The following is a 57671-nucleotide window of genomic DNA, read 5'->3' on the forward strand; positions in this document are numbered from 1 at the left end:
TATCGAAAGGGGTTAACAATCGTGTCAATTATTACATTCCCAAAAGATTTTCGCTTTGGAGTTTCTACGGCTGCTTATCAAATAGAGGGTGCCTATAACGAGGATGGCAGAGGGATGTCGATTTGGGATACCTACAGCCGGATTCCGGGAAAAGTCAAAAACGGAGACAATGGCGATATCGCTTGCGATAGTTATCATCGAATCGATGAAGATATTGCCTTACTAAAAGAATTAGGTGTTAACACATACCGCTTCTCGATCGCTTGGCCAAGAATTTTTCCAAATGGAAGAGGAGAAGTCAACCAAAAAGGTCTTGATCACTACCATCAATTTGTTGATAAGTTGTTAGAAAACGGAATTGAACCTTTATGCACCATTTATCATTGGGATTTGCCACAAGCACTTCAAGATGAAGGCGGCTGGAAAAATCGCCAAACAATAGAGGCATTTGTTGAGTACTCGGAATTATTGTTTCATGAATTTTCTGGAAAAATCAAGTCATGGTTAACCATCAATGAGCCATGGTGTGTTTCATTCTTAGGATATTTCGTGGGAGAACAGGCACCAGGAGAAACAAATCTCCAAACAGCCCTTGATGTAGCTCATCACTTATTACTGGCTCATGGAAAAACAGTAAAACGATTTAAAGAGCTAGGAATTCCAGGAGAAATTGGTTTTGCGCCTAACGTTACTTGGTACGAACCATTTAGTAACCGCCCAGAGGATATTGAGGCTTGCAATCGTATATCTGCCTGGTTCATGGAATGGTTTTTCGATCCAGTCTTTAAAGGCAGCTATCCACAAATATTAGTTGATTGGTTTGCAAAAAAAGGTGCAAGGGTAAACATCGAAGAAGGCGATATGGAAATCATTGCTCAGCCTATCGATATTTTAGGGATCAATTATTATACTGGAACGGTTTCTAGATATAAAGAAGGTCAGGGAACATTTGATTGTGAACACATTGATATCGAATTTGATCACACCGACATTGATTTCACAATCTATCCAGAAGGCTTCTATAAAGTGTTAATGGATATAAAAAATAAATATGGTGATGTCCCTATCTACATTACCGAAAATGGAGCAACTTACAATCAGGATCCGGTAGATGGACGTGTTCGCGATGATAAACGGATTAAATACTTGAAGCAGCACTTAACGCAAATTAGTCGTGCTCTTAATTCTGGTGTTAATTTAAAAGGCTATTGTATTTGGTCATTGATGGATAATTATGAATGGTCGTACGGCTATAGCATGCGTTTCGGTCTTGTTCATGTCGACTATCAAACCTTAAAGAGAACAAAGAAAGATAGCTATTATTGGTACAGTAAATTGAATCAAAACTATTGGTTCGAGGTGTAGCTGCCCTATGAATATTCATTTTTTTGGCGATATCGAAGGTCTTGAACAAGGATTATCAATCATTTGTAACGAGCTAAAAATTGAACAAAGCGAAGAAGGATTTCCTATTAATGTGACACAAAAGGATGGGCCGTTAACGGTAAGCTGCCAGCAGGACCACGGGGAAATTTCCTTTCAAGACAAAATTCACTTTTTTCGAGCAGTTGGATTGTGGTTACAAGAGTTCAAGGAAAGTAACGACTTTCAGGTAAGTGAAAAGCCGCAATTTAAAACCAATGGTGTGATGGTGGATGTTTCTCGTAATGCAGTTATGACTGTAGAAGGGATTCAAAATCTTCTTAGAAAAATGGCTTTAATGGGCCTAAATGTCGTAATGATGTATACAGAGGATACATTTACAGTTGAAAAATATCCATATTTCGGATATATGCGCGGCAGATATAGTGAGCAGGAATTAAGAGAATGTGATGATTATGCAAATCATTTTGGAATTGAAATGATTCCATGTATCCAAACCCTTGCTCATTTAACTGAGGCACTGAAATGGAATTATGCAGCAAATATTAGAGATACTGCTGATATTTTGTTGGTTGGTAATGAAGAAACATATGAATTTATTGAGCAATTATTAAAGGCAGCCTCAAAGCCGTTTCGAAGCAATCGTATTCATATTGGTATGGATGAAGCGCATCAGCTTGGTTTAGGAAAATATTTGGAACAGCATGGATACCAAAAACGTTTTTCAATTATGAATGAACATTTACATCGGGTTGTGGCGCTTGCTGAAAAGTTGTCGTTAAAACCAATGATTTGGAGCGATATGTATTTTCGACTAGGCTCAAAAACAGGCAATTATTACGACCTAAATGCCCATATACCTACGGATGTCATTGATTCTATGCCCAAAGATGTCCAGATGGTTTATTGGGATTATTACCATACAGATGAAGAATTCTACCGAACGTTTTTACAAAAGCATAAAGAATTTGGCTCTGAGCCGATCTTTGCTGGCGGTGTGTGGACGTGGAATGGAATTGCTCCTAACTATGGAAAAACAATTAACACGACAAACGCTGCATTGGAAGCATGTAAAAAAGAAGGAATTACTGAGGTATTCGCGACCATGTGGGGTGATAACGGGGCAGAAACACATCCATACGCAGGATTAGCCGGGCTGCAGCTGTATGCCGAACACGGATATGGAAGTAATCTAAGTCAAGAGAAATTAGCAAAGCGGTTTTCATTTTGTACCGGCGGAGATTGGGACGATTTCCTGTCCTTAAATGATTTTGATGAGACCCCTGGTGTTTCAAAAGATAACCTGCATGAATCACACCCATCCAAATTTTTGTTATGGCAGGATGTTTTACTCGGTTTATATGATGAAAATATTCGCACCTTGCCCTTAAGTGAACACTATTTAAACTTAGCTTCACGCATGGAAAAAGCTAAAGAACGGAATAAGAACTGGTCAGAAATGTTTTCTTTTTATTCACAGCTAGCCCAAGTGCTTAGTATAAAGGCAAAGTTTGGTGTCCAATTAAAAGCGGCATATGATCGAAAGGATAGACAAGAGTTAACACACTTAAAAGACCAGCTTCCATTATTACGAAGTGCGGTGGATAAACTGCGCAAATTGCACCGTTCTTTATGGTTTTCAACCTTGAAGCCTTTCGGTTGGGAAATAATTGATATTCGCTACGGTGGGATATTATCTCGATTAGAGACAGCGGAGCATCGACTTCAGCTGTGGCTTGATGGAAGCGTTAGTAGAATCGAAGAATTAGAAGAGGCACGTCTTTTCTTTGATGGCCCATGGAAAATGCCTGAAGGTGCTTTAGGTCGAAATTCGTACCATCGAATTGTAACAGCCGGAGGATTCTCTGTATAAGGATCTTGTGGAGTATCAATTAAAAGGGGTGTTGACAATGATAATTGGCTTTCAAACGGCAAACTATTTTGCTCGTGCAACGAACTACCAGTCTAGTATGGAAACATGGGGAGAAGCGGAACGTAAAGTTATTGAGACCTTTAGTCTAGCTGAATTTGACCGTATTTGTGGAGATATTCAAGGGGCAGGCTTTCAGGATATTGAACTATGGATGGGACATTCCTTTCCTAAATTTATGACGCCATATTTTGCCGAGGAATTACAGAAAATTTGGAAGAGTCATGGTTTAAATGTCTATTCTTATTCCTGTTCACTTGGTGATCCCGTTCGCTATCCTCGCTGGACTCGTCTTTGTTTTGAAACAGCCAAGATGCTTGGCATTGAGTTAATCACGAGCGGTATTACTAAAGAATCTGCTCCCGTCATTTATAGCCTTTGTAATGAATATGGTATGAAGGTTGCTGTTGAGAACCATCCGGAAAAGCACCCTGACCAAATAAAGGCTGTTATTGGCGATTATGGTGACTTACTTGGTGCGACCGTTGATACCGGCTGGTATGGGACGCAGGGCTTTCCAGCAGCTGAAGCCATTTGGCAATTAAAGGACTATTTACTTAATGTTCACCTAAAAGATGTAAGCGAGACTGGGGAGCATAATCCTGTAGCGCTAGGGACTGGAATTGCAGGTATTGCTGATTGTGTACAAGTCCTAAAAGAAATTGGTTATGACCAGACAGTGTCAATCGAACAGGAAGCAGGACAACATAACCCAACCGACGACTGCGCTAAGGCTCTTGTATGGGTAAAGAGTTTACTTTAACTAAAGAACAATAAGGAGGAATGAAATAATGGTACGGATTGCAGTGGTTGGCACGGGTTGGCAAGGTCAGGGACATCTAAGTACGATGAAAAAAATGGCAGAAATTGAAGTCGTTGGTGTTTGTGAATTGAATGAAGAAACCCTCCTAAAAGCCACAAATAAATTTGCTGTAAAGGGTTTTACAGACTATGTGAAAATGCTCGAAGAAAGCGAACCTGATGGGGTCATTATCTGTACACCGCCTGAGGTACGGGAATTTCTTGTACGTGAAGCAGCGGAGCGCGGGGTCCATTGTTTTATTGAAAAGCCGCCTGCAAAGAGTCTGGAAATGGCCAAAAAAGTTGAAGAGATATTAGATCGAACTGGTGTCATTAATAGTGTGGGTTTTATGTACAGGTACAGCCCTGCTGTTGCCTATTTAAAAGAGCTAATTAAGGGGAGAAGAATTGCCTTGGTTCGCAGTGCGATGCTTGACGGGTTAGCGCTTCGTCCCAACTGGCCGCGTTGGTTCTTTAATAAAGAAATATCGGGAGGTCCTGTCTTCGACCAAGCAATTCATATCTTTGATCTCTCCCGCTACCTGCTTGGTGAAGTGGAGCGTGTATCTGGTTATCAAGACAATCTCGTTGTACCAAAAGGTGGAGACTTTACGGTTGAGGATAGCTTTAATCTGTCGATGAAATATCAAAATGGGATATTGCAAAATCATACTCACACATGGTCCTATCCAGATGTTTTTACACAAATTGAACTCATTTCCGACCAACTTCACTTAACGATTGACCTTGTAAAAGGAAGTGTAACCGGTAAGGTGGATGGAGAAATAATTTCATTTCAATCGGAAGAAAATGCACTTTACCAGCTTGAGCTAGCGGCCTTTGCAAAAGCAATTGAGGAACAGAAACCTGAATTGGTACTCTCGAACTATAAAGATAGTATTCAATCTCTTTCCGTTGCCCTGAAAGCAATGGATGCGCTCGAAAATAGTACGAATATTCCTAGATAATAGTTAAGAATGGTCAAGGGTGTCATGACATTTTGAGGCACCCTTGGTCTTCCATTTTGATTAAGTCATTTTAAGGAGAGCGTTATTATGCGTAGAGCTCTAATGTTTATAATGGAGTGGCTGTGGAGACTATTGTATCTGAACGCCATTTGGCTATTATTTTCACTGCCCATTTTTACGATTATTCCAGCAACAGCAGCTTTGTTTGCAGTATTGGACAAAATGGTAAGAGATGATCAAGACGAGCCTGACTTTAAAGTCTTTTTCCGCGAGTTTAAAAGATTATTTTTAAAAAGCTATCCACTCGGACTTTCAATCGCAATTATTGGCGGGTTGCTAGTTTTGGATCTATTAATCCTAAGGAATGCAGTATCGGATATGACTGTAATAATTCGGGTTGCCTTATTAGCCGTTAGCTTGCTATTTCTAATAGCCGTATCCTATTGTTTTCCTGTTTTTCTCCGTTACCAATTTCCATGGTACAAAACTCTATTTTTTTCTTTTATGCTCGGCGTGCGTAAACCTATCATCACATTTTTGATGTCATGTGGTTTTTTGTTGATTATATTACTGGTCTTGTTTGTTACCGGTATTGGAGTGTTACTGGTTGCAAGTTTAACTGCTCTAATTAGTACTATTTCCGCGCATTATGTTTTAAATAGCTTGCCAAAAATAACACCAAAAGGGGCAAAATAGGCATCTTATCCTCTTTTGTGTCTAACTTTAGTAGATGGCGAAAAAAATAAATAGAATATTCAAAAGTTATTGACTTGTAAACGCATTCATATAATAATAGTGATAAGTCCACAAAACCTCACAAGAGTAGTAACTAATTCCACAACAATAGTCACAAGATCTAATTTTTCTAGGGAAAAACAATGAAGGGAGAGAAGATTTACTAATTTAATTGAAAAGATTTGTGAGGTTGTGACCAATTATAAAATATTTCTAGGGGGATATTGAATGAAAACAATAAGAAAAACATTAATGACGCTGTTGATTCTAGCCATGAGCTTCTCTTTAATCCTATCTGGCTGTTCAAGCAAAGAATCTGGAGCAAAAGAGGTTAGTAGCAAATCTAAGAACGGTGAAAAAGTTGTTATCGATTTCTGGACATTTTGGGGATCTGAAACCCGTCGCCCAATCATTGAAAAAATTATTGATGATTTTAATAAATCTCAGGATAAAATTGAAGTCAAACATACATATCTTCCATGGGGAGATGTTTGGACTAAGAACTTAGCTTCCATCGCTGCTGGAAATCCGGCAGACTTAATCATTAACGACATTAACGCAGTTGGCCAACGTGCGAAAAATAATCAAAATACAAATCTTGCAAAATATCTAAAGCAGGACCCAGAAGTGAAGGATCGCTTCTTCCCAGAACTATATAATGCAAGTCTATATAAAGGTGATCCGTATGCACTACCGTTCAACACGGATACACGACTATTATTCTGGAATAAAAAAATGTTTAAAGAAGCCGGACTTGATCCTAATACACCTCCAAAAACATGGGCAGAGTTAGAAGAAATGGGTAAAAAGCTTGATGTGAAAAAAGGCAATAAATATGAAAGAATCGGTTATTTGCCAAATCAGGGAATCGGAGCCGATGTCTGGATGATCAATGCAGACGGAAAAGGCTACTGGGATTTTGATGCAAAAAAAGCGATTATCAATGATGAAACAAACGTAAAGGCTTTAACATGGATGAAAAAGTATTATGACTATTACGGTGATAAAACGATTAATAACTTTAAAGCAGAATTTGGTGAGCAAACCGCAGATCCATTTGTTGCTGGTAAATTGGCAATGACTACTGATAATGCAAACTTCTTCACGAAAATAAGAGATTATGGTGAAGGGATGGACTTCGGAGTTGCTCCATTACCTGAAATGGAACCAGGAACCGGCAATGAAAGCTGGGGCGGTGGATTTGTAGCTGAAATTCCTAAGGGAGCTAAACATCCTGATGAAGCATGGGAATTCCTAAAGTATTTAACAGATGTTCAGGCGCAAGAATACTGGGCTGTTAAAAACTTTGATATTGTAGCAAACAAAGAAGCAGCAGAAAAAGCCTCAAGTAGTACAGAATTTACAGAGGATGGCAAGAGAGTTTATACTTCAGCAAATGAAAATATGGCACAAACGTTACTAACTCCAACACCAATCGAAGCACCTGATTTTATCAACTTAATCCAACCTGAGATTGAAGAAGTCCTATTAGGTAAAAAAACACCGAAAGAAGGATTGGATGCAGCACAAAAAGCAGTAGAAGAGCTGGTTAAGAATAACAAATAAGCATTTGCAGTAGTTCAGGGAGTGACACATTTCGCTCCCTGATTGTTTAATCTGTGAGGAAGGGATGAACGAGATGGAACCAAGGATTTCAGGAAAATCAGAAATGAAAAGGAAATTTAAAGAGTCAAACGTAATGGTTTCATTACAGCGAAAGGAAGGGCTCCAGGGATACTTTTTTATTGCACCATGGATAATTGGGTTTCTATTTTTCCTTGCTGGACCACTATTATTTTCCCTCTATGGTAGCTTCACCAATTATAATATCACTTCTACTATGGATTTTATTGGACTTGATAACTTCAAAAAAATGTTTACAAATGATCCGATAATTTGGCTCTCACTGCGAAATACCCTATATTTTGTCGTCGTTTCTGTGCCATTAACAACAGCAGGGGCGGTCCTACTAGCAGTTCTTTTAAATCAAGGTGTTCGAGGAATGCGAGTATTTCGAACCATTTTTTATTTACCGGCGGTTTTATCCGGTGTGGGCGTTTATTTACTTTGGATGCAACTATTAAGTCCTTCATCAGGATTGGTAAATACATTACTTGGTTTTGTGGGGATTGATGGTCCGGCCTGGCTTACAGACCCCTCTTGGACAAAAAACGCATTAATCCTTATGAAAATGTGGAGTGTCGGTGGCGGAATGCTTTTGTACCTGGCAAGCCTACAAGGTGTATCACCTTCACTATATGAAGCAGCAGAGATTGATGGGGCCAGCTCATTCAGGAAGTTCTTTCATATTACCTTGCCAATGATTACCCCAGTTATCTTTTTTGATCTTGTGACCAGTACAATTGGAGCCTTCCAAATTTTCCAAGAGGCTTATGTAATGAGTGAGAGTGGAGATGGTGGACCAGCAAACTCACTAGTATTCTATAATTTACATATGTGGAACAAAGCGTTTGAGGTTTTTGATATGGGCTACGCGATGGCCATGTCATGGGTTTTATTTATCATCATCCTCGTGTTAACAGTATTCAACCTAAAGCTTGCCCCACGCTGGGTACATTATGAAGGGGAGGATCAGAAATGAGCGAAGCAGTCCAAAAAAGGAAAGATTCACAAATGAGTGAACTAGTCCAGGAAAAGGATAACTATTTTCAAAGTTTACGGTTCAAGAAAAAGGTTGGTCAAGTCATTATCCTGACCACCCTCATTCTAGGAAGCATGATAATATTATCCCCAATCTGGTGGATGTTTGCCACCTCATTGAAGGATATGAAAGAAGTTATGACCTACCCGCCAACCTTTATCCCAAAAGAATGGCACTGGGAAAACTATGTTATAGCTATAGAAAAAGGTTCATTTTTTAGATACACCTTAAACACGCTATTTATTACTTGTTTCGTCGTATTAGGAAATGTTCTCTCAAACTCGTTTATCGCTTACGGATTTGCAAAAATCCACTTTAAAGGAAGGAATTTTTTGTTTGCGCTAGTACTAGCAACAATGATGATTCCTGGTTTCGTTACGCTAATTCCTCAATATGTGCTTTATGCAAAACTGGGTTGGTTAAATACATATATTCCATTAATCCTCCCGGCGTTCTTTGGAAGTGCTTTTTTTATTTTCTTACTTCGCCAATTCTTTTTGACGATACCAAATGAATTAATTGAAGCAGCTAAAATTGATGGGGCTAATCATCTTTATATTTGGTGGAAAATTTTCGTTCCGCTTGCCAAACCAGCTATTGCCACTGTTGCGATCTTTTCGTTTAACGGTGCCTGGAATGATTTTCTTGGCCCGCTCTTATTTTTGAATGATGAATCTATGTTTACATTGCAACTAGGCTTGCAAGTATTTAAAGGACAAAATGACACCCAATGGAACCTTTTGATGGCTGGATCCATTATGGTATTAATACCTGTTATCACACTTTTCTTCTTCTTCCAACGTTATTTTATCGAAGGAATGAATTTAACAGCCGGTTCTAAAGGATAATGCTGAACAAGGAATCAATGGAAGGAATGGTTTAATCAATGGCTTTACTTGGTATTGATATTGGGACAACTCATTGTAAGGCAGGTTTTTTTCAAGAAAATGGGTCAGCCATTAAAATAGCTGTTCGTCCAACCAATGTACACTATAACCAACAAGGTGATCCGTTTTTTTCTCCAGATGAAATATGGGGAAATATTGCAAGCTGCCTACAGGAAATCTTACTTGGGAGTGAAGAAAAGGTTTCGGCAATCGGGATTACGAGTATGGCTGAAACCGGACTACTGGTGGACAGACAAACAGGAAGGCCAAGAACCAATTTCATTCCATGGTTCAGCCGTTGTGCAGAATCCGAAGCAGAAAAAATATCGAATGAGGATAGCTCCTTTCATCGCTTTCAAAAAACAGGCCTTCATAATAGCTACAAGTATGGGCTGGCAAAAATATTATATTTGAAAAAGTCAGATGCAAGTATTTTGAAGGGGGCAGTTTGGCTGTCCGCGTCAGATTATATTGCTTTCAGGCTTACAGGAAATCTTGCTACTGATTATTCTTTGGCTGCAAGAACCTATTCGTTTCGAATTGATCAACTAGCATGGGACCAGCCCTGGATGAAGCATTTTGACTTACCGGATCGACTGTTTCCAGAAGCATTGCCGAGTGGAAGTAAAATGGGTGTAACCCACTCAAAGGAGCTCGTTGAACTAGGAATAGCCCCAGGGATTCCTGTTACCATTGCTGGTCATGACCATCTTGTTGCTGCCCTTGCCGTTGGTGCAATTAATCCAGGAAACGTGTTCGATTCGATTGGAACAGCAGAGACTATGGTAGGAGCATTTGAAAAGAAGCAGCTTACTGAATTGGAGTACGCTTCAGGTATGACGTTTGGCTGCCATATCGTAAGAGACCGCTTTTTTTGGATGGGAGGGATTTCAGCCTCGGGAGGTTCCATTGAATGGTTTAGGGAACAGTTTTCTAATCAAAAAATGTCCTACGAAGAAATTATGGAACTCAGCGCTAAGGTAAAAGAGGGTCCATCACAGATTTTATATTATCCATACCTATCCGGGAGCGGCTCACCACAGCCAGACCCATTCGCTAGAGGAGCTTTCATTGGTCTCAAGACATCTCATAAACGTAAAGATCTTTTGAAAGCAATGATGGAGGGAACAGCGTATGAACTGGAATCCATTCGCAGGTCAGCTGAAAGAATATCTGGACATCAGATCAACAGAATGATTTCAGTTGGCGGGGGGACAAAAAATGAGTATTGGCTGCAAATAAAATCAGATATTACAAACTGTCATTTAACTATTCCAGAAATTAATGAAGCAACGCTGCTTGGTGCTGCGATTACAGCAGGAATTGGTACCGGAGTTTATAAGAACGAGGAGGATGCAGTTTCGGCAATCCAATTTGTACATTCTAAGGAAATCGTCCCTAACCAGGAATACCATCAAGAATATAAATCCTTGTACGAAGCAGGGTATATGGGTCTACAAGAACAATTAAGGAACTTTTATCGCAGTTTTCTACCGTCCCCAACAAATGAATGAAAAAGAAATAAGATAATAAGAATTGAAGGAGCTCAACATCATGACAAATAAAATCGACTTAATCAATGTATTGACGCTAAAAGAAGCCTTAGAGGAAGCGGAAAAAAAGGGTTATGCAATAGGCTCTTTTTCACCGCGTTATACGCTTATGATTCGCCCAGTATTACGAGCTGGTGAAAAGACCAAATCTCCGTTGATTGTCCAAATTTCACAAAAAGAATTAGAACGATATGGCATTACCCCATTTGAATTTGCAGAAGAATTTTACACAGCAGTAGAAGAGGAGCAAATTACGGTTCCTGTTGTTCTTCATCTTGACCATACAAAGCAAATCTCTGTCCTTGAGGATGCCATTGAGGCTGGGTTTACCTCGGTCATGATTGATGCATCGGAGCATGAGTTAGCAGAAAATATTTCAATCAGTAAAAAAGTTGTTGAGTATGCCCATGCAAAAGGTGTTTCGGTAGAAGCAGAGTTGGGGAAAATCGGCACAACAGATTTTGTGGAGACTGATAAGGATGAGGAGCTTTATACAGATCCAGTAGAAGCCTTGCAGTTTGTAAATGAAACCGGATGTGATGCATTGGCAGTTTCTTGTGGAACGGCGCATGGTGTTTATCTTGTTAGACAACCAAAGGTGGACATCGATCGGTTAATGGCAATTCGTAAGTTAACTCCGGTTCACTTAGTTCTTCACGGAGGATCTGGTGTTCCAGCTGAAATGATTAGAGCAGCCACCAAGCTTCCGAATGGCGGTGTCAGTAAAGTGAATATCGCAACCGATTTGGAGATTGCCTTGCTGAAATCTCTCGGTAAAGAAGAACGGATGACAAACAAGGAATGCCAAGCACTTTCTAAGGAGCAGTTAGAAATTGCCCAAAACGCAGTTGAAGCAACAGTAATCGAAAAAATCCAGAACTTTCTAGGAAGTGCGAATCAGGCCGAAAGCTTCCAAGCTTAATTAGGGTTCTTGATATTTTTTTAAAAGGGAGGTATTCGGATGACAGAATCATCCCCTTTCCCAATAAGAGGGGTCATTGAAGGATTTTATGGATTATTTTATACAGCTCCTGAACGAAATGATTTAATCACTTTTATTGCAGATCATGGCTTTAATCTATATATTTACGGACCTAAAAATGACCGCCAGCATCGGGCCCGCTGGCGGGAGCCTTATCCAGATTTCATTATGGAACAGTTTGCAGAAACAGTGGTTTACTCGATGAATCTAGGAGTAGAATTTTGCTACTCAATAGGATCCGGCGTTTCAATCAATTATGCTTCTGAAGAAGATTTCCACTTGGTAACCTCTAAGTATAAAGCTTTTTATGATATTGGAGTCAGACATTTTATGATTATGCTCGATGACATTGCCGCAGAATTCCATCATAAAGAAGAACAGCTAATGTTTAACAGTTATGCTGGGGCACATGTTTATACAGCAAACAGATTGCTTTATTGGTTGAAAGCACTTGATAAATCATGCAAGCTATCACTTTGTCCAACTGATTATCATGGAATAGCTCCATTTAGTGACTATATTCATGAACTTGGAAAAGGATTAGACCAAGAGATTGATATCTTTTATACAGGACCGGAGATTTGTTCGAAAACAATTACGGATAAGGATACTGCTGACTTTGCATCAGCGGTTAATAGAAAACCGATTATCTGGGATAATTATCCAGTTAATGATTTAGCAATGACAAGTGAAATGCATATTGGTCCAATCACCGGAAGAGAGGCTACTCTTTCCAATGTTTGTAAAGGGTTTATCATTAATACAATGAGCCAAGCGGAAGCATCTAAAATTGCCTTATATACCTTTTCCGAGTATCTCAGCCATCCAGAGGGTTATGAACCGTGGCCTTCTTGGGAAAAGGCGTTGAAAAAGATTGCCGGCGTGGAAAACTATGAAGCTATTAAACTCTTTGCTGAGAATTCCTTGTACTCTTGTCTGGGTTATTCGGAAGCAGCATCATTGGACCGTTTAGTAAAGAAGGCACTGATTAGCCTTCACTCGGGTGAAAATGCATCAGTTAGCGAGGATGTCCAGAAGCTATTTGATTATCTGGATTCACTTGATGAAGCTGGCTACCAGCTTAAATACAGAATGTCAAATTACGCCTTGCGTAATAATCTTGTCCAATGGATTGAACTAATGGAAAGTTGGGCTTGGGCAGGGAGAAGGGCTATCTCTGTTCTAAGGGCTATGGAAAACAAAGAGGATGTTACATCTTTACTCAATTGGCTGAAGGAGTCGGTGGATGAAGTACGGAAACATCCCAAGCGTTATGCGGGGAGTATCCTACTCCCATTGATTGAATATGTTGAGACGAAAGTTGAAGAGGAAAAAGAAGGCGTAAAATAATGGGAGTTGTACCTAGGGATGAGGAAAATTTCAACCAATCTTTTCTTATTTGAAGATACATGCAATATCTACGTGATCAAGACCGGGGTAACAGCGGTCTTAATTGACTTTGGGGATGGGAAAGTCCTTCAACACTTGGGTACAATCGGGGTTGAGAAAGTGACTGATATATTTATGACCCATCATCACCGGGACCAGGGACAGGGACTGCCTATTGCGGTTCAGGAAGGGATTCGTATTTGGGTACCGCATATTGAACAAGACCTATTTCATCATATCAATGAACATTGGAAGGCTCGAGAAATCACTAACAATTATAATATGCGGCAGGACCGATTTTCCCTGCTCCACTCGATACCTGTTTATGGAACATTGAAAGATTATTCCACACATCTTATTAACGGAATCTCTTTAACTATCATTCCTACCCCAGGTCATACCACTGGTTCGATTTCTGTCATAGCAGAAGTAGACGGTAAGAAGAGAGCATTTACAGGAGATCTCATTTATGCTCCTGGACAGGTTTGGTCGATGGCGGCCACACAATGGTCTTACAATGGAGGGGAGGGCATAGCATTAAGTATCCTATCTCTTTTGGATGTAAAAGATCGAAAGCCAAATCAGCTATTGCCATCACATGGACAACTAATGGATGCTCCATCAGAAGCAATCGACCTCCTTATTGATCGTTTGACAGCACTAATGAAACAAAGAAATCAAAATCCGAGGCTATTCAAATTGAGAGAAAATCCCTATGAAGCGATTACACCTCATTTGTTAATGAATAATACAAGTATGTCCAATGCCTATGTTGTCCTATCAGAAAGCGGAAAAGCCTTGTTCATTGACTTTGGCTACGATTTTATTAGCGGGATTGCTGCTGGCAGCGACAGAGCATCAAGAAGACCGTGGTTATATACGCTTTCAAAGTTAAAAGAACAATATGGGGTGGAAAGTATTGATGCAGTCATTCCAACACATTACCACGATGACCACGTGGCGGGAATGAATCTATTAAGGGATGTAGAAGGAACCGAGGTTTGGTGTCCAGAAAACTTTTCGAATGTATTAGAAAATCCTCAAAAATATGATTTACCCTGTTTGTGGTACGACCCTATTAAAGTGGATCGGAAGTTACCGTTAAAACAAAGCATTAAGTGGGAGGAATTTGAATTTACGATTTATGAGCAGTCAGGACATACGCTTTATGCCGCTGCTATTGAATTCGTCGTTGATGGAAAAAAAATTCTCGCAATTGGAGACCAGTATCAAGGGGGCAGCGGCGAATCCAATTATGTTTATCACAACCGCTTCAGAATATGGGATTACATCGATAGTGCGGAACTTTATAAAACGATTAATCCAGACATCCTTATTTCAGGCCATTGGGAACCGGTCTTTGTTACTGAGGAGTTTCTTCAGCGAATTGAAGAAAAAGGGAAGGAACTTGAACAACTCCATCGAGACCTTTTGCCTTTAAATGAACTAGATTTAGGGGCTGAAGGCTTTGGAGCCATCATCCATCCCTACCTGACAGCGATTCACTCAGGTAAAATATTTTCGGTAACCGTTGAAATAAAGAACCCGTTTTATGAAGAAAAAGAGGTTTATGCAAAAATGATCACACCAACTGGCTGGTCCGTCGAAAAAGATGAGTTCAAAGCGAAAGTGACTGGAATGAAAACAATACAATTTACAACATCCATTACAGTCCCTCTAGGAACTACTGGCTATAGAGAACGAATTGCAGTGGATCTTACTGTTGGGGAACATCATTTTGGGCAGCATGCGGAAGCACTTGTAACGATTATTAATCAGCCTGCTTTAGGAGGGGACCAATAATGACAGAGAAAACGGTTGCTACAAAAGAAAAACAATTGCCGAAAACAAAAGAGAAAACTTTACATATGATTGGAAATGCTCATCTAGATCCAGTTTGGCTATGGCAATGGCAGGAAGGGTTTCAGGAAACAAAAGCCACATTTCGCTCTGCTCTTGATCGGATGAAGGAATATCCAGAATTCGTGTTCACGAATAGTTCTGCCGCTAACTATGAATGGATTGAAAACAACGAACCGGAAATGTTTGAAGAAATCAAACAGAGGATTAAAGAAGGTCGCTGGGAAATTGTCGGTGGCTGGTGGGTTCAACCTGATTGCAATCTTCCAAGCGGGGAGTCGTTTGTACGCCAAGGGTTGTATGGACAACGTTATTTCTATGAGAAATTTGGGGTGACGGCCAAGGTAGGCTATAACGTGGACAGCTTTGGACATCATGGAATGCTTCCACAAATTTTAAAGAAGAGCGGCATGGATTATTATATTTTCATGCGTCCAAGTCCGCAGGAAAAAGGTCTTCCAGGAAGATTATTCTGGTGGGAATCAGATGACGGCTCCCGTGTATTATCGTACCGTATACCATTTGAATATTGCACATGGGGTAAGGAACTTGAGAAACATTTGCGCCGAAATACCAGTGAATTAAAAGCACCATTTAATGATTTAATGACCTTTTACGGGGTGGGTAACCATGGCGGCGGCCCAACGAAGGAAAATATCGAAAGCATTAAACAATTAAATGATGACCCAACATTTCCAAAGCTCGTATTCAGCACACCTAATAAATTTTTTGATGAGATCATGAAAAAGAATCTTCCGTTTCCAGTCGTGCATGATGATCTGCAGCACCATGCAAGCGGATGTTACTCTGTTCACTCAGGAATTAAAAAATGGAACCGTGAAGCAGAAAATGCACTAATTAAAGCAGAAAAGTTTTCGGCTCTTACAAATTGGATCACAGGTCAAAAATATCCGATTTCTGAATACGAACAGGCCTGGAAAAATGTTTTATTCAATCAATTCCATGATATTTTAGCGGGTACAAGTTTAGAAGCTGCCTATGAAGATGCACGAGATATGCACGGAGAGGCGATGACTATTGCCAAAAGAGGTGTAAACTACGCGATTCAATCGTTATCATGGAGGATTAATATTGAAGAAGAAGAAGGAATGAAACCTCTCGTTATCTTTAATTCCCATTCATGGAACAGCAAAGTAAATGTAGAACAAGAAGTAGGCGGCTTTCGAACAGGAGATATATTAGTAGATGAAGAGGGAAATCAAATTCCAATGCAGATCGTTCAGTCACAAGCAACTGCCGGAGGACGCTTCCGCGTAAGTTTCATTGCTGATCTGCCTTCAATGGGCTACCGAGTTTATAAAATCATCCGTGGTGAGGATGGAAAAGAACTTCCTTCACTCAATGCAAGTGAAACGAGTTTAGAAAATGACCATTTCAAGTTGGAAATCGATTCGAAAACCGGTTTCGTCACAAGCCTATTCGATAAACAGAAGAACCTGGAAGTATTAAGCGGGCCGGCTGCAAGGCCAGTCGTCATCAACGATAAAAGCGACACATGGTCACACAATGTAATCCGTTTTAATGAGGAAGCAGGCACATTCAAGGCAGTCAGCGTGAAGTTAGTGGAACATGGACCAGTAAAATCGGTAATCCGTGTCATCAGTGAATTTGGTAAATCAACTCTCATCCAGGACTTTACTATGTACAAGGAGCTGGACCAGATCGATGTCCATTGTTCATTAAACTGGCAGGAACAATATAAAGCATTAAAACTGAAGTTTCCAGTCAATCTTATTTTTAGAAAAGCGACCCATGAAATTCCTTATGGACATATCGTTAGAGAGGGGAATGGTGAAGAAGAACCTGGTCAAAATTGGATTGATACCTCTGGGTCGCATCCAGCAACGGGTGAAGTATACGGATTAAGCTTGTTAAATGATAGTAAGTACAGCTTTGATATCCATAACAAGGAAATGAGTATGACTGTTCTTCGGAGCCCGATCTATGCACATCATGATCCAATCATTCCGGAAGAGAATGGATCTTATTCATTTATTGACCAAGGAATTCAAAGATTCACATACTCCCTTCTGCCGCATCCAGGAAATTGGGAAACAGCAGGTACGGTAAAACGTGCCGCTGAATTAAACCAAAAACCTATAAGTATTATTGAAACCTATCATAAAGGTCCACTTCCCCAGAAAGATTCCTACTTGTCTGTGGATGTAGACAATGTCATTGTAAGTGTTATCAAACAAGCGGAGGATAATGATGATCTGATTGTGCGTGCCTATGAAACATCGAATGAAGCTACTTCTGCTGTTATCATTCTTCCAAATTGGAACCGAACGATAAATACGGAGTTTAAGCCATCAGAAATAAAGACATACCGTATTCCAAAAGATCAATCTAAACCAATTGTTGAAAACAATTTACTGGAATGGGAAGATTAAGTAGAAGAGTAATTATTTGAGCAAGAAGGGGTATATCTACATGATTGTGGCAGAGCGAAGGAAAGTTATAAAAGAGCTATTAATTAAAAATAAAAGTGTAAAAGTTTCTGATCTTGTTGAATTATTACATGTATCAGAAGAAACGATCAGACGGGATTTAACCCAGCTTGGAAAAGAAGGGATCGCCGAGAAAAACTATGGAGGGGCCATCCTGATTGAAGAAGAACAGAATCATTCCTTGATTCCTCCAGTTAATAAACGAAAACTACAATATTCACGTGAAAAAGATTCAATTGGAAAAGCAGCAGCTCAATTGGTGAATGGTGGACAAATTGTCATTTTTGATGCAGGATCGACAAACTGGTATGTGGCAAAAAACTTGCCTATAAACAGTCACTTAACGATTATTTCCAATGCGATTGATGTAGCAGAAGAATGCAGCAAGGATGAAACGGCCTCTATCTACTTATTAGGTGGGAAACTAAGACGGAATTCGATGAGTCTTGTTGGTCCACAGGCAGAAATTGAATTGCAAAACTACAATGCGGATTATGTGTTCCTGGGAACATCAGGTATTTCACTACGTCATGGTTTTACAAGTTCTGATTTGTATGAAGCAGAAATCAAACGTGCGATGGTTTCTTCTGGACAAAAGATTGTTGTAGTAGCGGATCATAGTAAACTTCAAAAAGCGGGCCTAACCTCTTTTTGTAATTTTGATGAGACAGATATATTTATAACTAGTGAACTTGCCGATAAAGAGATTCTTAAGGAGATTGAAAAAAAAGGTGTTCAAGTTATTGTAGCGCCGGTGTCAGAGGATATAAATGAAATTTAGGAAATGAAGTGAGGGGATTTTAGTGGTGAATGTTGCTTTGTTAAGTAAATGGCATGTCCATGCGGACGATTACGCACGTCAGGCGAATCAAAATGGACAAATTCAAATCAAAGTAGTCTGGGATGAAAATACTGACCGTGGTCAAGAGTGGGCGAAGAAACTTGCTGTCCCTTTTGAACAAGACTTAAAGAAAGTTTTAACCAACCCTAACATTGATGCTGTCATTGTAGATACACCTACAAACCTTCATAAAGAGATCATTATTCTTTCTGCTGAAAATAAAAAGCACATTTTTACTGAAAAAGTACTCGCTTTTACAGTGCAAGACTGTAAAGAGATATATGAAGCAGTGAAAAAGAATCAAGTAAAATTGATGGTTTCATTACCTCGACTCACTGAGAATTACTATTTATATTCTCAACAAGTCCTGAATGAAGGTCTGTTAGGGAAACTAACATCTATTCGTTGCCGACTGGCACATAATGGTGCGGTTCCTATTGAGGGAAATCCAAACGGCTGGCTCCCTAAGCACTTTTTTAATAAAGAGGAGTGCGGTGGAGGTGCATTTATTGACCTTGGTGCACATCCGATTTATCTGACAAATCGCCTAGCGGGACCAGTTAAGGCTGTGACAGCTAGGTTCCAACAACAATCTGGCGATGAAGTGGATGTTAATTCGGCTGCCATTATTGAGTATGAAAGTGGAGCTTTAGGAACAATAGAAACAGGGTTTCTTTCTAGTGGAAGCCCTTTCCAACTAGAATTGTATGGAACTGAAGGAGCCTTATTAATAGAAGATCAAAAGATCCGCTTAAAATGTAAACAACTAGGTGAGGGCTGGCATACACCTGATACTCTGCCAAACGCACTTCCCCTGCCGATGGAACAATGGGTAAACTCCATTATGGAAGGGAAAGCTCCAACGATTACTGAAAGTGATGTGCTAGGCTTAACATTAATCAATCAGGCCGCACTACTATCACAAGCACAAGGTCGTCGAGTTGAAACGGCTGAAATAATGACAATAAAACACAAGGTGTAAAATCAGGGGGGGGAAAAATGGTGACTAAATTAAGAGTAGGTATTATTGGTGCAGGCGGTATTGCAACAGATGCACATATTCCAAACTATTTAAAATGCGGAGAAAAAGTTGAACTTATAGCAATATGTGATGTTGTAAAAGAAAAGGCTGACAAGGCAGCGTTGGAATTCAATATTCCTCATGTATTTTCTAGCTATGAAGAAATGTTTCAAAAAATTCAAATAGATGCGGTAAGTATTTGTACACCAAATAAATTCCATTATCCTGCGACAATTGCCGCGCTACAGGCAGGTTGTCACGTATTATGCGAAAAGCCGCCAGCCATGACAGTAAAAGAAGCAGAGCAAATGGCAATCGCTGCTGAAAAAGCTGGGAAAATCTTAACTTATGGCTTCCATTTCCGTCATGCCCCACAAGTTGAAGTGTTAAAGCGCTTTATTGATGGTGGAGAACTTGGTGATATTTATGCAGCACGTGTTACGGCAATGAGACGACGGGGCATTCCAGGCTGGGGTGTGTTTACAAATAAAGAGCTTCAGGGTGGAGGACCTTTAATTGATATCGGAGTACACATGTTGGATGCTGCTTTATATCTGATGGGTTATCCTGAGCCAGATACCGTGTTTGGTGTAACTTACCAAAAGCTTGGGAACAAACAAGGAGTAGGTCTCATGGGAGCATGGGATTGGGAAAACTTTTCAATCGAAGATATGGCGCGCGGTATGATCACTTTTAAAAATGGGGCGTCAATTCTATTAGAAACTGCGTTTGCCGCGAATGTGGAAAAGCATGATGAGATGAATGTTTCCTTAATGGGGGATAAAGGCGGGGCAGATGTTTTTCCGCTCAAAATCTATCAAGAGAAGCATGATACATTGATAGACATTACCCCTTCTCATTTGCCAAAGAAAGGCTGGCATGTCCTCGAGCTTGAGAGATTTGTAGATTCGTGTTTAGAAGGAACAATTCCGTTAAGTACTAGTAAACAAGGTGTTTATCTTCAGAAAATCATTAATGGGCTGTATGAGTCGGCAGAAAAGGGTGAGGCTATTAAATTAAGTGAGAATGTACCAGTTTAAATGGTCTATTCAGTAAAGAGAGGCGGTTAATACATTTAACCGCTTCTTTTTTAAAAAGGCTCTTTTCGTAAACTTTGTTGCTTTTGGAGCTTTATAAGGGTCATAACTTAAGTTTCTAGGCAATTTTCGCAAAAGTTCTTACGAAAAGATGCCACGAAGCAAATAGTTATACGGGTTGATGAACTTATACGAAAATCAACAATCTATGCGAAAATAGCCTTTAAAAAAGGAGGTTGTGTTTTAAATGAGTAAAATAGGATTACAGTTATTTTCCGTATGGAGAGATGCAGAACAGGACTTTCTGGGAACGTTCCAAAAAGTTGCTGATCTTGGATATGAAGGTGTTCAATTTGCGGGATTTTATAATACTCCAGCCAATAAAGTGAAACAGTTATTAGATGAAAATAAAATCTTGGCTGCAGGAGCTCATATAGGGATGCATCAACTTTTACCCCATGAATTAGAGAATACTTTTGAATATCATAAAACAATTGGGAATAATTTAATCATTTGCCCGGCTATACCAAAGGAAATGAGGCAGACTGCTGATGATTATAAGAAAACAGCGGAAGTATTAAACCAAATTGGAGAAGCGTGCAAAAAAGCTGGATTTATTTTTGGTTATCATAACCATGACTATGAGTTTGGAAGGTTTGGAGATAGAACGGGTTTAGAGTTGTTATTTGAGAACACAGAGCCTGATTTAGTGAAAATGGAACTAGATTGCTATTGGGCTAGTTTCGCCGGTCATGATCCGCTAGAAATCATTCGAAAATATAAAAATAGAGTCGTATCCCTCCATATTAAAGATATGAAAATTGTAGACGGTAAGAAGATAGGAACAGAAGTTGGAAAAGGTCTCTTGGATTTTGCCTCCCTTATTAAAGTCGCTAATGAATTTGGTGTTGAATGGTTCACAGTAGAGCAAGAAGAGTTTGAAGGTAATCCTTATGAGAGTCTTGCGATAAATGTTGACACTCTTAAACTTATACTTGCAGAGGCTTCAATAAAATGACAATCATACCTCCGAGCTCGGAGTATCCAAGACCAGATTTTAAGCGAAATGAACGGCTGAATCTTAACGGACAAATGAAAGTAAGAAGCTGCCCTCACCTTTGCTGAAAAAGAATGATAGGAGTGTTTAGATTGTATTTCACAATTGAAAAAATCGAGAAACAGCTAACAGAATTGAAGAATTATATTTACAAAGAAACGCAAGCAATCCCAACTTTTCAATATAAAGAGTGGGAATTTGGTGAAGAAGAGAAAGACGCGTATAAACCAGATTTTGATGACCAAAACTGGAAAAACTTCAAGATTGGAGATTCCTGGGGTGGCTATGATAAATCAGCCTGGTTCCGCACAACCGTCTCTATACCAGAGGAATGGAAGAATGAACGCTTAGTATTACACTTTTTAGTTGGCCCGCGTGACGGCGGGGGATCAACGGCCGAATCATTATTATACGTTAATGGAACTCCATTACAAGGCATTGATATATGGCACGAAGAAGCATGGCTGCCACCAGAGTTTCTGCAAAGTGAAACGATTCAAATTGCTATTAAAGCATGGAGTGGAGTTTTAAATCCACCTGACCAGCGAAGATTTAAAACAGCAAGGCTGGCCTGTGTCGATGTACCAACGGAAAAATACTACTATTTAGCTCATACGCTAGTCAATACAGTAAAAGTTCTTGATGAAAATGACTTAAGAAGAACAAAGATGCTGCAATTATTAAATGAATCTATTTTAAAGATTGATTTTTTAAAACCTGGTTCAGATTTCTTCTATCTATCGATCCATGAGGCTTATGAATTCTTAAAATCAAAGGTCGATCAATTAGGTGAAATGGATGAATTAAAACCATTAGTAACTGCACTTGGTCATTCACATATTGACATGGCGTGGTTATGGCGTTTAGTTCATTCCCGTGAAAAAGCATCGCGGACGTTTTCAACGGTATTACATTTAATGCGCCAATATCCTGATTACAGATATATCCATACATCTCCGCAGTTATACAAATATTTAAAAGAAGATTACCCTGAAATCTTTGAGCAAGTAAAAGAAAAAATAGCCTCTGGTGAATGGGAAATTACCGGTGGGATGTGGATTGAGCCTGACACCAATGTGCCGAATGGAGAGTCATTAATCCGCCAAATACAGTTTGGGAAACGGTTTATGAAAGAAGAGTTTGGTGTCGATACAAGGGTCGTTTGGCTTCCTGATGTTTTTGGTTATTCGTGGGCATTGCCACAAATTATGAAAAAGAGTGGAATTGACAGCTTCATGACTACAAAAATTAGCTGGAGTCAATACAACAGATTCCCATTTGATACGTTTAATTGGCGCGGAATCGATGGAACCGAAATGTTCACGCACTTTATTACAACTCCTGAAGAGGGGGCTAAGCAGTATACCTATAATGGCATGGTCGAACCGGCTAGTGTGAAAGGAATTTGGGATGCATACCAGCAGAAGGAAGTAAATGATGAGTTACTACTTGCTTTTGGCTGGGGAGATGGCGGCGGCGGCCCAACAAAGGACATGATTGAATCGGCCGAGGCCATGAAAAATCTACCGGGGCTTCCAAGAGTCCAAATGGATAAAGCAGAACCCTATTTTGAACGGTTAAGAGATCGAGTAAAGGATAAAACATTACCTGTTTGGGACGGGGAATTATATCTAGAGTATCACCGTGGAACCTATACCTCTCAGGCAGCATTAAAACGGGCCAACCGCAAAGCGGAATTTACCTATCACAATGCTGAATGGCTCAGTGTGCTTTCTGATCAGTTAACTAATCAGGCAAGTTATCCACATGCATCCTTAAATAAGGGCTGGGAAATGTTACTCCTTAATCAATTCCATGACATTTTGCCAGGTTCATCGATCCGCCAAGTTAATGAGGATGCGCGTAAGGATTATGCTATTGTACAAAATATAGGCGAAAAAGCTCTAAACGAGGCACAAAGTTCCATTGAACAAAACATTCAATTCGAGCAAGACGGCATCGTTGTTTACAATTCTCTTGCTTATAAACGTGATGATTTTATCGAATTGGATATAACTCCCGCTTTTACGGAGGCAACAACCATTGTTGACGAAGAAGGGAATACGTCCCCAGCACAAGTAATTGAAACTGAGGCTGGCCAAAAGGTGTTAATTCAAGCTAAAAACGTACCGGCACTCGGATATAAAACATTTAAACTAGGCACTAGTTCAGTTATTGAGTCTGGATTTGTTGTGAAGAAGGATTATATTGAAAATGATTATTATCAAATTCGATTTAATGCAAAAGGTCAAATAACTTCCTTGCTTGATAAGCGCGTAGCAAGAGAAGTTCTTGCTGATGGAGCAAGGGGGAACGTACTGCAGGCCTTTGAAGATAAACCTATGAATTTTGATGCTTGGGACATTGACCTGTATTACCTGGAAAAAATGCGAGAGGTGGATCATTTAGTAGCGATAGAGGTGTATGAGCAGGGCCCAATTCGAGGAAGTTTGAAATTAACCTGGGAATTCTATGATTCTACCATCACCCAATATATTAGTGTTTATAAAAATTCACCAAGAATTGATTTCCGGACGGTGGTCGATTGGCAGGAAAAACAGACTTTATTAAAAGTCTCATTCCCTGTTAATATTCGCTCAACAAAAGCAACCTATGATATCCAATTTGGAAATATTGAGCGCCCAACTCATTGGAACACAAGTTGGGACCATGCTCGGTTCGAAGTAGTTGGTCATAAATGGGTAGACCTTTCCGAGGGGAACTACGGGGTTAGTTTATTAAATGACTGTAAATATGGTCACGATGTAAAAGAAAATGTATTGCGGTTAACCTTAATCAAATCGGCGATTAGCCCAGACGAGACTGCTGACCGAGGCATTCATGAATTTACGTATAGCTTAGTACCGCATAAAGGGGACTGGCGCGAGGGTAATATTGTTAAAGAAGCGTACAATTTAAATGTTCCATTATTTGCTAGGGAGCTCAAACCTAACCAAGGTGGGAAGTTACCGGTAGCCAATCAATTTGCAGAAATTGATAATGATAATGTTTTGTTAGAAACGGTGAAAAAAGCGGAGGATGATGACGCCATCATTGTACGTTTCTATGAATATAAGCAATATAGAAATCTAACAAATGTTTCGTTTGCAAAACCAATTAAAAAAGCGGTCGAGTGCAACTTGATTGAAGAAGAAGCAAACGATGCAGACTATCAGGATCATACCCTTTCTTTCTCCGTAACACCTTATGAAATTAAGACATTTAAAATCTGGTTTTAACTTTAAATATGGTAGTCAAATAAGAAATGGAGACAAAGATGGTAGAATTAAGATTACTAAAATCGGAATTTGAGTTTGAACAAGCGATACGATTAGCGGACAAAGCATTCCGGGATGAGAAGCATATCTCAATGGGGAAGGCCTTCCCCCAAGTATTTTCACCTGAACTAAATCAATCCTATGGCGCTTTTATAAATGATGAATTGGTGTCCTATATAGGCTTAGTACCTTCAGTCATCCACATTGGGGATGCGGAGATTCAAGCCTATTCGATTGGAGCCGTTTGTACACATCCGAATCATCGTAAGAAAGGTTATGCCAGCATGCTTTTAGAGAAGGTGTTGGACCATGTTAAGCAAGCAGACGCATCGGTCTTGTTCGTATCTGGCAATTTACCAATGTATCTAAAAGCAGGTTGTTCTTACTATGGCAAATTAAATAAATATGAAATAAAAAGGGGAGATTTACTAGTTACTGAGGGTTACTCAGTCAGGAAATTATTCCCGTATGATTGGTTTTGTTTACGGAAATTACTTCAGTCTCGTCCTATTTATTTTGAACAAAGTATTTATGATTTTTCGGTCCTTAATAAGGCAGCCGGATTTGCTAGTATTTTTAAAATGGAGCACAAGATTCTGGTTGCAGAATCGGAAAATGAACTAAAGGGATTTGTTGTTTTGGGGGTTCCCAATTCTTCATTAGGAACTGAGGAACAGCCATCAAGAGTAATTGAATGGGGTGGGGAACCGCAATCAATCCTATCTATTTTAGCAGCATCCTTCCAGTATGGGATAAACGCACTGAAAAGCTCATTTCCCTTGTACGAAAAAGAGCTTAACAACCTACTAAACTCTATTGAAAAATCAGATTCATCTTACCCAGGGACGATCAAGATTACGAACTTGGATTTGTTGTTAAAACAAGTTGAGCCTTACTTTAGTGAAAAAGTCCAAATAGTAGATGTTGATAAAAGCAGCAAAAAATTAATTTTCAATCAAGAATCACTAATCTTAGATAACGCTTCCTTAGAAAAATTAATCCTTCAAGGAAATCCTAATCTTGATGATTATTTAAACGATATTTTTCCAATACCGCTTCCATTCCCTGAAGGCTTAAATTATGTATAAATGCTCCAAAGCAATAATTTGAGTAATTTGAAACCATCATAAGGGGTTATAAAAGTCATGAATACTATTTTAATACGCAACGTTCGTTTCGTAGATGATGCTGAACCGAAGCTTAGATGCCTCTTTATTCGGAATGGCCGAATAGAATCAGTTCATGATGAGGAGGAATCCTTTGTTATTCAAGCTGATTCTATAATTGATGGAAATGGTCAATTACTTATCCCTGGAATGATTGATGTACATATTCATGGGGCTGAGGGTTTTGATATGATGGATGGTACGATTCAAAGTGTGGAAGCCGTTTCCAGAGCCTGCGCTCGCACCGGATGTACGTCCTTCTTAGCTACATCAGTATCATCAACATTAGCTGACCTTCGTAAAATGATTGCCAATGTAAAAGAGGTGCAGGGGAGCGAACCTGGAGCCAAGCTAATTGGACTCCACATCGAAGGTCCATACCTAAATGTGAAACGGAAAGGGATGCAAAATGAGCGTTATTTGCGGCATCCTGATTTGGATGAAATGAAATCCATTCTAGAGACATCGGGTTCGTTGCTCCGAATGGTGACATTAGCACCAGAGTTACCGGGTGGCCTTGAAATGATCCGCTTTTTAAAGGAAAACGGAATCATTGCTGCGATTGCTCATTCTGACGCAACCTATGAAGATGCAAAACTAGCATTTCAGAGTGGTGCTAGTCATGTTACCCATTGTTTCAATGGAATGCGGCCCATTCATCACCGTGACCCGGGGATAGTCATAGCTGCATTTGAAGAAAGCTCTGTTAGTGTACAAGCGATAGTGGATGATGTCCATCTTCACCCAGCTATCGTAAGGCTAATCTATCGGGAAAAGGGCCCAGATAAAATGGTTCTGATTACTGATGCTCTTCAGGCGATGGGCATGGGGGATGGAACCTATTTATTCGGAGGGCATCATGTTAACGTCAGTCACGGGGTTGCTACATTAAGTGACGGTACACTTGCATCCAGCACTGTTACAATGAATGAAGCATTAGAGAAAGCGGTTAAAGCGGGAATCCCTTTAAAAGACGCTGTTATGATGGCAACACAAACACCGGCTGATATACTGGGCTTGTCCCATAAAGGCCGGATTGAACCCGGGGCAGATGCAGACTTAGTTCTCATGAATGACAGATTTGAGGTTTTATGGACAATTGTCAATGGAAAAATAGTATATAGTCGGGCCTAAGGCAGGGCTTATCGTCATAAAAGGCATGAATCCACAGATGGATTCATGCCTTTTGATTTAGGTAAGAAAACCTCGTAAATAGTTTATTGAACGTTGAACATCTTCACTCATCGTACGACAGGGTTGAATACTTTCGGGATGCCATAGTTCAAGGGCCAGCCAGCCGTTATAGTGCGCTGCCGCTGCTGTTGCCATAAGGGAGGAGAAATCAATATCTCCAGCAAGTAGATCTTCAGATGGAAGGTTCCCGTGTTGATTACGAAGATGAAAGGCATAAATCCGATCTGGATAGGTATTGATCCACTCAATCGGATTACACCCAGATACATAGGCCCAACCGGTATCCACGCAAAGGCCGACATGATTATCTGCATATTCGATGACGGATCGCAGGTCTCCCGATGCATTGTGATTGTCTGAGGCGTGATTATGCAAACAAACCTTTAATCCCATTGGGGCAACCAATTCAGCAATCCGAGTTAAGTTTTCGCCTTGCTGTTTAAAATGATCTTCAGATTTGGCAAGGGGACGTTTCCAATTGATGGGATCAGCATTTAATAGCAAATCAGAACCTTCAGCTGCCGCTAATCGTTCAGCAAATGGCAGTACAGATCGCTCCACTTCAAGCGTGTTGAACGCTACATGTAATGGAAGACCGATATAGGAAGCAGACACGGACAAACCATAGGAACGTGCTAAGTTAAGTTTGTCTGTATCCGCATCAATTTCAACTGCGTCTAGCCCTACTTCCGCACAAGCACGGAATAGTTCTTCCCACTCAGGTTTTTTTCCATCCCTTTTCCACCGCTCTATCCAACCATACATATTTGATGAAAATCCTCGAATGTTCAAATCATTACTCCTTTCTGAACTAGGTTGATCGTTTGTTTTTCGTTCTTTTTCGCGGCAGTATAGAGAGAGCTTATGCAGTGAAAATTATTCAGAACTTGTTGATTGACGTTAGCATGTGAGTTAAGTCTTCTTACTTTCTTATAAAAGTGGAGAAGAGGGTTATCAAAAATAGTGAACTCACTTCGTGGTCCAGTTTCAACATTTTCTTCAACTATTTGTCCCTGCTTATCGTATCGTCTAAAGACAGGCTGCCGTGAGTCAAATGGAGTCCACCTAACGGCACCTAGTGTCCCTTCGATTTCAGCCCTTACGTACTCCTCACCATGTGCACATGAAGCACGTTCGTAATGAACGTGGACCGGGTGGTTCCCGCAGATGTATGTCATGGATGCCCCAACATGTGTTTCAACATCAAATGGTGTATCGGAAGGATCAATCTCTGTAACCGGTTTAGCCACCCAAGCAGAATTTATGTCAATTACATTCGGATTGAGTATATCGTTCAACGTGGCAAAGTCGTAAGGCCCCCAATCCATTAGGACTCCTCCACCGCTTTTGGTTGAATCAAGAAACCAGCGGCTTGTAGGTTGGTATTCGATCCCTGAACGACTTCGTTCCCATTTGTTTACAAATGTAACATGATAGATGTCCCCAAGAATTCCAGAACGGATGACTTCTTTGACTGCTTCCATGTGAGGCATACCTTTAAAGCGGACGCTGCAGCATCCTAATAATCGATCATGCTTTTCAGCGAGCAGGGTCATCTCTTGGGCTTGTGAAATATTCATAGCAAGAGGTTTCTCGCAAAGGACATGACGACCAGACTTGAGTGACAACTTTGTTGGATCCAAATGCGCCAATGGGGGTGTACTGACAATTACGATATCATCGTCTTCAGCTGCTTCCGAGTTGAGCATTTTCTCAATATCTGTAAAACCAATTGCTTCTGGGAACTGATGACAGAAAGTAGCTAGAGCAATAGGATTGGTATCGGCTACTCTCAATTTAATCGGTTCGGAAAGCTTATTAGCTGCTTCTGCATGTGTACGACCGATAACGCCCGCACCAATTATATATAGTCGCAAAACTCTCACCTCAGTTATCATTAATGGTTCCACTCTAACACATTCAAAAAATTGGATTCTCCTCCAATTAGGATGAAAACTAATCATTTTGTACAAAGAATATTTGATAAAATAGATGAGGGGTGAAAACATGTACGTAGAACATTTACATTTACGGCGTTCGCTGGCATTTTGCCGAGTATGGGGGTCACATGAAGACCATGATTTACATGTTCATGATTGTTTAGAAATAGGAATTGTGCTAAAGAACGAGCTGGAATATAGGTTCAATGATCAAACTTACATCGGCCGGCCAGGAGACGTGTTTCTCTGCCGTCCTTTCGAGCCGCATTGGAGTTTTTCTAAGCCTGATCAACCGTTTGAATGTATTCTAGTTCTGTTTACACCCTCTGCTGTACATAAAATTCCAGACGGAGATCAGCTGCTTATGCCCTTCTATACTGCAAAGGGTGTTAAGCCGTTAATACCTGCTAACACAATTTACGCCAAAGCAATAAGGAAGGCTGCGACGTTAGCAATGGAAGCTCAGGAGGAAGGGACAGCAACATGGATGACGCTTCAATTCATGCATTTTATAGATATTTTGTTACAGGTGAATCAGTATGTTAAAGAATCCCAATCTATTAATAGCGGTAAGTTGCCTCCTTCTGAAATTGTTGAAGCAGTAGGCTACTTGCTTGATCACTATCACGAACCACTTGATATCGAAAAACTGTCTTGGAGGGTAGGTATGGGCCGGACTATGTTTTTTAAAGAGTTCCGCCTGCTGACAGGACTGACTCCAAATGAGTTTCTCAACCGATTGCGCATCCAAAGTGCTAGTGATTTACTTCGTTCTACCAATAAAAGCATAATCGATGTTGCTTTTGCGAGCGGATTTCAATCATTAAGTTCCTTCAACAAGCAATTTAAAAGCTATACGGGTCTATCTCCACGAGAGTACCGTAAGAAAACCTAATTTACTTACATTCGGCCTAATATTGTATTTTCCATACATATATGAGAAGTAACGATAATAATATGTATTTATGTTTACTGCATATTGGGAGGGAGGAAGTAGATCATGCAAAGCATACGATGGTTGTGGGGGTATATAAGGAACTTTCGCATTAGGTTATTTAGTGGCCTTTTTCTTGCCTTACTGGTTTCTGTTTTAAATATGCTCAACCCATATTTTGCAGGGAAAATCGTCGATAAGATTATCTATGGTCATCAAGATGATTTGTTATGGCCCTTTTTAGGGGCCATGATTGGGATAACGGTGATGAAAACGGTTATTCGCTATTGTTATCAACTAATGTTCGAACGTGTTTCACAAGGTGTTATCTTCAAAATAAGAAATCGATTGTATGATCGGCTTCACCAATTAGATTTTAGTTTTTTTGATCGGACAAAAACAGGAGATATCATGGCTCGAATGACTGGGGATATGGAAGCGGTTAGGCATTTTACCTCATGGGTTATTTATATGATTTTTGAAAATCTAACCATATTAATTTTTGCCATTGTATTTATGTTTTATATCCATCCGCCGCTAGCTTTAGCTATGCTGGCAGTCACACCAATTATTGGTTTCTTTGCTACTCGTTTATCGTTTACTGTTAAACCCACTTTTTCTGCTATCCGTGGACAGTTTGCAAGGTTAAATTCTGTGGTTCAGGAAAACATTAGTGGAAATCGTGTGGTAAAGGCGTTTGCAAAGGAAGACTACGAAATTGAGAAGTTTTCAGGAGAAAATAAGGCCTTCATGGAGAAGAATCTGGTCTCCGCAAGAGTATGGGAAAAGTATTTGCCTGTTCTCGATTCACTAGCAGGAGTATTAACTATTGTGATGATCTTAGTTGGCGGCAGTATGGTAATTAATCGTTCACTCTCATTAGGTGAATTAGTCACGTTTAATTCCCTGATTTGGGCTTTAAATAATCCGATGCGAATGGCGGGCTGGTTAATTAATGATGTTCAAAGGTTTATTGCTTCAGCTGAAAAAGTAGAAGATCTGTTAAACACCAGGCCGGAGATATTCAATGAAGCAAAAAGATTCAATGTTAAACATTTGAGAGGGGTTGTGGATTTCAATCATGTTTCCTTTAGCTATGGCGATGAACCGGTTTTAGAGGATGTCAGTTTTAAGGTGATGCCGGGTCAAACGATAGGCATCATCGGACCCACGGGTGCCGGTAAATCAACCTTAGTCAATCTTCTCAGCCGATTTTATGATGTAACCAGTGGGGAAGTAAGATTGGATGGACTCAATGTAAAGGATTGGGATATACCTAGATTAAGAGATAGTATGGCAATGGTTATGCAGGATATATTTCTTTTTTCGGATACAATCGAAGGAAATATTGCCTACGGTAATCCAGATGCATCCTTAGAAGCAGTTCAATCTGCGGCCAAAATGGCAGAGGCTCATGATTTTATTTCTAAGCTGCCGGATGGTTACGATACGATTATTGGCGAACGAGGAGTAGGACTTTCAGGAGGTCAAAGACAAAGGATTGCTTTAGCTCGGGCAATTCTAAAAAATCCTTCCATCCTAATTTTGGATGACACCACGTCTGCTGTTGATATGGAGACGGAGTTGCGAATCCAACGGACATTAAAGTCTGTTTTAAAGGATAAAACCTGTTTTATTATTGCCCATCGGATTTCGTCCGTTAAAGAGGCAGATATAATTTTGGTAATGGAAAATGGCAGGATTATTGAACGAGGAAGGCATAAGGAACTGCTTGCGAAAAAAGGATATTACTATAAAGTGTTTAGAAACCAAAATGGGGATTTTGCTGGACAGCACGAGGGTGAGGATGTGAAATATCTCAATGGCGCGCAATAAATTTGATGTCGATGAAGAGTTGGAAGCACCATTTAGTTTTGTTCATCTTAAGAGGATGTTGGTTTATTTAAAACCTTACAGAAAAAAGATCCTTTTTACTGTTTTTATTATGCTAATCGCCAGTGGCGCAAATTTAATCGGACCTTATTTGATTAAAAATGCCATTGATGAGAAAATACCGGGCAAAGATGTAGGTGGTCTATGGGTTCTTGCTGGTATTTACTTAATCGCCTTAATTATTACTGGTATTTGTATGAAATATAAAATTAGAATGATGTCTCAAATTGGGCAAAGTGTCATTCTCCATATTAGAAAAGACTTGTTTACTCATTTGCAAAAGTTATCATTCTCATTCTATGACAGTAGGCCGCATGGGAAGATTTTAGTGAGAGTAGTAAACTATGTAAACTCTTTAAGTGATTTATTATCCAATGGGTTAATTAATTTGATTACGGACCTTTTTAGTCTTATCGTGATTATTGGTTTTATGTTAGCCATAGACGTAAAGCTAACGCTTATGGCGATGCTTGGTTTTCCTATCCTTGCTGCGGTCATCCTGCTTATTAAAAATGCCCAGCGGAAAGCATGGCAAACTTTAAGTAACAAGCAATCTAATATGAATGCTTATATTCATGAAAGTATAAACGGCATCAAAGTGACTCAAGCATTTACGAGGGAAGAAGAAAATAAACGTATTTTTAGTGAAGTATCTGAAAGCTATCGAAGCTCCTGGATGAAGGCTGTACGAATTCAATTCCTGTTATGGCCTTCAATAGAAAATATTTCAGTACTCACGACTTCCTTAATTTATGTTGTAGGAATATCTCTAATTGGTGATGGGGTAACAGTTGGGGCTTTGGTTGCTTTTGTAGGGTATATAGGGATGTTTTGGGCACCAATTGCGAATATCGGAAATTTTTATAATGCGATTATAAATGCAACGGCATATTTGGAAAGAATTTTTGAAATGATAGATGAAAAGCCTACAGTTAGTGATCGACCGAACGCTGTGGAGCTTCCTGCAATCAAAGGAAAAGTTGAATTTAAAGATGTGATTTTTGGATATGAAGAAGGAGAAAAAATCCTTGAAAATATTAATTTTTGCGTAAATCCTGGTGATACTATTGCTCTTGTAGGTGCTACTGGTTCGGGGAAGACAACAATTGTTAGTTTGCTAAGTCGTTTTTATGATGTTAGCAGCGGACGAATTGAAATTGACGATATCGATATTAATAGGGTCACTATCCAATCTCTTAGGAAGCAAATGGGTGTCATGCTTCAGGATCCGTTTATTTTTTCTGGTACGATCATGGATAATATCCGTTATGGACGGCTTGATGCAGCGGACGAAGAAGTGATTGAAGCGGCGAAAGCAGTTCAGGCTCATCAGTTTATTAACGGTTTATCAGATGGGTATCAAACAGAGGTCAACGAAAGAGGAACAAGACTTTCGACTGGGCAGAGACAGCTGATTTCTTTTGCCCGGGCGCTCTTAGCCGATCCTAAAATATTAATCCTAGATGAGGCAACATCATCGATTGATACTGAAACAGAGCTTGCATTGCAAAAAGGACTTGAGACTTTATTGGCGGGTAGAACATCCTTTATTATCGCTCATCGTCTTTCCACGATTCAAAATGCATCTCGAATCCTTTTAATTGATAAAGGTAGAATCAAAGAGGAAGGATCTCATAACGAATTAATCAGCCGACAAGGTTACTATTGGAGGCTGCATCAATCACAGCATCAATCTTTAGAAGTGGGATAAACAGGCTGAATAAGGGAACTGTACTCAAAATAGTACAGTTCTTCGGCTGTCGAAAAACCCTCGGCAGCCATTTATTTTATTCAATCACCTCAACGATTCACCGCGTTAATTCGTTATAATATTATTGGTGTATAGACTTTAAACAGGTCTGTTGATTGGCGCTCCAGGCACTTCGCTTTCCGCGGGCGTGCCGGGGAGCCTCCTCGTCGCTTCGCTCCTGCGGGGTCTCCCCTGACCCGTACTCCCGCAGGAGTCTTCGTGCCTTCCGCGCCAATCAACAGAGTGTTTTCAATAAAGACTTTCAACTCAACTAATGAATAATAAAAATAAGTGGTGAAATCAATGTTTATGCCAAAAGAGTCTAGCCAAAGTGAATATGAATTTGTATCTATTGATGAATTGGTACCTGATGACCATCTTCTTCGTTTGATTGATAAATATATTGATTTTTCGTTTCTTCTTGAGAAAGTCCGTCCTTATTACGGCGATGATAATGGACGCCCTACTGATCCCCTTATTCTTTATAAAATGATGTTTATTGGTTTTATTTACGGCATTCGTTCTGTAAGGTAGAAATTGAGCGAAGCTTCGCAGACTCAAAAGAGCTGCACGGGCTTCGCTACTGCCGGTTACGGGGATTGAAGAATGTGAGCGAATAGGCTCTTCTTACTGCAGCCTGTCAAAATATAAAAAAGATTGTGACACAATTAGAAGGTTAGAAAAAGTGTGTTGCAATACTTTAGGTTGATTTGCCTCCCTGTTGATTGGAGCGGAGGGCGCTCGACTCCTGCGGGATAGAGAGGTCACTGGAGACCCCGCAGGCGCCAATGCGCCGAGGAGGCTTCAGGACCTCCCCGCGGAAAGCGAGTGCCCGGAGCGGAAATCAACAGGCCCATTTGCAGGGACAATCAATAAATTTAGTATTTAGATTCTGACAAAATAAAAAATTGCCGAGAAAAATACCCTTTCTCGACAATCTGGGAACTGTACTCAAAATAGTACAGTTCTCTTTTAATTGTGTAAAAACCTTTTATTTGCATTATTCAAATGGATAAGTAATAGTTATACTATCTAGGAAAACTAATATGATAAGTTCAAATATAAAAGGAGATTAGTTATGGCAAATAATAATAAAAATAAGAAAAAAGAATCAAAATCATCATCTACCTTTGCTTTTTGGATGATTGGTTTGGTTGCAGTTTTTATATTAGCATTCATTTTTTTAGGCAATCATTCAAAACAAGAAGATAAAACAACAACTACAAAAATTGATTATAGCAATCAGCCATACAAAGGGAAGGAATCAGCCCAGGTTTCGATCATTGAATTTGGTGATTATAAATGTCCGAATTGCAAAAACTTTGCTAAGGATGTCGTACCACTTATTCAACAGGAACTAGTGGATACTGGCAAAGCTAAATTTTACTTTATGAATGATTCGTTTATTAATGTGGACTCGACACGATCTGCTAAATTTGCAGAATCCGTATACCAAGAGCTTGGAAATGAAACGTTTTGGAAATTTCATGACCTATTATTCGAAAAGCAGCCTGAAGATACAAAATATGAGAAAATTGACGTTTATACGGAAGACTTTTTGACGGAAACCTTAAAAGAGGTTGCTAGTGATAGCGATGTTGACAAGGTCTTAAAGAACTTCCAGGCTAAGAAATCTGACAATGCTTGGAACAAAGATATGGATTATGTTGAACAACTAGGTGTTACAGGAACCCCAACCATCTTCGTTAATGGGGAAAGGTTTGATGGACAAACTATTGATGATTTAAAAGACATGGTTGAGAAAGCCGCAAAGGGTGAATAAGTATGAATAAATCCTTACTTCTCTCTTGGGTAGCTGCCATCATTGCCACACTGGGCAGTTTATATTTTAGTGATGTTATGCACTACATTCCTTGTACACTTTGTTGGTACCAAAGGATATTCATGTACCCACTAGCCATCATCTTGGGAGTTGCGGTTTACCGAAATGATAAAGGCATCTATAAATATGCGCTGCCGTTATCCATCATCGGTTGGCTAATCGCAGGATACCATACTTTATTACAAAAAATCCCGTATTTACAGCAGTTTGAAATGTGTACCACGGGAGTACCCTGCTCGAAGGATTATATTAACTGGTTTGGCTTTGTTACCATCCCGTTATTAGCTTTCATTGCATTTACAATTATTACTGTTTGCTTAATCATGATCTCACGTGACAAAAAGTAAAAAATTATCAATAAAAAAGAGCGGTGAAACCAATAGGTTTGCCGCTCTTTCTGTTGATACCTTAGCTGCATTTAGAACATAAAGGATGCTCCAACAATGATCAATAAAATAAACAACACAACGATTAACGCGAAGCTGCTACTTCCACCATGTCCCATAGAAATCACCTCCTCTTCTGAATTATTACAATATATGCTTGGAGGAGTTGAGTTGAAATGGACAAACGTTGACTAATAGAAAAAATGAAGGTGATTTAATATAATATCGGAACGACTGTTTTCAAAACTTTAATAAATTAATAATTTTTTAAGAACTTATTATTATAGTATAATAATATACAGTTATTTGGATTTATGGAAAAGGCAGTCATTATACTCTGGAGAGGTGTTTGGCAATGGCAAAAATTTTAGTTGCAGGTGAGATCCCGCAAAAGGGATTAGAGATGTTATTAGAAGATCACGAGGTTGAAGTATTTTCAGGTGAGAAATTGATTTCTGAAGCTGAATTAACAGAGCGCATTAAAGATTCAGATGCCCTTCTAAGTTTATTATCTACCCCAGTATCAAAAGAAGTAATTGACCAAGCCCATAATTTAAAAATCATCGCAAACTATGGAGCTGGATTTAATAATATCGACTTTGAATTTGCGGCATCCAAAAGTATCCCAGTTACTAATACCCCAATAGTATCTACAGCTGCAACGGCTGACCTTACTTTTGCCCTTTTACTTGCATCTGCAAGAAGAGTAGCTGAAGGAGATGAAGTATGTCGTATTGTTGGATTTAACGGTTGGGCGCCCCTTTATTTTCGCGGCAGAGAAGTAACTGGAAAAACAATTGGTATCGTTGGATTTGGACAAATTGGCCAAGCGGTTGCGAAACGAGCGGCTGCCTTCGACATGAAGGTTCTATATACGGGACCAAGCCGAAAAAGTCCTGAAGTTGAACAGTCGGTAAACGCGACATACGTTTCTTTTGATGAACTGATTGCTGAATCAGATTTTATTACGATTAATTGTTCTTATAACCCAACGATGAAACACATGTTTAGCACGAAGCAGTTTGAAATGATGAAATCAACCGCTTATTTAATTAACTGTGCTCGTGGACCAATCGTTGATGAGGCTGCATTGATAAAGGCATTAGCTGAGAAACAGATTGAGGGAGCCGGTATTGATGTATTTGAATTCGAACCGGCGATTAGTGAAGGTTTGAAAAAACTGAAAAACGTCGTATTAACCCCCCACATCGGTAATGCTACCTTTGAAGCACGAGATGAAATGGCAAATATTGCAGCCGGAAACATTGTCAAGGTGCTAGACGGTGAAGCCCCTTCGTATGTAATCAATGGGGTTATAAAAGAAACAATTCTCGTTTAGAACGAATAAGATTAGATAAAAAAGAGAGAAGGCAACTGCCGTCTTTTTTAACCGTATAAATAACAAACAGTCCAACAATTGTGCTGGACTGTTTGTTTCTAAGTGTGAAATTTTTAAATCGATCTGCCTAAGAATGCCGTTAGCATCCATACATGCTTCTCAAGTTCAGAATGGATTGCGAGCAGCATGTCACCTGTTGTTTCATCATTTTTCTCTTCCGCAAAGCTCATTCCTTCTTTAAGTTCTCCAATGATAATGGAGAAGTCGTTAATAACCGATTGAACCATTTCATCCGCGGTTTCACTACCTGAAGCTTCCTTAATCGATGACATTTCAAGGTACTCTTTCATTGTAGCTGCGGGTTTTCCTCCAATGGCAAGTAACCGTTCTGCTAGTTCATCGACATGAAGGCCAGCCTCATTATAAAATTCTTCAAATTTGACATGTAAGGTGAAAAATTGTCCACCCTTCACATACCAATGATAGTTATGTAACTTCGTATACAAGACAGACCAGTTTGCAATTTGTTTGTTAAGTACACTCACTAATTGATTATCCATTTAAATAGCCTCCTTTTTCACTACACTTATATTATTACCAAAGATTCATCTGAAATCCTGTGTGTATTTAAGGAATTTGTTGTCAATTTAGTGAAGAATCATGGATTTGAACTCTTTTTGAATGTTACAAGCATGAAACAACCTGTAATAATTTGACCTATCCTTGCCATAATGTCCATCTAATGGAATTTATTTATTAATAGAAGATAATTCCAATTGATAGAAAGATCCCTTCATGTTGGGCGCTAACTAGGCTCATTGTTCCTTACCACTTTTTGGCTAATGAATAAGAATGTTACAACTGTTAGCCTTAAGTATAGACAAGTGAGGAACAAAAATTGGAGGTAATAAATGATGAGTAGATTTAAAAAACTACTAATTGCGACCGGACTTATCTTATCAATGTCAGCATTTACGTTAAATGGAACAACTGAAGCAGCAACAACCACGCATAAAGTACAATCAGGTGAAACCTATTGGAAAATTGCAGTGAAGTATGGTGTAACTGTTAATAGTCTATTAAAAGCAAACAATAAAACTAGCAGTCTTCTTTATGCGGGATCAAATCTAGTAATCCCAAATTCTACGGTTACAGCAGCAGAAAAAGACTTGATTGCTCGCCTAGTACGTGCAGAGGCAGTAGGTGAACCGTATGCGGGTAAAGTAGCCGTTGCGACAGTTATTCTTAACCGTGTTGCTAGCCCTGATTTCCCTAATACCGTAAATGGTGTTGTTTATCAAAAGTCTAATGGCTATTATGCATTCACGCCTGTAAAAAATGGTACGATTAACCAACCAACTGATGCTGCCTCAAAAAAGGCTGTAAATGAGGCACTTGCTTTTAGAGGTCAAGGAAATGGGTCATTATTTTTCTATAATCCGAAGACAGCTGTAAGTAAATGGATTTTCTCGCGTCCAGTAACAGTGACAATCGGTAACCACCGTTTTGCGAAGTAAAAGCTGTTATAATGTAGTATTTCAAGAACTAAATAAACTAAACAAAAAAGCAGTGATTTCCTAAAAATGGAATCACTGCTTTTTTGTATTTTAAATAGTAATATTGCTAGACGAACCTTGTTTAATTTTAAGGGCAACGAGACTAGCGAATTCGTGGATGATTGTGGCTGCAAGTAATGTTGTAATCTGAGTAGGATCATATGGAGGTAAGACCTCGACTAAGTCAAAACCGATAAATTGAAAATCTGTTAGAGAGCGGATGATTTGTAGCGTTTCAAAGCTATTTAAACCACCAACTTCTAGTGTTCCCGTTCCAGGTGCACACGATGGATCAACAAAATCAATATCAAAGCTCAAGTAACAAGGTGTATCACCAATTTTTGTTTTCATTTCATTAATGACATTTTCAATTCCTCGTTGCTTTAGCTCAGGAGTTGTAATGACGTGATAGCCTAAATCTGTGCTGGCATCAATATCACCCGGATGGTTTAGGGTTCCTCTAATTCCAACCTGGAAAACTTTATCAGGAATGAGGAGATTCTCTTCGTATGCACGGATGAATGGTGATCCATGCCAATACTTTTCTTCATAATATGTGTCCCAAGTATCTGTATGAGAATCAAAGTGAATTAAGGCAACAGGACCGTGTACTTTAACTGCGGCACGAAGATGGGCTAATGTTACGGAATGATCTCCTCCTAGACCAATTGGAATAATCCCTTTTTCCATCAATTCCATCATTGCTTTTTCAATCACCTCATAGCTGCGATGGATATTATGTGGAATGACAGATACATCACCGATGTCAATGGCATTACATTCGTCAAAAGGATAAACCTTGTGAATCGGATGATATGGGAATAGAGTCATTGACGACTGACGAATAGCCTGAGGTGCGAATCGAGCACCAACACGAAAGGAGGCTGCAGTATCAAACGGGACACCAACAATGGCCAATTTAGCATTTTCTCTGTGGGAGGGTAACCTCATAAAGGTCCCGGTGGTACAAAATTCTGGTTTTACATCTGGTGATAATGGATATTGCATTAAAATTCCCCCATTTTTTATTTTCATATATTTTAAAATGCAAGTATTGTGCCAGATGAATTAATGAGAGGAATCGTTGTAAATGGAATGACAAGTCCTATTTAATATGGAATATTGTATGCGTAAATGAATAATTCAAAAGACATTAAATTAACTATTCAAGACCCTCCTTTGAGATTATTTTTAAAAAAACAGGCTGTGTTAAAGGTTATTGCTGATTTTTCCACTCTGTTGATTGGAGCGAAAATCAACAGACAAGTTGTACACAGCCAAAAAATATAGTTTGGTATGAAATTTGCAATGATATATTTGAATTTTCAAAAAAGTAAGGGGGAATAAAAAATTTTCAGTGGACAATGGGGTTATTTCTTTATGAAAGCGTTTTAAACAAAGGGGAGGTATGATATGTGGAAAATGGAGTAAAGCTGAAAAGATCGTTAAAGCTGTGGCAGGTCGTAATCATGGGGTTAGCATATATGACACCCATGGTGGTATTTGACACATTTGGAATTGTTTCTGGTGTAACCGAGGGGCATGTACCAACAGCCTATATTATTGCATTGATTGGGATGCTGTTTACTGCGTCAAGTTATGGGAAGCTTGTTAAGGTTTTCCCTCAAGCTGGCTCAGCCTATACATATACCCAGAAAGCGATAAACCGGAACCTTGGGTTTCTAGTTGGGTGGTCTTCGCTGCTTGATTATTTGTTTTTGCCTATGGTAAACGCTTTGTTAACAAAACTGTACCTAAATGCATTGTTTCCATCTGTACCAGATTTTATTTGGGTATTATTGTTTGTAGGAATTGTTACATTCTTAAACTTAAGAAGCGTCAACGTCCTAGCAAATTTCAATTCATTATTTGTTCTTGTTCAAATTTTAATCATGATTGTCTTCATTATTCTGGTTATTAAAGGGCTAAATGCGGGCGAGGGAACAGGAGCCGTTTTCAGTTTACAACCGTTTTTTGTTGAAGGGTTGAACCTACCGATCCTTATTACCGGTGCAACGATTCTTTGCTTCTCGTTCCTGGGATTTGATGCTGTTACGACATTGTCTGAAGAAACGCCCAATCCGCAAAAGACTATCCCAAAAGCAATTATGCTTACAGCTTTATGGGGAGGAGTTATTTTTATTACCACATCGTTTTTTATTCAATCCTTTTTTCCAGATATATCTAGATTCAAAGTACCTGACGCGGCACTTCCAGAAATTGCTCTATATGTAGGTGGTAAGCTGTTCCAATCGATTTTCTTGTGTACAACCTTTGTTAATACACTAGCCTCCGGACTTGCATCACATGCTAGTGTTTCCCGACTCTTGTATGTTATGGGGCGTGACAAGGTATTCCCGGAAAAATGGTTTGGATACGTTCATCCGAAATGGCGGACACCTGCGATTAATGTTTTATTTGTGGGGGTCATCTCCTTGTCGGCCTGGTTCTTTGATCTAGTTACGGCAACTTCGTTAATTAATTTCGGTGCGTTAATGGCCTTTACGTTTGTCAATCTTTCTGTAATTAGTCATTTTGCCGTTCGTCAAAAGATGCATAGGACACCTAGAGGTTTTTTTGATTACGTTATAATGCCTTTAATTGGTGCGGGGGCGGTTGGGATACTTTGGATTAATCTAGAGGTTAGTTCCTTGATTATGGGAATTCTTTGGTTTGTTGTTGGATTTACTTACTTACTTTTTCTAACTAAAGCATTTCGAATAGCGCCACCACAATATAAAGCTGAGGAAGCATAATCAATGATTTTTTATGAAAGCAGTGGATTTCTGCGAAAAGAATCCACTGCTTTTTTTGTTATTGCGTCATTTTTTTATGCAAACCTGAGTAGGTTATGCATTTTTTCATAAAAAAGTTAAGTTTCATTTGCTAGATTGCAAATTTGATAAAAAGTCTTAGTGCACCTTTTTAGGCATTAAAAAGTAGATGTATAAAGAAGAAAGATGGTTGGCATAAAAATTGCAATTATTTAAAATAGTTAGATTTTTAAGTAAAATGGAAGGGGGGGCTGACTTACGAATAGTATGTTTAATTTTTAAAATATGTTGTCCATCAATGAAGAACAAATGTGAGTGCTTACAATTGCTTGTTAATAAACGAATTCCGGATAATAAAGGAGAGATGGTTAAATTGGAGAATACTACTCTTAAACGCTCACTTGGGTTATGGGCAATCGTTATGCTCGGATTGGGTTATATGACACCAACGATTGTGTTTGATACATTTGGAATTGTCTCTGAAGAAACCAATGGGGTTGTTCCACTAGCCTACCTAGCAGCGTTGGTTGTTATGGTGTTTACAGCGATCAGTTATGGAAAAATGGTCAAGGTATTTCCGAGTGCTGGTTCGGCCTATACGTATACCCGCGAGACCATGAGCCCGCATCTCGGATTTATAGTCGGTTGGGCAGCGTTACTTGATTATATATTGCTTCCAATGGTGAATGCATTGATTATTCGTATTTACATGGTATCTGTCTTTCCTAGTGTTCCAGCATGGATTTGGGTTGTCGTGTATGTTGCAATCGTCACGGCCATTAACGCTTGGAGTATGGGGAAAACATCTAGTTTAAATGCACTGCTGGTTATTTTTGAAGTGGTCTTAATTGCCGCATTTATTGTCCTTGCTTTTCTCCAGCTTTCCAAAGGAATGGGACAAGGAACGATTTTCACAACAGCACCTCTCTTTCATTCCGATATTCATCTTGGAGCAATTTTAACAGGTGCAACCGTGGTTTGTTTCTCCTTTATTGGGTTTGATGCAGTAACCATGTATGCAGAGGAAGCGATTGATCAAAAAACGATGCCGAGAGCGATTATGTTAACGGTCTTTATTGGCGGGGCTATCTTTTTCGTGTGTAGTTATTTTGCACAATCTTTATTTCCAGATGTTTCAGGTTTCAAAGTAACTGATGATACATTACCTGAGATTGGATTGTTTGTGGGTGGAACAATTTTTAAATTGATATTCCTTTCAGGTGCTTTTGCTGCAACAGTCGCTTCTGGACTTGCCTCTCACGCAAGCGTTTCAAGGCTTTTGTATGTTATGGGACGAAATGGAGTCCTGCCTAAAAAGGTGTTTGGTTATGTCCATCCCAAATTTCGGACACCTGTTTTTAATGTCATCTTGGTTGGGGTGGTATCCTTGCTTGCGATTGCTCCAAGTTTAGAGCTAATTTCTTCTTTTATTAATTTCGGCGCATTAATTGCTTTTACATTCGTCAACTTATCGGTTATAGCTTATTTCGTTTTTCGCCAAAAGAGATATAAAACAGCTAAGGATATTTTCTCCTATTTAATAATGCCGGTCATTGGAGCTGGATTAACGGGAATTTTGTGGGCGAACTTACAATTTGATGCACTCATTGGCGGGATTGTTTGGATCATTATTGGTGTGGTATATATGCTTTTCCAAACAAGATTCTTCCGAATCAAAATAGCCGATTTAAATATTGATGATGCCGAGAGAACCTCATCCCTATAAAATTACCTGAGCCAGGCTTGATGCCTGGCTTTTTGATGTTTAGAAGGGCATGGTATGCAGAATTGAATAATTCACTCATTTCTTCATAGCACTTCCTCCCTTTTTTACTAAATCACCTAATAAAACTGCGATTGCTAAGTTGGCACGAAACTTGCTTTAACCTTAAGTAACAATAAAAAATGAGGTGTTAGCATGGCAGTCGATTCTCTAGACATGAAGAATACGAAAGAAAGAGAACAGGATAATTCCCTTATTGAGTTTCAAGAAACGTTAAAAGAAGCAGTGAATATCCTGAACTACCCACCCCAAGTATTCGAATTTTTAAAGAAGCCGATGAGATTTTTAGAAGTGAGTATCCCTGTTCGAATGGACAACGGGCAGACAGAAATATTCCAGGGTTACCGTGCCCAGCATAATGATGCTTCAGGTCCAACCAAAGGAGGTATTCGGTTTCATCCAGATGTTACGCCTGATGAGGTAAAGGCATTGGCGGGTTGGATGAGTTTAAAATGCGGTATTACCGACCTTCCCTATGGCGGTGCAAAAGGCGGGATCATCTGTGATCCTCGTAAAATGAGTTTAGATGAATTGGAAAAGTTGAGCCGTGGTTATGTAAGAGCGGTTAGTCAACTGGTCGGTCCAACAAAGGATATTCCAGCACCTGATATGTATACGAACTCCCAGATTATGGCGTGGATGCTTGATGAATACGACCATATCCGTGAATTTGACTCCCCTGGTTTTATCACAGGTAAGCCAATTGCACTTGGGGGATCAAGGGGCAGAGAAACAGCGACATCAAAAGGTGTTCTATATACACTGCAAATGGTTTGTGAATTAAAGAAAATGCAGTTAAAAGATACACGTATTATTATTCAAGGGTTTGGAAATGTCGGCAGTTATCTTGCCCAGTATTTATATGAGATAGGTGCAAAAGTAATTGGTATCGGGGACATGCTCGGCGGTTTATACGATGAGAAGGGGCTAGATATCCCATACCTATTGGAAAATAGAGATTCCTTTGGTATTGTTTCTAATCGCTTTAATGGTTCGATTTCTAACCAGGATTTATTGGAAAAAGAATGTGATGTTCTTATTCCAGCTGCAATCTCCGGGGTGATTCATAAATATAATGCCGGTAAACTTAACTGTAATATCGTCATTGAAGCAGCCAATGGTCCTACCACAAAGGATGCGCTAAAAATACTAGATGAACGGGAGATCCTTGTTGTCCCTGATATTCTTGCCAATTCTGGTGGCGTTATTGTCTCCTATTTTGAATGGTGTCAAAACAATCAAGGTTATTACTGGACCGAGGAAACTGTAGATAAACGGCTCAAGGAAAAAATGACAGCTAGCTTTTTAAAGGTTTACCATACCTCCAATCGATATGGGGTAAATATGAAACTTGCTGCTTATATAGAAGGAATTCAAAAGCTAGCAGAGGCTTCAAGGCTTAGAGGATGGTTGAAATATTAATAAATGAACTTAAATAAAGGAGGACGTTTTGTATGAAGCTTGATATATTAACCGAACAAAAAGAACAGCAACTGTTACATTACTTTTGTTTAATTTCAAACAACCATCGCTACGATTTGACGATTGGCTATTCAGAGCAATTTTTCGGGAAAGCGATGGTCACTTCGATTCAGTCTGGGAACATGGTGTTACTTTGCCAAGAGGACACCTATTCAGACCATCATTGGGCAGAAAGACTGGGAATCGAAACAGAGGATATCCAAGAATTTCAAGAATTCTTCAGTCTAGTATTACAGACACGGCCTTTTCAAGAGCAGTATTAATCGAAAAAGAAAGGTGATGTTTATGTATTATGGTGTTGTTCTTAGCCCATGTTATGGGAAGATAAAAAAGATTTCAATTAAGAATGATTCAAGAATTTATGAATGGGAAACCTTATTTATGATAATTTCAGAATCAGGTACATTAGAAACGGTGCAGACTAGCATGAGCGGCGAAGTCGAATCGCTTGAGGTACAGGAAGGGGATTATGTTATTCCTGGGATGGTACTCGCTTATATTAAAGAAGATTTATTTATTACCGGTAGTGATTAATTGCTAGAAAAAAAGAAGATGGGATACACATCTTCTTTTTTTCTAGCAATATTTAATTTAAAATATTTCGAATAAAGTGATAGTATAAGGTAGATAAGGTATTAAGGGGGAAGTAAACGATGTTTTCCGTTGCCAAAGAAAAAGTGAAACCGATTATTTCAGTAGACGTGGGTGAAAATGAAGAAGTTTTTCGATCTACCTTAAATAACCTTAAAGAACCCTATTTGTTTTTAAAAAGACAAGATCACTTATTTGCTTATGTATTGCTTGAAAACCATAAAAGAGAGGATGCTTCGATTGCATCTTTACTTGAACAATCGAAATCGCTAGATAGCATCTGCTTTTTGAGCGAACAGATTTCCTTGCCTGTTTTGTTCCAAATTATCGGCGAACCGTTTGCCATCGTTAGAAGGGAGGACGGTTTACCAGCAGGTTATATTCGCAGAGAAGACGTTCTAGCAGAGCTTTTTAAACAGGAAAATAAAAGTGTCGACTTACTTAAAATTATTCTAACTTCGATTCCGATGGGGATTTTTGTATTAGATAAGGAAAAACGAATTATTAATTATAATGAAGCCGGTTTAAAAATGATTAGATCGACATCCGAAAAGGTTATGAATCTTCCTGCTGAAAATATTTTTAGCCGTACCCACCTTGAAAAGGTATTTGCAACCGGTAAGACGCTTCTTAATCATCTGGTAATCAAGAATGAAATCGGAATTCTCGTCGATTATAGCCCCATTTTGAATTATGAGAATGAAGTCGATGGTATCATCATTGTTGCTCAGGATTTGCCTATGGTCGAAGAAATGGCGATGGAAATTGAATATATTAAGGACTTAAATAAGGACTTGCATGCAATTTTGTCCAGTATATATGATGAAATTCTGGTGGTGAACAACAAAGGGGAGCTCATCAGGTTCAGTGAAAACATCATTCAAGATTTCTGGAAAGTAGATTTAAAGGAATTGATTGGAAAAAATATACTCGAACTAGAGGACCAAGGACTGTTTACACCTTCGGTCACAAGACTTGTTTTAGAAAAAGGAAAAAAGGTCTCTGTAGTTCAAGAAACTAAAGCTGGAAGGAAGATTCTTGCCGTCGGAAATCCTGTCTTTGATGAAAAAAATGAACTCGACAGGATTATCATTGCATCACGTGATATTACCGAAACAACACGGCTAAAAAGTGAACTGCAGGAAATTAAAAAGATATCAGAACAATATAAGAAGGAATTAGATGATTTTAAAAGCAAAGACCGCTTTTTGAAAAAGCTCATTTATTGTAGTCCGAAAATGGAGAAGGTTATTAATCAGGCTAAGAAAATTGCTGACTTTTCCTCGACAGTCCTTCTTTACGGAGAATCTGGAGTTGGAAAAGAAGTAATCGCTCAAGCGATCCATCAATTAGGCCGCCGCTCGACAAAACCGCTTCTTAAATTAAATTGCGGGGCTATCCCGGAAAATTTACTCGAAAGTGAACTATTTGGTTATGCGAAAGGGGCTTTTACCGGAGCGGATAAGAATGGAAAGGAAGGCTACTTTAAACAAGCAGATGGCGGAATTTTGTTTCTGGACGAAATCGGTGAGATGCCAATCCATCTACAGGTAAAAATGTTACGAGTACTGCAGGAGCAGGAAGTTATTCCGATTGGCAGTACCACCCCATTTAAGGTGAATGTACAGATTATTGCCGCTACGAATAAAAAATTAGAAAAAATGGTTGAGGAAGGGACATTCCGTGAGGATTTGTTTTATCGCTTGAATGTCATACCGATTCACATCCCACCGTTAAGGGAACGGACAGAGGATATTTCGCTGCTTGCCTTTCATTTCCTCCAACAATTGAATGAGAAGTATGAGCGTAATTACCATCTAACCCCTGATGCCATTAATGTACTAGAGTTCTATCCGTGGCCGGGTAATGTCAGGGAACTACAAAACATTATTGAAAGATTAGTAGTCACTGCCGAACATCCGTCGATTGATGCGGAGTTCGTCAGCCAATTTTTATCAATAGGCCTTGAACATAAAAAGATGAAGCCTGTAATTACAAGGGTCATTCCACTGCAGGAAGCCATCGATCATGTCGAGGAGCAGTTAATTGTGATGGCGATGAACCAATACAAAACGACGACAAAAGCCGCAAAGGCCTTAGGAATCAGCCAATCATCAGTTAGTAGAAAGTATCAAAAAATAGTAAACGAGAAAAATATTAAAATCGAAAACTTTTCTTCCTTTTAATCAAAAGCTGCTTTAGATCACAAAGATCTAAAGCAGCTTTTTTCATTTGGAGTACATTAATTATGCAAAATAAAATAGGGTTATGCAAATCTGAATAATGTTAATTCTATATTGTAAAGGAAAACTATGTTTCTAGGTATTTTACCTTGGCATGATTCTTGCAATATTAGTTAGTAAGGGTCAATAAAGGAGGAATTAAAATGGTCGAGGTAAAAAAACGAGTGGTTAACCTTAAGATGTTTATTGATGGTGAATGGAAAGATGCCGAAAATCAAGAAACACGCCCAGTAATTAATCCAGCAAATGGTGAGGTTATTTCATATGCCCCTGAAGGAACGACTGCTGACACTCGTAAGGCAATTTATGCAGCACGGAGAGCCTTTGAAGAGGGTGTTTGGTCCGGGATCTCTGCTCAGGAAAGAGCCTCGTATTTATTAAAAATTGCTGACAAAATTGATGAATATGCCGATGAATTAACCGAGTTGGAAACGATGGATAACGGGAAACCATTAAGAGAAGCTGGCTTTGATGTCGGGGATGCAGCCGCATGCTTCCGCTATTATGCAGGCCTGATTACAAAACCAGATGGACAGACCTATCATGTTGCTGATCCTATGCAGGCGATGGTTGTCCGCGAGCCGATTGGAGTTTGTGGTTTGATAGTTCCATGGAACTACCCGCTGTTAATGAGTGTTTGGAAAATTGCCCCTGCCTTAGCTGCAGGAAATACCATTGTCTTTAAACCGTCCGAAGTGACACCAGTTACACCGAAAAAGCTATTCGAAATTTTTGAAGAAGTCGGTTTGCCAAAAGGGGTAGCTAATATGGTAATGGGAGCTGGAGCGATTGTTGGAAATGAAATTGCTTCCCATCCTGAGGTCGATATGATTTCTTTTACCGGCGGTACGAAAACCGGCAAACACATTATGAAAACAGCAGCTGATACGATGAAGAAGGTTTCCTTAGAGCTGGGCGGTAAATCGCCGAATATCATTTTTGCCGATGCTGATTTTGAAACAGCAGTCGATTATGCCTTATTTGGAATCTTCGCAGGTTCTGGTCAAGTATGTTCCGCTGGTTCAAGGATCCTTGTCGAAGAAAGCATCTACGAAAAATTCGTCGACCGTTTTGTCGAACGGGCTAATCAAATTAAAGTAGGACCTGGAGACGACCCTGCAACAGAGATGGGGCCGCTTGTCAGTAAAGAGCATTTAGAAAAAGTTCTTTCCTACATTGAATTAGGCAGGCAGGAAGGTGCGACAGTTGCCTGCGGAGGAAATAGGATCGTAAAGAACAACTTGAAAAATGGCTACTTTGTTGAACCAACCGTTTTTGTCGATGTGAACCAAGAGATGAAAATTGTCCAAGAGGAAATCTTCGGTCCTGTCGTAGTTATCCAGAAATTCAAAGACGAAGCGGAAGCTATAAAACTAGCTAATGGTACAGTGTATGGATTAGCCGGGGGTGTTTTTACGAATAATGGTGCAAAGGGTTTGCGAGTTATTAAAAAGCTGCGTGCAGGGATTACATGGGTGAATTCCTACCACCCTACTTATAATGAAGCACCTTGGGGCGGCTATAAGCAAAGTGGAATAGGCCGCAGTCTGGGAACGTTTGGACTTGAAGAATTTCAGGAAATAAAACAGATTAATATCAATTTGCAGGTTGAACCAATTGGCTGGTTTTCTAACTAATTATTAATAGGAGGAATGAAATGATGAGTATCAATTTGGAACAAGAATTAAAAAATAAGCAAAATCAAAATGTAAGTGAATATATTAATAAGGTTTTAAGCTTAATAGAAAAAGAGGAAATTAATGATGTGGAAGCGGCCTGGATTACGAAAGAAACGGTTGATGGTTTCCGTGAACATGTAAACCCAGGCTTTCTAGCTTATCGTAAAACGGTAACGAAGGATGGGCAATTTGCGGCGGTTGAATGGTCGGATAATGGTTCTTGTTTTAAGGATGTCAACGGTAAAGAATATATCGACTGTCTTGGCGGTTTCGGCATCTATAATGTCGGCCACAGAAATCCAAAGGTTGTGAAGGCGGTAACTGACCAATTAAAACGTCAGGCTCTGCATAGTCAGGATTTGTTAGATCCACTTCGTGCAATGTTAGCAAAAATCTTAGCCGATATTACTCCAGGGGATTTAAAATATGCCTTTTTTACAAACAGCGGGACAGAAAGTGTGGAAGCAGCATTAAAACTTGCGAAAATGTACAGCGAACGGACAACGTTTATCTCTACTACGCGTGCGTTCCACGGGAAAAGTTTAGGCTCGTTGTCAGGAACGGCGAAAGGTATGTTCCGTAAACCATTCTTACCGTTAATCCCAGGCTTCCGTCATGTGCCATTCGGTGATATTGACATGATGAGAAAAACGTTTGAGGTTTGTGCTTCTGTTGGTGAAGATGTGGCGGCAGTTATTTTAGAACCGATTCAAGGTGAAGGTGGAATTATCCTACCACCAGAAAACTATTTAAAACAAGTCCGTGAGCTTTGTGATCAATACGGCTCCTTGCTCATATTTGATGAAGTACAGACAGGAATGGGCCGAACAGGAAAAATGTTCGCCGCAGAATTGTATGAAGTTGTTCCAGATATTATCTGTCTGGCTAAGGCCTTTGGCGGCGGTGTGATGCCAGCTGGTGCAGTTGTAGCTACCGAAAATGTCTTCAAGAGCTGGTTTGATAATCCATTTATGCATACCACAACCTTCGGTGGAAATCCGTTAGCATGTGCGGCAGCGATTGCGACGATTGGGGTTTTAATTGAAGAAAAGTTACCAGAAAGAGCAGCCGAAGTCGGTGCTTATTTCCTTGAAGAACTGAAAAATGCTGCAAAAGGTCATGAAGATAAAGTTCTAGAGATCCGTGGTCAAGGCTTAATGATTGGTATTGAATTCCATCAAGATGAAATCGGCTACGATGTCTCAAAAGGAATGTTCGATAGAGGGGTTCTAGTTGCTGGGACATTGATTAACTCGAAAACCATTCGCATCGAGCCAGCTCTAACCATTAGTTATGATGAAGTCAAAAAAGTGGTCTCAACCTTCAAAGAAGTGCTGGAACAAATAAATGATTAACGATTTACTTAAAAGGGGGAGCAAGAAGGTGGAAAAGAAATATGTCAAGCTCCAAACAGAGATACCCGGGCCGAAATCAAGGGAAATATTGGAGCGGAGAAATAAATATGTCCCAAAAGGAATCAGCAATAACTGCCATTCCTTTGTAAAAAAAGCCCAAGGAGCCCTGGTAGAAGATGTGGACGGTAATTGTTATATTGATTTTGCTGGTGCTATTGGAACGCTAAATGTTGGTCATTCCCATCCTAGAGTAGTTAGAGCGCTTCAGGAACAAGCTAGTCAATTTATTCACACGGGTTTTAATGTGATGATGTATGAATCGTATATCGCTCTAGCTGAGCGGCTTTGCCAGCTTGCCCCGGGTGAATTTGACAAGCAGGCTGCCTTTTTTAACAGTGGTGCGGAAGCAGTTGAGAATGCTGTTAAGATTGCCAGGAAATATACAAAGCGTCAGGGAATTGTATCGTTTACAAGGGGATTCCATGGCAGAACATTAATGACAATGACGATGACAAGTAAAGTGAAACCGTATAAATATGGCTTTGGACCATTCGCTCCAGAGGTTTACAAGGCGCCATATCCCTATGTATACCGCCGCCCAGAAGGAATGAATGAGCAGCAATACAGCGCTATGATTATCGAACAATTTGAACAGTTTTTACTGGCCGAAGTTGCTCCTGAAACAATTGCTGCTGTTGTGATGGAACCTGTGCAAGGAGAAGGTGGATTTATCGTACCTGACAAAGCCTTTGTAAAACGGGTAAGAGAAATCTGTACAGAGCATGGCATCTTGTTTATTGCCGATGAAATCCAAACCGGGTTCGCGCGGACTGGAAAATACTTTGCCATTGATCATTTTGGTGTCGTTCCTGATTTAATTACGATATCGAAATCTATGGGAGCTGGTGTACCGATTAGCGGTGTGATTGGCAGGGCAGAAATTATGAATACCGCTGAAGTTGGTGAAATCGGTGGAACTTATGCTGGAAGCCCGCTCGGATGTCGGGCAGCGTTGACGGTATTAGATATCATTGAAAATGAACAACTTAATGACCGGGCCAGTAATATAGGAGACCGCGTTCTTGAAAAAATGCAACTTCTTGCGGAGCGTTTCGAAGGGATTGGTGATGTCCGCGGTCTCGGTGCGATGTGTGCAATGGAAATCGTCAAGGATAGACAATTGAAAACACCAGATAAAGAGGCAGTTGGAAAAATAGTGAAAGCTGCTGGTGAACGTGGCTTGATGTTACTAAGTGCAGGGATTTATAGCAATGTGATTCGCCTTCTTATGCCAATTACGATCACCGATGACCAACTTGAAGAAGGATTACAAATTCTTGAGGAAGCAATGGAAGCAGTGTATAAAAATGATCCTGCCATATCAGTTGGAGGGGAATGAAAATGGATATTATAAAGCAAAATTATCAAATCTATCCAATGTATCTTAATGGAGAATGGGTGGGCAATGATTACGAGATTTTAACTGAAATTATCAACCCTGCAACAAAGCAAGTTATCGGTGCTGTGCCAACAGGCGGCGCTTATGAAGCAGAACAAGCGGTGGATGCCGCCCATAAAGCCTTTAAAATCTGGTCGAAAAAAACAGCGGATGAGCGGTACCAACTCTTGATGAAATGGTTTTATTTAATTGAGACAAATAAGCATGAAATTGCTCGGATCATGACAATTGAGCAAGGTAAACCACTCAAAGAAGCTCTTGGGGAAGTTCAATATGCCAATGGCTTCATCTCTTGGTATGCCGAAGAGGGGAAACGGGTATATGGTGAAACGATTCCAGCAACCCATCCAAATAAAAGAATACTAGTTAGAAAAGAACCGGTTGGGGTGATCGCAGCGATTACCCCGTGGAACTTCCCAGCTGCAATGATTACTAGAAAAGTAGCACCAGCACTTGCAGCAGGCTGTACAGCTGTTGTGAAGCCGGCAAACCAAACACCTCTTACGGCATTAAAAATGGCTGAGCTTGCCCATGAAGCTGGAATTCCTGCTGGTGTGTTGAATGTGATTACTGGGAGGTCGTCAGAAATAGGCGAAGCGTGGCTGAAGGATCCCCGCGTGACAAAAATTACCTTTACAGGGTCAACAGAGGTTGGAAAAACGTTAATGCGCGGTGCTGCGGAAACTGTCAAGAAGGTATCGCTTGAGCTTGGTGGGAATGCTCCATTTATTGTGATGGATGATGCAAATCTAAAGAAAGCCGCTGAAGGGCTTGTGCAGTCGAAATTTCGAAATGCGGGTCAAACCTGCATTTGTACCAACCGCGTGTATGTGCACGAGGGGATTGCAGATGAATTTATAAAGCTTTTTCAAGCGGAATTAGAGATGCTAAAGGTTGGTAACGGACTTGAAGAGGGAACGGATATTGGCCCATTAATTGATCAAGCCGCTTATAAAAAAGTAGATGGTTTAGTTAAAGATGCAGTTGAGAAGGGTGGTAAAGTCACTTATAGCGGGCTCAAACCTGATGATGACAACGGCTATTTCTATGCCCCAACGATTTTGACCAATATTAATGATGAAATGGAATGTATGAAGGATGAAATCTTTGGCCCACTCGCTCCGATATCCATATTTAAAACGGAAGAGGAAGTTATTGAACGGGCCAACAATTCTTGTTACGGATTAGCTGCCTATGTGTATACAGAAAATTTAAGCCGCTCCTTTAGAATCACGGAACAGCTGGAGTACGGAATTATTGGCCTGAATGATGCCCTTCCTTCCGTCGTTCAAGCTCCATTCGGGGGCTATAAGGAAAGCGGTCTTGGACGTGAAGGTGGGCACTTTGGGATTGAAGAGTTCTTAGAAGTAAAATATATATCGATTGGTTTGGATTTATAGTAGCCTTTTATAAATTTCAGCTTGTCGGCTCCCCGTTAAAATTTTCAAAAACGCCTGTAAAAATTGATACTCATCCACCAATGCATAAAGGATAGATTGCAATAGGTAAGAGGAATATGTCATGTAATGGGAAATCCGGCACATGGCATATTTTTTTTAGTTTACCAACGAAAATAAATTTCCACTTCAAATAGTTCGCCTTACTGTGTTACGATAGCGTAATAAAGCAAAAAGGAAAAGAGGTTGGGGTAGTTGATTAAAACAATTTTATTTGACGTAGATGGGGTACTTTTAAGTGAGGAGCATTATTTTGATGCTTCTGCCTTAACCGTTTGGGAAATGTTGATCAGCTGTAATTACTTGGGGCTGGCACCTGAAAAATTTAAAACGAACTATAACGAAGACGAAATCAAAGAATTAAGAGAGCAAGTATTTGAAAAAGATAGTATTCTAAAGTTTATGAAATCACGCGGACTTAACGCCAACTGGGACATGATCTATCTATCATTCTGCCACCAGCTCATCCACCTGCTCTCACAAGTTAAGGATTATGAATTTGAGAAAATCAACAAATGGTGTCAGGCACCAATCAATAGAGAAACATTATTAGAGGTTGGCAAGGTGTTAAGCAATTATCGTATACAGATGGATTTCAGTTTGTTTGTGGAGGAGTTTGCGCGCTCAGAGGCAACCAAGCAGGAACTGTTTAATTATTTGAATGAATTGGCAAAGGAAAAGCTTGGGATCGATACTTCTATTTTCAAAAAGGGGGAGTTGTGGTCCGTTTGTGAGCATGTCTCCCAGGAATGGTACGTTGGAGATAACCATGTCTTTGCTTCAACCGGAAGACCATCCGTGCAAACCGGTAAAACAGGGTTTCTTGCAAATGAAACCACATTAGCACCAAGGCGGGAAATTGATGAGTTATTTCAATTCCTTAATGCAGAAGGATTCACGATTGGTATCGGGACTGGCAGGCCAGAACTTGAAACCATTCAGCCGTTTCAACATTTAGATTGGTTGAAGAATTTTGATGAAAATCGAATCATAACTGCTGATGACGTGCTAAAGGCGGAAGAACAGCTTCCAGAACGAATGTCGCTATCTAAGCCGCATCCATTTACATATATCATGGGTCTCCTTGGAAAGGAAACTTCGCTACAGAAGTGTTTAAATACGAGATTGCCGCTTGACAATGCTGAGACGGTTTTAGTAGTCGGAGACTCCTTGGCTGACTTATTAGCGGCAAGAAAACTTGGCTGTCAGTTTGCAGCAGTGTTGACCGGCCTCTCTGGAAAAGATGCCAGAAGTGACTTTGAAAAGCATGCAGCAGACTATATTCTAGATTCCGTACTCGATATTAAAGGAATTTTATAAGAACAAAAAAGAGGGATTGCTACTCATCGCAATCCCTCTTTTCTGCCTAAATGCTTTCCACCTTCTCTAATTCCATACGTCCGGGTTCAAATGTATCCACATTCGTTAACTCCAGTACTTGTGCTTCCTCGAGTCCATCAATTAATTTTAAGACATGAATCACATTGGCATTTAATGTTTTATCCACAGTTAATACCATGATTGCCTCACCGCCGACCTCCGTCCTGCCGACCTGCATCGTTCCAATATTGATCTGATGGTCGCCTAAGAGTGATCCTACCTTGCCGATCATTCCTGGAACATCACGATGCTTGATATATAATAGGAACTTTTCTGGTTTAACATCAATTCGGTATTGATTGATTTTTAGAATTCTCGCTCCATATCCGTTTAAGACCGTGGCGCCAATTTTTGCAGTTTCAGAACCATTCGAGACGCTAAGTTCCATATAATTGGCAAATCCTTTATTCGTTGCATTTTTAACGACATTATAAGAAACTCCTTGCTCTTTCAATAAGTGAAGAGCATTAATTAAATTAACAGAATCACTTAAATGATAAGATAAGACACCTTTTAACAAGGTACGAGTCAACAATTCTGTATCTTCATCGATTAGATCACCATAATAGTTGATTTCTATTTTGGCAGGGGCCTGCTTTTTTAATAATTGAATCACGAGCTGCCCCATCTGATCGCCAAGCAGTAGGTATGGCTGCAGTTTTGCCTGGGTTTCTCCTGACATTTGCGGCATATTTACTGCGTTTTGAATCGACTGAGATTCAAAAATCTCAATAATCTCCGCGCTTACTTCTTGTGCCACCTTTTCTTGTGCCTCTACTGTTGAAGCCCCGAGATGTGGTGTAACAATGATATTTGGATTCTCCAATAATTCTGGGTCTGCGACAGGCTCTTTTTCAAAAACATCCAGTGCAGCCCCTGCAACATGTCCTGACTGAATGGCTCTAACTAATGCCTTTTCGTCGATCACACCGCCGCGGGCACAATTGACAAATCGGACACCTTTTTTGGTTTTTCGTAAGTAGTCATCATTGATCAATCCTCTTGTATCATTCGTAAGAGGGGTATGGATCGTAATAAAATCTGATTCTTGAGCAATGAAATCGAGGCTTGCTTTCGTCATTCCTAGTTTCTTTGCTCGTTCTTCGGTCAGGTAGGGATCGAACCCTAAAATGTTCATCCCAAAGCTTTTTGCCCGTTTTGCCACTTCCGTCCCGATTTTCCCCATGCCGATAACACCAAGCGTTTTTTTGTATAATTCTACCCCTTTAAAAGAGTTACGGTCCCATTCTCCGGATACTGTCTTTTGATGGGCTTGGGGAATTTTCCTTGCCAATGATAGCATCATCGCCAAGGTATGCTCAGTTGCTGCAATCGTATTAGCGCCTGGTGCATTGATGACAATAATTCCCTTTCTCGTTGCCGCATTGACATCAATATTATCTACACCAACCCCTGCTCTAGCTATCACACGAAGACGGCCAGCTGCTTTGAGCAGTTCTTCACTTACTTTTGTTTGGCTCCGGACAATCAGAGCGTCGTATTCACCAATAATGGTCTTTAGTTCCTCCGTCGGCAGTGTTGGCTTGCGGTCTACTGTAAAATTTGGATGATCAATTAAGCTCTTCAACCCCGTATTGCTAATTCCATCGGTTACCAGTACTTTATACATGTTCGTAATCCTCCTTTATTTTCTAATAATGGCTATTTTCGCATAGATTGTTGTTTTTCGTATAAGTTCATCAACCCGGATAACTATTTGCTTCCGTGGCATCTTTTCGTAAGAACTTTTGCGAAAATTGCCTAGAAACTTAAGTTATGACCCTTATAAAGCTCCAAAAGCAACAAAGTTTACGAAAAGAGCCTTAATAAAAAACGCCCCTCATAACAGACAGATTCGTCTTGTTATGAGGGACGTGAATAATCGCGTGGTGCCACCCTCGTTTGCTGCAAAATGAAAGCAGCCTCAACAATTTTAACGGTTTCAACCGGGCATGACCTACTCAAAACTTTCAGCTGCCAGTTCAGAAGGGCTGGGCAAGGAAGCTATCAGAATTTATACATTGAACTCTGAAAGCTGTCTAGCTCCAGCGCCCAGCGACTAGTGTACTTCGCGCTTCTCCCTACGATAAGTCAACATCGAATCGCTATCGCTCTTCGTGTTTCCTTTATCTCAGTCGAAGCGCTCCAGTCCATACGTCGCTAAACGGGCGCTTTCGCTTTTCTTAAGAACCTGCACCGGTTCACAGCAACCACCGGTTCTCTGAAGCATCTTCTTAATGCCGTCTTCGTCATCACTTTTCATATAGAATTTACCTAATTGAGTGAAATTTCAAAAATCAACCGAATATAGGGATTATTCTACAACCATACCTTCAGAATTGTAAAGGGATAAAGAAGAAAAAATTTATAAATTTATGATGGAAAATTTTCCTCAGAAATAGTAATCCTTTATTGGTGCGGCAGTAACCGTTTACAGGGTAGAATAATAGAAACATATCTATTGTAAAAAAATAAAGAGAATCATATAATGTCTACAAGAGAAAAACATTTGTGCGTCTTACAAGGACATATATTGGAGGGGAAAACATGAAGGCAATCACGATTGGGTTATTAGGTTTAGGTACTGTTGGTTGTGGTGTAGTTAAAATCAT

Annotated in this window: 45 protein-coding genes and 1 pseudogene (1 of these 46 only partly in view); 40 read left to right on the plus strand and 6 right to left on the minus strand. The window is 39.7% G+C overall.

Annotated elements, in window-relative coordinates:
* Positions 1–21 precede the first annotated feature (21 nt).
* From ACJ004_RS11065 to nagA, 20 genes are all read left to right on the plus strand, one after another.
* Positions 22–1365: a GH1 family beta-glucosidase gene (locus tag ACJ004_RS11065; protein ID WP_410892998.1), complete on the plus strand. Its 1344-nt coding sequence runs from the start codon at positions 22–24 to the stop codon at positions 1363–1365.
* A 7-nt stretch (positions 1366–1372) separates the two neighbouring features.
* Complete coding sequence (locus ACJ004_RS11070) at positions 1373–3256, plus strand: beta-N-acetylhexosaminidase (protein WP_410892999.1); 1884 nt, start codon at positions 1373–1375, stop codon at positions 3254–3256.
* A gap of 7 nt (positions 3257–3263) precedes the next feature.
* Positions 3264–4076 (plus strand): sugar phosphate isomerase/epimerase family protein, encoded by an 813-nt coding sequence (locus ACJ004_RS11075; RefSeq protein ID WP_410893000.1) that lies wholly within the window; start codon positions 3264–3266, stop codon positions 4074–4076.
* A 28-nt stretch (positions 4077–4104) separates the two neighbouring features.
* Positions 4105–5082, plus strand: a complete 978-nt coding sequence (locus ACJ004_RS11080) for a Gfo/Idh/MocA family protein (protein WP_410893002.1) — start codon at positions 4105–4107, stop codon at positions 5080–5082.
* Between the two features lie 87 nt (positions 5083–5169).
* Positions 5170–5778 carry a YesL family protein gene (locus ACJ004_RS11085; RefSeq protein WP_410893004.1) on the plus strand — a complete coding sequence of 203 codons (609 nt, stop codon included), beginning with the start codon at positions 5170–5172 and terminating at the stop codon, positions 5776–5778.
* Between the two features lie 267 nt (positions 5779–6045).
* Entirely contained in the window at positions 6046–7383 is a 1338-nt protein-coding gene (locus ACJ004_RS11090; protein WP_410893006.1) for an ABC transporter substrate-binding protein, read from the plus strand.
* 73 nt (positions 7384–7456) lie between these two features.
* A complete protein-coding gene (locus ACJ004_RS11095; RefSeq protein WP_410893008.1) occupies positions 7457–8419 on the plus strand; it encodes a carbohydrate ABC transporter permease in 963 nt (320 codons plus the stop codon).
* Complete coding sequence (locus ACJ004_RS11100) at positions 8416–9327, plus strand: carbohydrate ABC transporter permease (RefSeq protein ID WP_410893010.1); 912 nt, start codon at positions 8416–8418, stop codon at positions 9325–9327. Before ACJ004_RS11095 ends, ACJ004_RS11100 begins: the two co-directional genes overlap by 4 nt.
* Before the next feature lie 38 nt (positions 9328–9365).
* Positions 9366–10880 (plus strand): FGGY-family carbohydrate kinase, encoded by a 1515-nt coding sequence (locus ACJ004_RS11105; protein WP_410893012.1) that lies wholly within the window; start codon positions 9366–9368, stop codon positions 10878–10880.
* Positions 10881–10920: 40 nt separating this feature from the next.
* Positions 10921–11841 (plus strand): class II fructose-bisphosphate aldolase, encoded by a 921-nt coding sequence (locus ACJ004_RS11110; RefSeq protein ID WP_410893013.1) that lies wholly within the window; start codon positions 10921–10923, stop codon positions 11839–11841.
* A 39-nt stretch (positions 11842–11880) separates the two neighbouring features.
* Positions 11881–13251 carry a protein O-GlcNAcase gene (locus ACJ004_RS11115; RefSeq protein ID WP_410893015.1) on the plus strand — a complete coding sequence of 457 codons (1371 nt, stop codon included), beginning with the start codon at positions 11881–11883 and terminating at the stop codon, positions 13249–13251.
* A gap of 18 nt (positions 13252–13269) precedes the next feature.
* Positions 13270–15093: an MBL fold metallo-hydrolase gene (locus tag ACJ004_RS11120; RefSeq protein ID WP_410893017.1), complete on the plus strand. Its 1824-nt coding sequence runs from the start codon at positions 13270–13272 to the stop codon at positions 15091–15093.
* Positions 15093–17564, plus strand: coding sequence for an alpha-mannosidase (locus ACJ004_RS11125; protein ID WP_410893019.1), 2472 nt, complete (start codon positions 15093–15095; stop codon positions 17562–17564). Before ACJ004_RS11120 ends, ACJ004_RS11125 begins: the two co-directional genes overlap by 1 nt.
* Positions 17565–17604: 40 nt before the next feature.
* Positions 17605–18402, plus strand: coding sequence for a DeoR/GlpR family DNA-binding transcription regulator (locus ACJ004_RS11130; protein WP_410893020.1), 798 nt, complete (start codon positions 17605–17607; stop codon positions 18400–18402).
* A 25-nt stretch (positions 18403–18427) separates the two neighbouring features.
* Entirely contained in the window at positions 18428–19444 is a 1017-nt protein-coding gene (locus ACJ004_RS11135; RefSeq protein ID WP_410893021.1) for a Gfo/Idh/MocA family protein, read from the plus strand.
* 17 nt (positions 19445–19461) lie between these two features.
* Complete coding sequence (locus ACJ004_RS11140) at positions 19462–20523, plus strand: Gfo/Idh/MocA family protein (protein ID WP_410893023.1); 1062 nt, start codon at positions 19462–19464, stop codon at positions 20521–20523.
* A gap of 244 nt (positions 20524–20767) precedes the next feature.
* Positions 20768–21538: a sugar phosphate isomerase/epimerase family protein gene (locus ACJ004_RS11145; RefSeq protein ID WP_410893025.1), complete on the plus strand. Its 771-nt coding sequence runs from the start codon at positions 20768–20770 to the stop codon at positions 21536–21538.
* 131 nt (positions 21539–21669) lie between these two features.
* Positions 21670–24816 carry an alpha-mannosidase gene (locus ACJ004_RS11150; protein ID WP_410893026.1) on the plus strand — a complete coding sequence of 1049 codons (3147 nt, stop codon included), beginning with the start codon at positions 21670–21672 and terminating at the stop codon, positions 24814–24816.
* A 38-nt stretch (positions 24817–24854) separates the two neighbouring features.
* Positions 24855–25943, plus strand: coding sequence for a GNAT family N-acetyltransferase (locus tag ACJ004_RS11155; protein WP_410893028.1), 1089 nt, complete (start codon positions 24855–24857; stop codon positions 25941–25943).
* A 57-nt stretch (positions 25944–26000) separates the two neighbouring features.
* Positions 26001–27155, plus strand: coding sequence for an N-acetylglucosamine-6-phosphate deacetylase (gene nagA / locus ACJ004_RS11160; RefSeq protein ID WP_410893029.1), 1155 nt, complete (start codon positions 26001–26003; stop codon positions 27153–27155).
* A 57-nt stretch (positions 27156–27212) separates the two neighbouring features.
* Here the strand turns inward: nagA and ACJ004_RS11165 are convergent, their stop codons facing one another.
* Positions 27213–28007: a sugar phosphate isomerase/epimerase family protein gene (locus ACJ004_RS11165; protein ID WP_410893031.1), complete on the minus strand. Its 795-nt coding sequence runs from the start codon at positions 28005–28007 to the stop codon at positions 27213–27215.
* Positions 28004–29113 (minus strand): Gfo/Idh/MocA family protein, encoded by a 1110-nt coding sequence (locus ACJ004_RS11170; RefSeq protein WP_410893032.1) that lies wholly within the window; start codon positions 29111–29113, stop codon positions 28004–28006. The genes ACJ004_RS11165 and ACJ004_RS11170 overlap by 4 nt, the downstream gene beginning before the upstream one ends.
* Positions 29114–29222: 109 nt before the next feature.
* Between ACJ004_RS11170 and ACJ004_RS11175 the strand changes: the two genes are divergently transcribed.
* From ACJ004_RS11175 to ACJ004_RS11200, 6 genes and pseudogenes are all read left to right on the plus strand, one after another.
* Positions 29223–30050, plus strand: a complete 828-nt coding sequence (locus ACJ004_RS11175) for a helix-turn-helix domain-containing protein (protein WP_410893033.1) — start codon at positions 29223–29225, stop codon at positions 30048–30050.
* Between the two features lie 105 nt (positions 30051–30155).
* Positions 30156–31925 carry an ABC transporter ATP-binding protein gene (locus ACJ004_RS11180; RefSeq protein WP_410893034.1) on the plus strand — a complete coding sequence of 590 codons (1770 nt, stop codon included), beginning with the start codon at positions 30156–30158 and terminating at the stop codon, positions 31923–31925.
* Positions 31912–33693: an ABC transporter ATP-binding protein gene (locus ACJ004_RS11185; RefSeq protein WP_410893035.1), complete on the plus strand. Its 1782-nt coding sequence runs from the start codon at positions 31912–31914 to the stop codon at positions 33691–33693. Before ACJ004_RS11180 ends, ACJ004_RS11185 begins: the two co-directional genes overlap by 14 nt.
* Positions 33694–34035: 342 nt before the next feature.
* Positions 34036–34263, plus strand: a pseudogene (locus ACJ004_RS11190) (transposase); the annotation flags it as partial.
* A 547-nt stretch (positions 34264–34810) separates the two neighbouring features.
* Positions 34811–35515 (plus strand): DsbA family protein, encoded by a 705-nt coding sequence (locus ACJ004_RS11195; RefSeq protein WP_410893036.1) that lies wholly within the window; start codon positions 34811–34813, stop codon positions 35513–35515.
* Positions 35516–35517: 2 nt separating this feature from the next.
* Entirely contained in the window at positions 35518–35922 is a 405-nt protein-coding gene (locus tag ACJ004_RS11200) for a disulfide oxidoreductase (protein WP_410893037.1), read from the plus strand.
* Between the two features lie 71 nt (positions 35923–35993).
* Here ACJ004_RS11200 and ACJ004_RS11205 read toward each other — a convergent pair whose 3' ends face one another.
* On the minus strand, positions 35994–36080 hold the full coding sequence (locus ACJ004_RS11205) for a YjcZ family sporulation protein (RefSeq protein ID WP_410893080.1): 87 nt from the start codon (positions 36078–36080) through the stop codon (positions 35994–35996).
* Positions 36081–36316: 236 nt separating this feature from the next.
* Here ACJ004_RS11205 and ACJ004_RS11210 point away from each other — a divergent pair, with 236 nt between their 5' ends.
* Positions 36317–37300, plus strand: coding sequence for a 2-hydroxyacid dehydrogenase family protein (locus ACJ004_RS11210; protein ID WP_410893038.1), 984 nt, complete (start codon positions 36317–36319; stop codon positions 37298–37300).
* Between the two features lie 113 nt (positions 37301–37413).
* Here ACJ004_RS11210 and ACJ004_RS11215 read toward each other — a convergent pair whose 3' ends face one another.
* Positions 37414–37860, minus strand: a complete 447-nt coding sequence (locus ACJ004_RS11215; protein WP_410893039.1) for a Dps family protein — start codon at positions 37858–37860, stop codon at positions 37414–37416.
* Positions 37861–38214: 354 nt separating this feature from the next.
* On the opposite strand from ACJ004_RS11215, the gene ACJ004_RS11220 reads away from it, so the two are divergent.
* Positions 38215–38817: a cell wall hydrolase gene (locus tag ACJ004_RS11220; protein WP_410893040.1), complete on the plus strand. Its 603-nt coding sequence runs from the start codon at positions 38215–38217 to the stop codon at positions 38815–38817.
* Between the two features lie 90 nt (positions 38818–38907).
* On the opposite strand, the gene speB is transcribed toward ACJ004_RS11220, so the two are convergent.
* On the minus strand, positions 38908–39864 hold the full coding sequence (gene speB, locus ACJ004_RS11225) for an agmatinase (RefSeq protein WP_410893041.1): 957 nt from the start codon (positions 39862–39864) through the stop codon (positions 38908–38910).
* 407 nt (positions 39865–40271) lie between these two features.
* Here speB and ACJ004_RS11230 point away from each other — a divergent pair, with 407 nt between their 5' ends.
* The 11 genes from ACJ004_RS11230 (at position 40272) to ACJ004_RS11280 (ending at position 54999) form a co-directional block, all read left to right on the plus strand.
* Positions 40272–41612, plus strand: coding sequence for an APC family permease (locus ACJ004_RS11230; RefSeq protein WP_410893042.1), 1341 nt, complete (start codon positions 40272–40274; stop codon positions 41610–41612).
* A gap of 382 nt (positions 41613–41994) precedes the next feature.
* Entirely contained in the window at positions 41995–43356 is a 1362-nt protein-coding gene (locus ACJ004_RS11235; RefSeq protein WP_410893081.1) for an APC family permease, read from the plus strand.
* 192 nt (positions 43357–43548) lie between these two features.
* Positions 43549–44835 carry a Glu/Leu/Phe/Val family dehydrogenase gene (locus ACJ004_RS11240; protein ID WP_410893043.1) on the plus strand — a complete coding sequence of 429 codons (1287 nt, stop codon included), beginning with the start codon at positions 43549–43551 and terminating at the stop codon, positions 44833–44835.
* Positions 44836–44867: 32 nt separating this feature from the next.
* Positions 44868–45158: an SAV0927 family protein gene (locus tag ACJ004_RS11245; protein ID WP_410893044.1), complete on the plus strand. Its 291-nt coding sequence runs from the start codon at positions 44868–44870 to the stop codon at positions 45156–45158.
* Between the two features lie 22 nt (positions 45159–45180).
* The gene (locus ACJ004_RS11250) at positions 45181–45429 is read left to right on the plus strand and encodes a biotin/lipoyl attachment domain-containing protein (protein ID WP_410893045.1); all 249 of its coding nucleotides are present in this window, start codon (positions 45181–45183) and stop codon (positions 45427–45429) included.
* Between the two features lie 119 nt (positions 45430–45548).
* Positions 45549–47672 (plus strand): sigma 54-interacting transcriptional regulator, encoded by a 2124-nt coding sequence (locus ACJ004_RS11255; RefSeq protein WP_410893046.1) that lies wholly within the window; start codon positions 45549–45551, stop codon positions 47670–47672.
* A gap of 221 nt (positions 47673–47893) precedes the next feature.
* Positions 47894–49366 carry an aldehyde dehydrogenase family protein gene (locus tag ACJ004_RS11260; protein WP_410893082.1) on the plus strand — a complete coding sequence of 491 codons (1473 nt, stop codon included), beginning with the start codon at positions 47894–47896 and terminating at the stop codon, positions 49364–49366.
* A gap of 23 nt (positions 49367–49389) precedes the next feature.
* Entirely contained in the window at positions 49390–50763 is a 1374-nt protein-coding gene (locus tag ACJ004_RS11265; protein ID WP_410893047.1) for a putrescine aminotransferase, read from the plus strand.
* Positions 50764–50791: 28 nt separating this feature from the next.
* Entirely contained in the window at positions 50792–52162 is a 1371-nt protein-coding gene (gene gabT / locus ACJ004_RS11270; RefSeq protein WP_410893048.1) for a 4-aminobutyrate--2-oxoglutarate transaminase, read from the plus strand.
* 38 nt (positions 52163–52200) lie between these two features.
* Positions 52201–53622 carry an NAD-dependent succinate-semialdehyde dehydrogenase gene (locus ACJ004_RS11275; protein ID WP_410893084.1) on the plus strand — a complete coding sequence of 474 codons (1422 nt, stop codon included), beginning with the start codon at positions 52201–52203 and terminating at the stop codon, positions 53620–53622.
* A 252-nt stretch (positions 53623–53874) separates the two neighbouring features.
* Complete coding sequence (locus ACJ004_RS11280) at positions 53875–54999, plus strand: HAD family hydrolase (protein WP_410893049.1); 1125 nt, start codon at positions 53875–53877, stop codon at positions 54997–54999.
* A gap of 46 nt (positions 55000–55045) precedes the next feature.
* Here ACJ004_RS11280 and serA read toward each other — a convergent pair whose 3' ends face one another.
* On the minus strand, positions 55046–56689 hold the full coding sequence (gene serA, locus ACJ004_RS11285; protein WP_410893051.1) for a phosphoglycerate dehydrogenase: 1644 nt from the start codon (positions 56687–56689) through the stop codon (positions 55046–55048).
* A gap of 917 nt (positions 56690–57606) precedes the next feature.
* Here serA and ACJ004_RS11290 point away from each other — a divergent pair.
* Positions 57607–57671: the 5' portion of a homoserine dehydrogenase gene (locus tag ACJ004_RS11290; RefSeq protein ID WP_410893052.1), read on the plus strand. 1231 nt of this gene lie beyond the right edge of the window; 65 of the gene's 1296 nt are visible here — the first part of the coding sequence; it begins with the start codon at positions 57607–57609; its stop codon lies beyond the right edge, outside the window.

The sequence above is a fragment of the Neobacillus sp. 204 genome (assembly GCF_046562815.1).
GTDB lineage: Bacteria > Bacillota > Bacilli > Bacillales > Cytobacillaceae > Neobacillus.

Coding starts and splice junctions, on each gene's coding strand:
- ACJ004_RS11070 (WP_410892999.1), top strand. CDS start 1,373: ATGAATATTCATTTTTTTGGCGATATCGAAGGTCTTGAACAAGGATTA.
- ACJ004_RS11080 (WP_410893002.1), top strand. CDS start 4,105: ATGGTACGGATTGCAGTGGTTGGCACGGGTTGGCAAGGTCAGGGACAT.
- ACJ004_RS11085 (WP_410893004.1), top strand. CDS start 5,170: ATGCGTAGAGCTCTAATGTTTATAATGGAGTGGCTGTGGAGACTATTG.
- ACJ004_RS11090 (WP_410893006.1), top strand. CDS start 6,046: ATGAAAACAATAAGAAAAACATTAATGACGCTGTTGATTCTAGCCATG.
- ACJ004_RS11095 (WP_410893008.1), top strand. CDS start 7,457: ATGGAACCAAGGATTTCAGGAAAATCAGAAATGAAAAGGAAATTTAAA.
- ACJ004_RS11100 (WP_410893010.1), top strand. CDS start 8,416: ATGAGCGAAGCAGTCCAAAAAAGGAAAGATTCACAAATGAGTGAACTA.
- ACJ004_RS11105 (WP_410893012.1), top strand. CDS start 9,366: ATGGCTTTACTTGGTATTGATATTGGGACAACTCATTGTAAGGCAGGT.
- ACJ004_RS11110 (WP_410893013.1), top strand. CDS start 10,921: ATGACAAATAAAATCGACTTAATCAATGTATTGACGCTAAAAGAAGCC.
- ACJ004_RS11115 (WP_410893015.1), top strand. CDS start 11,881: ATGACAGAATCATCCCCTTTCCCAATAAGAGGGGTCATTGAAGGATTT.
- ACJ004_RS11120 (WP_410893017.1), top strand. CDS start 13,270: ATGAGGAAAATTTCAACCAATCTTTTCTTATTTGAAGATACATGCAAT.
- ACJ004_RS11125 (WP_410893019.1), top strand. CDS start 15,093: ATGACAGAGAAAACGGTTGCTACAAAAGAAAAACAATTGCCGAAAACA.
- ACJ004_RS11130 (WP_410893020.1), top strand. CDS start 17,605: ATGATTGTGGCAGAGCGAAGGAAAGTTATAAAAGAGCTATTAATTAAA.
- ACJ004_RS11140 (WP_410893023.1), top strand. CDS start 19,462: ATGGTGACTAAATTAAGAGTAGGTATTATTGGTGCAGGCGGTATTGCA.
- ACJ004_RS11145 (WP_410893025.1), top strand. CDS start 20,768: ATGAGTAAAATAGGATTACAGTTATTTTCCGTATGGAGAGATGCAGAA.
- ACJ004_RS11155 (WP_410893028.1), top strand. CDS start 24,855: ATGGTAGAATTAAGATTACTAAAATCGGAATTTGAGTTTGAACAAGCG.
- nagA (WP_410893029.1), top strand. CDS start 26,001: ATGAATACTATTTTAATACGCAACGTTCGTTTCGTAGATGATGCTGAA.
- ACJ004_RS11170 (WP_410893032.1), bottom strand. CDS start 29,113: ATGATAACTGAGGTGAGAGTTTTGCGACTATATATAATTGGTGCGGGC.
- ACJ004_RS11175 (WP_410893033.1), top strand. CDS start 29,223: ATGTACGTAGAACATTTACATTTACGGCGTTCGCTGGCATTTTGCCGA.
- ACJ004_RS11180 (WP_410893034.1), top strand. CDS start 30,156: ATGCAAAGCATACGATGGTTGTGGGGGTATATAAGGAACTTTCGCATT.
- ACJ004_RS11185 (WP_410893035.1), top strand. CDS start 31,912: ATGGCGCGCAATAAATTTGATGTCGATGAAGAGTTGGAAGCACCATTT.
- ACJ004_RS11195 (WP_410893036.1), top strand. CDS start 34,811: ATGGCAAATAATAATAAAAATAAGAAAAAAGAATCAAAATCATCATCT.
- ACJ004_RS11200 (WP_410893037.1), top strand. CDS start 35,518: ATGAATAAATCCTTACTTCTCTCTTGGGTAGCTGCCATCATTGCCACA.
- ACJ004_RS11205 (WP_410893080.1), bottom strand. CDS start 36,080: ATGGGACATGGTGGAAGTAGCAGCTTCGCGTTAATCGTTGTGTTGTTT.
- ACJ004_RS11210 (WP_410893038.1), top strand. CDS start 36,317: ATGGCAAAAATTTTAGTTGCAGGTGAGATCCCGCAAAAGGGATTAGAG.
- ACJ004_RS11215 (WP_410893039.1), bottom strand. CDS start 37,860: ATGGATAATCAATTAGTGAGTGTACTTAACAAACAAATTGCAAACTGG.
- ACJ004_RS11220 (WP_410893040.1), top strand. CDS start 38,215: ATGAGTAGATTTAAAAAACTACTAATTGCGACCGGACTTATCTTATCA.
- speB (WP_410893041.1), bottom strand. CDS start 39,864: ATGCAATATCCATTATCACCAGATGTAAAACCAGAATTTTGTACCACC.
- ACJ004_RS11235 (WP_410893081.1), top strand. CDS start 41,995: ATGGTTAAATTGGAGAATACTACTCTTAAACGCTCACTTGGGTTATGG.
- ACJ004_RS11240 (WP_410893043.1), top strand. CDS start 43,549: ATGGCAGTCGATTCTCTAGACATGAAGAATACGAAAGAAAGAGAACAG.
- ACJ004_RS11245 (WP_410893044.1), top strand. CDS start 44,868: ATGAAGCTTGATATATTAACCGAACAAAAAGAACAGCAACTGTTACAT.
- ACJ004_RS11250 (WP_410893045.1), top strand. CDS start 45,181: ATGTATTATGGTGTTGTTCTTAGCCCATGTTATGGGAAGATAAAAAAG.
- ACJ004_RS11255 (WP_410893046.1), top strand. CDS start 45,549: ATGTTTTCCGTTGCCAAAGAAAAAGTGAAACCGATTATTTCAGTAGAC.
- ACJ004_RS11265 (WP_410893047.1), top strand. CDS start 49,390: ATGAGTATCAATTTGGAACAAGAATTAAAAAATAAGCAAAATCAAAAT.
- ACJ004_RS11275 (WP_410893084.1), top strand. CDS start 52,201: ATGTATCTTAATGGAGAATGGGTGGGCAATGATTACGAGATTTTAACT.
- serA (WP_410893051.1), bottom strand. CDS start 56,689: ATGTATAAAGTACTGGTAACCGATGGAATTAGCAATACGGGGTTGAAG.